The 57,671-nt window shown below is 42.6% G+C and carries 46 protein-coding genes, 3 tRNA genes, 3 rRNA genes and 1 pseudogene (1 of these 53 cut by a window edge); 16 read left to right on the forward strand and 37 right to left on the reverse strand.

Going from position 1 to position 57,671, the window contains the following annotated elements; genetic code table 11:
• From OCV57_RS05290 to OCV57_RS05310, 5 genes are all read left to right on the forward strand, one after another.
• Positions 1-535: the final stretch of a sensor histidine kinase gene (locus tag OCV57_RS05290; protein WP_267300691.1), read on the forward strand. 758 nt of this gene lie to the left of the window's left edge; 535 of the gene's 1,293 nt are visible here — the last part of the coding sequence; its start codon lies beyond the left edge, outside the window; its stop codon occupies positions 533-535.
• Positions 536-674: 139 nt separating this feature from the next.
• Positions 675-1,622, forward strand: a complete 948-nt coding sequence (locus OCV57_RS05295) for an ABC transporter ATP-binding protein (protein WP_267300693.1) — start codon at positions 675-677, stop codon at positions 1,620-1,622.
• Positions 1,623-1,626: 4 nt separating this feature from the next.
• Positions 1,627-2,748 carry an ABC transporter permease gene (locus tag OCV57_RS05300; protein WP_256322236.1) on the forward strand — a complete coding sequence of 374 codons (1,122 nt, stop codon included), beginning with the start codon at positions 1,627-1,629 and terminating at the stop codon, positions 2,746-2,748.
• Complete coding sequence (locus OCV57_RS05305; protein WP_267300696.1) at positions 2,735-3,901, forward strand: ABC transporter permease; 1,167 nt, start codon at positions 2,735-2,737, stop codon at positions 3,899-3,901. The genes OCV57_RS05300 and OCV57_RS05305 overlap by 14 nt, the downstream gene beginning before the upstream one ends.
• A 105-nt stretch (positions 3,902-4,006) precedes the next feature.
• Positions 4,007-5,062: an SGNH/GDSL hydrolase family protein gene (locus tag OCV57_RS05310; RefSeq protein WP_267300697.1), complete on the forward strand. Its 1,056-nt coding sequence runs from the start codon at positions 4,007-4,009 to the stop codon at positions 5,060-5,062.
• Between the two features lie 118 nt (positions 5,063-5,180).
• Here the strand turns inward: OCV57_RS05310 and OCV57_RS05315 are convergent, their stop codons facing one another.
• On the reverse strand, positions 5,181-6,545 hold the full coding sequence (locus tag OCV57_RS05315; RefSeq protein ID WP_038671310.1) for an NCS2 family permease: 1,365 nt from the start codon (positions 6,543-6,545) through the stop codon (positions 5,181-5,183).
• 293 nt (positions 6,546-6,838) lie between these two features.
• Positions 6,839-8,410, reverse strand: coding sequence for a CotH kinase family protein (locus OCV57_RS05320; RefSeq protein WP_267300698.1), 1,572 nt, complete (start codon positions 8,408-8,410; stop codon positions 6,839-6,841).
• Between the two features lie 158 nt (positions 8,411-8,568).
• On the opposite strand from OCV57_RS05320, the gene OCV57_RS05325 reads away from it, so the two are divergent.
• Positions 8,569-9,564, forward strand: a complete 996-nt coding sequence (locus OCV57_RS05325; RefSeq protein WP_267300699.1) for an aldo/keto reductase — start codon at positions 8,569-8,571, stop codon at positions 9,562-9,564.
• Positions 9,565-9,602: 38 nt separating this feature from the next.
• On the opposite strand, the gene OCV57_RS05330 is transcribed toward OCV57_RS05325, so the two are convergent.
• On the reverse strand, positions 9,603-10,778 hold the full coding sequence (locus tag OCV57_RS05330; RefSeq protein ID WP_267300700.1) for an iron-containing alcohol dehydrogenase family protein: 1,176 nt from the start codon (positions 10,776-10,778) through the stop codon (positions 9,603-9,605).
• 276 nt (positions 10,779-11,054) lie between these two features.
• Here OCV57_RS05330 and OCV57_RS05335 point away from each other — a divergent pair, with 276 nt between their 5' ends.
• A complete protein-coding gene (locus OCV57_RS05335) occupies positions 11,055-11,978 on the forward strand; it encodes a hypothetical protein (protein ID WP_267300701.1) in 924 nt (307 codons plus the stop codon).
• A gap of 115 nt (positions 11,979-12,093) precedes the next feature.
• On the opposite strand, the gene OCV57_RS05340 is transcribed toward OCV57_RS05335, so the two are convergent.
• From OCV57_RS05340 to OCV57_RS05350, 3 genes are all read right to left on the reverse strand, one after another.
• The gene (locus OCV57_RS05340; protein WP_267300703.1) at positions 12,094-14,706 is read right to left on the reverse strand and encodes an ABC transporter permease; all 2,613 of its coding nucleotides are present in this window, start codon (positions 14,704-14,706) and stop codon (positions 12,094-12,096) included.
• Positions 14,706-15,407, reverse strand: coding sequence for an ABC transporter ATP-binding protein (locus tag OCV57_RS05345; RefSeq protein ID WP_117856743.1), 702 nt, complete (start codon positions 15,405-15,407; stop codon positions 14,706-14,708). Before OCV57_RS05345 ends, OCV57_RS05340 begins: the two co-directional genes overlap by 1 nt.
• Before the next feature lie 153 nt (positions 15,408-15,560).
• Positions 15,561-16,187, reverse strand: coding sequence for a TetR/AcrR family transcriptional regulator (locus tag OCV57_RS05350; RefSeq protein WP_267300705.1), 627 nt, complete (start codon positions 16,185-16,187; stop codon positions 15,561-15,563).
• Between the two features lie 145 nt (positions 16,188-16,332).
• Between OCV57_RS05350 and OCV57_RS05355 the strand changes: the two genes are divergently transcribed.
• The gene (locus OCV57_RS05355; protein ID WP_267300706.1) at positions 16,333-16,647 is read left to right on the forward strand and encodes a hypothetical protein; all 315 of its coding nucleotides are present in this window, start codon (positions 16,333-16,335) and stop codon (positions 16,645-16,647) included.
• A gap of 449 nt (positions 16,648-17,096) precedes the next feature.
• Here OCV57_RS05355 and OCV57_RS05360 read toward each other — a convergent pair whose 3' ends face one another.
• The 9 genes from OCV57_RS05360 to OCV57_RS14360 form a co-directional block, all read right to left on the reverse strand.
• Entirely contained in the window at positions 17,097-18,092 is a 996-nt protein-coding gene (locus OCV57_RS05360; RefSeq protein WP_267300707.1) for a hypothetical protein, read from the reverse strand.
• Positions 18,093-18,303: 211 nt separating this feature from the next.
• Positions 18,304-19,029: a hypothetical protein gene (locus OCV57_RS05365; RefSeq protein WP_267300708.1), complete on the reverse strand. Its 726-nt coding sequence runs from the start codon at positions 19,027-19,029 to the stop codon at positions 18,304-18,306.
• A 5-nt stretch (positions 19,030-19,034) separates the two neighbouring features.
• Positions 19,035-19,355 (reverse strand): hypothetical protein, encoded by a 321-nt coding sequence (locus tag OCV57_RS05370; protein WP_267300709.1) that lies wholly within the window; start codon positions 19,353-19,355, stop codon positions 19,035-19,037.
• 571 nt (positions 19,356-19,926) lie between these two features.
• Entirely contained in the window at positions 19,927-20,079 is a 153-nt protein-coding gene (locus tag OCV57_RS05375; RefSeq protein WP_195552210.1) for a hypothetical protein, read from the reverse strand.
• A 79-nt stretch (positions 20,080-20,158) separates the two neighbouring features.
• Entirely contained in the window at positions 20,159-20,449 is a 291-nt protein-coding gene (locus OCV57_RS05380; RefSeq protein WP_022287860.1) for a hypothetical protein, read from the reverse strand.
• Between the two features lie 15 nt (positions 20,450-20,464).
• Positions 20,465-20,719, reverse strand: a complete 255-nt coding sequence (locus tag OCV57_RS05385) for a hypothetical protein (protein ID WP_267300711.1) — start codon at positions 20,717-20,719, stop codon at positions 20,465-20,467.
• Between the two features lie 95 nt (positions 20,720-20,814).
• Positions 20,815-21,348, reverse strand: a complete 534-nt coding sequence (locus OCV57_RS05390) for a hypothetical protein (RefSeq protein ID WP_267300713.1) — start codon at positions 21,346-21,348, stop codon at positions 20,815-20,817.
• Between the two features lie 50 nt (positions 21,349-21,398).
• Positions 21,399-22,220 (reverse strand): hypothetical protein, encoded by an 822-nt coding sequence (locus OCV57_RS05395; RefSeq protein ID WP_267300714.1) that lies wholly within the window; start codon positions 22,218-22,220, stop codon positions 21,399-21,401.
• A 355-nt stretch (positions 22,221-22,575) separates the two neighbouring features.
• On the reverse strand, positions 22,576-22,923 hold the full coding sequence (locus OCV57_RS14360) for a cellulose binding domain-containing protein (RefSeq protein WP_394804271.1): 348 nt from the start codon (positions 22,921-22,923) through the stop codon (positions 22,576-22,578).
• Here OCV57_RS14360 and OCV57_RS05400 point away from each other — a divergent pair.
• A pseudogene (locus OCV57_RS05400) lies at positions 22,831-23,334 on the forward strand (tRNA threonylcarbamoyladenosine dehydratase); the annotation flags it as partial. The gene OCV57_RS14360 and the pseudogene OCV57_RS05400 overlap by 93 nt on opposite strands.
• Before the next feature lie 91 nt (positions 23,335-23,425).
• On the opposite strand, the gene OCV57_RS05405 reads toward OCV57_RS05400, so the two are convergent.
• The 9 genes from OCV57_RS05405 to OCV57_RS05445 all read right to left on the reverse strand — a co-directional run bounded on the left by OCV57_RS05405 (position 23,426) and on the right by OCV57_RS05445 (position 34,033).
• A tRNA-Asn gene (locus OCV57_RS05405) sits at positions 23,426-23,501 on the reverse strand.
• Positions 23,502-23,546: 45 nt separating this feature from the next.
• Positions 23,547-23,663: ribosomal RNA gene (rrf, locus tag OCV57_RS05410) — 5S ribosomal RNA — on the reverse strand.
• Between the two features lie 74 nt (positions 23,664-23,737).
• A 23S ribosomal RNA gene (locus OCV57_RS05415) occupies positions 23,738-26,574 on the reverse strand.
• 159 nt (positions 26,575-26,733) lie between these two features.
• Positions 26,734-26,810 (reverse strand) — tRNA-Ile (locus OCV57_RS05420).
• Positions 26,811-26,843: 33 nt separating this feature from the next.
• Positions 26,844-26,919 (reverse strand) — tRNA-Ala (locus tag OCV57_RS05425).
• 147 nt (positions 26,920-27,066) lie between these two features.
• A 16S ribosomal RNA gene (locus tag OCV57_RS05430) occupies positions 27,067-28,578 on the reverse strand.
• Together the 16S, 23S and 5S rRNA genes with 3 tRNA genes alongside form the textbook arrangement of a ribosomal RNA operon.
• Positions 28,579-29,274: 696 nt before the next feature.
• Positions 29,275-32,730, reverse strand: a complete 3,456-nt coding sequence (mfd, locus tag OCV57_RS05435) for a transcription-repair coupling factor (protein ID WP_267300715.1) — start codon at positions 32,728-32,730, stop codon at positions 29,275-29,277.
• Between the two features lie 25 nt (positions 32,731-32,755).
• Complete coding sequence (gene pth / locus OCV57_RS05440; RefSeq protein WP_117865607.1) at positions 32,756-33,379, reverse strand: aminoacyl-tRNA hydrolase; 624 nt, start codon at positions 33,377-33,379, stop codon at positions 32,756-32,758.
• A 180-nt stretch (positions 33,380-33,559) separates the two neighbouring features.
• On the reverse strand, positions 33,560-34,033 hold the full coding sequence (locus OCV57_RS05445; protein ID WP_022288671.1) for a TM2 domain-containing protein: 474 nt from the start codon (positions 34,031-34,033) through the stop codon (positions 33,560-33,562).
• Positions 34,034-34,176: 143 nt separating this feature from the next.
• Here OCV57_RS05445 and OCV57_RS05450 point away from each other — a divergent pair, with 143 nt between their 5' ends.
• The gene (locus OCV57_RS05450) at positions 34,177-34,392 is read left to right on the forward strand and encodes a helix-turn-helix domain-containing protein (protein WP_118125528.1); all 216 of its coding nucleotides are present in this window, start codon (positions 34,177-34,179) and stop codon (positions 34,390-34,392) included.
• Positions 34,393-34,439: 47 nt separating this feature from the next.
• Here OCV57_RS05450 and glmU read toward each other — a convergent pair whose 3' ends face one another.
• Positions 34,440-35,867, reverse strand: a complete 1,428-nt coding sequence (gene glmU, locus OCV57_RS05455) for a bifunctional UDP-N-acetylglucosamine diphosphorylase/glucosamine-1-phosphate N-acetyltransferase GlmU (RefSeq protein ID WP_117865601.1) — start codon at positions 35,865-35,867, stop codon at positions 34,440-34,442.
• Between the two features lie 226 nt (positions 35,868-36,093).
• Here glmU and OCV57_RS05460 point away from each other — a divergent pair, with 226 nt between their 5' ends.
• Positions 36,094-36,912 carry an AraC family transcriptional regulator gene (locus OCV57_RS05460; protein WP_138336918.1) on the forward strand — a complete coding sequence of 273 codons (819 nt, stop codon included), beginning with the start codon at positions 36,094-36,096 and terminating at the stop codon, positions 36,910-36,912.
• Positions 36,913-36,925: 13 nt separating this feature from the next.
• On the forward strand, positions 36,926-37,420 hold the full coding sequence (locus OCV57_RS05465; RefSeq protein WP_138336916.1) for a hypothetical protein: 495 nt from the start codon (positions 36,926-36,928) through the stop codon (positions 37,418-37,420).
• 201 nt (positions 37,421-37,621) lie between these two features.
• On the opposite strand, the gene OCV57_RS05470 is transcribed toward OCV57_RS05465, so the two are convergent.
• Complete coding sequence (locus tag OCV57_RS05470; protein WP_022288676.1) at positions 37,622-38,620, reverse strand: glycoside hydrolase family 130 protein; 999 nt, start codon at positions 38,618-38,620, stop codon at positions 37,622-37,624.
• Between the two features lie 604 nt (positions 38,621-39,224).
• Between OCV57_RS05470 and OCV57_RS05475 the strand changes: the two genes are divergently transcribed.
• The gene (locus OCV57_RS05475; protein ID WP_267300725.1) at positions 39,225-40,502 is read left to right on the forward strand and encodes an aspartate aminotransferase type Ic; all 1,278 of its coding nucleotides are present in this window, start codon (positions 39,225-39,227) and stop codon (positions 40,500-40,502) included.
• A gap of 159 nt (positions 40,503-40,661) precedes the next feature.
• Here the strand turns inward: OCV57_RS05475 and OCV57_RS05480 are convergent, their stop codons facing one another.
• From OCV57_RS05480 to OCV57_RS05500, 5 genes are all read right to left on the reverse strand, one after another.
• Complete coding sequence (locus OCV57_RS05480; RefSeq protein ID WP_081855888.1) at positions 40,662-41,525, reverse strand: carbohydrate ABC transporter permease; 864 nt, start codon at positions 41,523-41,525, stop codon at positions 40,662-40,664.
• Positions 41,525-42,493 carry a carbohydrate ABC transporter permease gene (locus tag OCV57_RS05485; protein ID WP_022288679.1) on the reverse strand — a complete coding sequence of 323 codons (969 nt, stop codon included), beginning with the start codon at positions 42,491-42,493 and terminating at the stop codon, positions 41,525-41,527. The genes OCV57_RS05480 and OCV57_RS05485 overlap by 1 nt, the downstream gene beginning before the upstream one ends.
• A gap of 73 nt (positions 42,494-42,566) precedes the next feature.
• A complete protein-coding gene (locus tag OCV57_RS05490; RefSeq protein ID WP_117865590.1) occupies positions 42,567-43,934 on the reverse strand; it encodes an ABC transporter substrate-binding protein in 1,368 nt (455 codons plus the stop codon).
• Between the two features lie 399 nt (positions 43,935-44,333).
• Entirely contained in the window at positions 44,334-45,329 is a 996-nt protein-coding gene (locus tag OCV57_RS05495) for a LacI family DNA-binding transcriptional regulator (protein WP_046440578.1), read from the reverse strand.
• A gap of 138 nt (positions 45,330-45,467) precedes the next feature.
• Positions 45,468-46,106 carry a hypothetical protein gene (locus tag OCV57_RS05500; protein WP_038670282.1) on the reverse strand — a complete coding sequence of 213 codons (639 nt, stop codon included), beginning with the start codon at positions 46,104-46,106 and terminating at the stop codon, positions 45,468-45,470.
• Positions 46,107-46,355: 249 nt separating this feature from the next.
• Here OCV57_RS05500 and spoIVB point away from each other — a divergent pair, with 249 nt between their 5' ends.
• Together spoIVB and spo0A are read left to right on the forward strand one after the other, a co-directional pair.
• Positions 46,356-47,582 (forward strand): SpoIVB peptidase, encoded by a 1,227-nt coding sequence (spoIVB, locus tag OCV57_RS05505; RefSeq protein WP_267300727.1) that lies wholly within the window; start codon positions 46,356-46,358, stop codon positions 47,580-47,582.
• Between the two features lie 270 nt (positions 47,583-47,852).
• Positions 47,853-48,635 (forward strand): sporulation transcription factor Spo0A, encoded by a 783-nt coding sequence (gene spo0A / locus OCV57_RS05510; protein WP_267300728.1) that lies wholly within the window; start codon positions 47,853-47,855, stop codon positions 48,633-48,635.
• A gap of 250 nt (positions 48,636-48,885) precedes the next feature.
• Here spo0A and OCV57_RS05515 read toward each other — a convergent pair whose 3' ends face one another.
• Entirely contained in the window at positions 48,886-50,301 is a 1,416-nt protein-coding gene (locus OCV57_RS05515) for a sugar transferase (RefSeq protein WP_267300729.1), read from the reverse strand.
• Positions 50,302-50,582: 281 nt separating this feature from the next.
• On the opposite strand from OCV57_RS05515, the gene metF reads away from it, so the two are divergent.
• Complete coding sequence (metF, locus tag OCV57_RS05520) at positions 50,583-51,437, forward strand: methylenetetrahydrofolate reductase [NAD(P)H] (protein ID WP_267300730.1); 855 nt, start codon at positions 50,583-50,585, stop codon at positions 51,435-51,437.
• Between the two features lie 264 nt (positions 51,438-51,701).
• Here the strand turns inward: metF and OCV57_RS05525 are convergent, their stop codons facing one another.
• The 5 genes from OCV57_RS05525 to OCV57_RS05545 all read right to left on the reverse strand — a co-directional run bounded on the left by OCV57_RS05525 (position 51,702) and on the right by OCV57_RS05545 (position 57,663).
• Positions 51,702-52,976, reverse strand: coding sequence for an ABC transporter permease (locus tag OCV57_RS05525; protein WP_038670279.1), 1,275 nt, complete (start codon positions 52,974-52,976; stop codon positions 51,702-51,704).
• 15 nt (positions 52,977-52,991) lie between these two features.
• The gene (locus OCV57_RS05530) at positions 52,992-54,839 is read right to left on the reverse strand and encodes a biotin/lipoyl-binding protein (protein WP_256319816.1); all 1,848 of its coding nucleotides are present in this window, start codon (positions 54,837-54,839) and stop codon (positions 52,992-52,994) included.
• A complete protein-coding gene (locus OCV57_RS05535) occupies positions 54,836-55,522 on the reverse strand; it encodes an ABC transporter ATP-binding protein (protein ID WP_022288690.1) in 687 nt (228 codons plus the stop codon). Before OCV57_RS05535 ends, OCV57_RS05530 begins: the two co-directional genes overlap by 4 nt.
• 12 nt (positions 55,523-55,534) lie before the next feature.
• Positions 55,535-56,971 carry an efflux RND transporter periplasmic adaptor subunit gene (locus OCV57_RS05540; RefSeq protein WP_046440585.1) on the reverse strand — a complete coding sequence of 479 codons (1,437 nt, stop codon included), beginning with the start codon at positions 56,969-56,971 and terminating at the stop codon, positions 55,535-55,537.
• A gap of 416 nt (positions 56,972-57,387) precedes the next feature.
• Positions 57,388-57,663: a hypothetical protein gene (locus OCV57_RS05545; protein ID WP_256321681.1), complete on the reverse strand. Its 276-nt coding sequence runs from the start codon at positions 57,661-57,663 to the stop codon at positions 57,388-57,390.
• Between the last annotated feature and the right edge of the window lie 8 nt (positions 57,664-57,671).

Consider the following 57,671-nt stretch of genomic DNA (forward strand, 5'->3'; position numbering starts at 1 on the left):
AAGGCTCAACGGTCTGCTGAAAGAGCTTTTAAGCCTTGCGAAAATGGAGGAGGAAAATCCTGCTCTTACCATGGCTGATTTCAATATCTCTGACGCTGTTTATGACGCCGCTTCGCCTTTTACTACCCTTGCGGAAACAAAGGGCAAAAAACTCACCATTGATGTTGCCAACGGACTTTCCTATCACGGCGACGAGGGTGCGATAAGACAGCTTGTTTCTATCCTCACGGAAAATGCAGTAAAATACGCTGACGAGGATGGCGAGGTAATAGTAAAGCTTTTCACCTCTCACAATGGCAAGGAAACAGACCTTGAAGTTTCAAACACCTGCAAAGAACCACCGCAAGGCGACCTAACAAAACTTTTTGACAGATTTTATCGTGACGACAGCTCACGTTCTCGGTCAAAGGGAGAGAAAAAAGGTGGCTACGGCATTGGACTTTCTATTGCACAGGCAATAGTCAGGTCGCACAAAAGCAAGATATCATGCAAAGTCGAAAACGGCATGATGATATTTACAGCACAGCTTAAATAACTGCAAAGCAGAGTTGGTCACCAGCCGCTCTGCTTTTTTATGATATGACATTTGTCACATGAAAGATGTGACTTTTCTCACTAGCTTTTTGGCGGATAGTATTGTATAATGATAATACAAACTAAGGGAGGTTTTTCTTATGGCTGAAACTGTAGTAAAAATAGGCAATCTGGTAAAAAGATACAAGGAGCTTATTGCTCTTGACCACTTTGATCTTGAAATAAAAAAAGGCGAGGTCTTCGGACTTCTCGGTCCTAACGGTTCGGGTAAGACCACCACGATAAACTGCCTGCTCTCACTGCTGGCATACGATAAGGGCGACATCGAGATATTCGGTGAAAAAATGTCCCCTGTGAACTATGGGGTAAAAAAGCGTATTGGCGTTATAATGCAGAATGTTGCGGTGTTTGACGAGCTGACTGTGTATGAGAACATTGACTATTTTTGTGGGCTTTACATCACCGACAAAGCCACACGAAAGAAATATGTTGACGATGCCATAGCTTTTGTGGGACTTGAGGACTTCGTGAAGTTCCACCCTAAAAAGCTTTCAGGTGGTCTGCTCAGACGACTTAACATTGCCTGTGGTATCGCACACAAGCCTGAGCTTATCATACTTGACGAGCCGACAGTTGCTGTTGACCCACAATCAAGAAACAAGATACTGGAGGGCATTTTACAGCTTAACCGTGAGGGTGCGACTATAATTTACACCTCCCACTACATGGAGGAAGTCGAGCAGATATGCACCCGTATCGCCATAATGGATAAGGGCAGTAAAATAGCCGAGGGTACTACAGAGGAACTCAAACGAATGATAAAAAACACCGAAACTATCACCGCCGAGATACTCCAGCTTCCTGAAAACGTCCGTGAACAAATAGAAGCTTTGGAACACGTTTATAATGTTTCCTATGCCGACAACAAGCTCGTTGCACGCTGTACAGGAGGACGGCACAATCTTATTGAGATACTGAAAATATTGCAGGAAAATCAGGTGGGCTTCGGCAGCGTTTACTCTGAGCAGCCTACCCTCAATGACGTTTTCCTTGAAATAACCGGCAAGGCTCTCAGGGATAAGGAGTGATAGAATGTTCTCACACATATTCAAATACGAATTTAAAAGCTGTCTGCGTCAAAAAGCCATACTCTTCTGGCTCATAGCCTTTCCTATAATACTGGGTTGCTTTTTTAAGATGGCGTTTTCAGGAATATACGAAAAAGATGTTGTATTCAATGCGATACCTGTTGCGGTGACAAATATAGAAGAAAACGATATCCTTAAGCAGGTGCTTGAACAGATATCAGATGGTGATGATGCTCTTTTCAAGGTGACGTATACAGACATTGACAAGGCAGAAGAAATGCTTAAAAGCGAAGACATAAAAGGCATTATAAAGGCTTCCGACCTCTCCCTTGAGTTTGGCTCAACAGGTATCCAGCAGACCATTGTAAAGACGTTCATACAGCAATACAAAACTCAGGAAAAGATAATAACTGACACTGCAAAGAACGCTCCGCAAAAGCTTGATAAGGTCATAGCTTCCCTTTCTGAGAAGATAAGCCCAAATGAGGATATACCTCTCCACGGCAATCCTGATATAACGATACAGTTTTTCTATAATCTCCTTGCCATGACGGCACTTTTCGGCTCGATGTCAGGTCTGTTCGTGGCACAGGAAAATCAGGGCGACCTATCTGCGCTTGGCGCAAGACGTTGCTGTTCTCCAGTGAACAAGCTTACAAGCATAACGGCAACGCTTTTAGCCTTTCATGTGGTGGAAATGATATGCATGGTGATATCGGTGACGTTCCTGAGATTTGTGCTTAAAGTGGATTTCGGCAGTAAGCTCCCCCTTGTTTACCTTGCCGCAGTGCTAGGCGGAATAATGGGAATATCCATGGGATTTTTCGTTGGCTCTTTCCGCATAAAAGAGGGTTTAAAAATGTCTGTAGTCATGGCGGTATCAATGACCTGCTGTTTCTTCAGCGGTCTTATGTCAAACACCATGAAAGGCACTGTTGCAGAGCATTGCCCGATATTCAATGAAATAAACCCTGCCGCCATTATCTCAGACAGCTTCTATTGTCTTAATCTCTACGATGATTACAGGCGGTTCACAGTAAAGATAATTTCAATGGCGATATACACAGTGCTGTTCACCCTTGGTGGATATGTTCTTACAAGGAGGCGTAAATATGCAAGTCTTTAAGACCTTTATGAAAATACTCAAAACAAGGCTTACGTCTGCTATATTATATCTCGTCATATTTATGGTCATAGCAGTAATAATGGCGGATACTGCAAAAGATAACAATGACTATGAGGACTATAAAATGTCCATATCTGTCATTGACCGTGACAACAGTGCCGAAAGCAAGCGTTTGCAGGACTTTATATTCAGCGGCAACAAAAAGGTGGAGCTTGCAGATGATGAAGACGAGGTCATCGACGCCGTTTATTACGGACGTTCCAATTATGTTCTGTATATAAACAAGGACTTTGGCGACAAGATAAACGCAGGGGATTTTGACGGACTTTTTGAGAATTTCAAAATGCCCTCCAGCTACGGCGGACAGCTTTTTGAAAGCAGGCTTGACAACTATCTTTCAAGCGTAAAGGCGTACATGACGGCAGGTGAAAGCACAGAAAACGCTATGGAACTTGCCCAAACGGCAGTTTCTCAGCAAGTAAAGGCGGAGCTTAAAAACTTTAACAACAAGGGCGGAACAGGTATGCCGGCAATATTCGGCTACTATTTTCAGTATCTTGCATACGTTATGCTTTCCATGCTCATTGTTACCCTTTGCCCCGTTATACTGACGCTAAACAGAAAAGGCGTTCGAGAACGCACAATGTGTTCAAATCTGACGTCAGCAAACTACAGCAGACAGACGGCTCTTGGGGCAAGTATCTTGGTGTTTAGCATATGGCTTTTGTTTATGATAGTCGCAATAATTTGGGGCAAAACGCTCAGCGTGAAATTCTGGCTCGCCTGCCTTAACAGCTTTGTATATATCATTGCCGCCGCAGGCATAGCAATGATAATAGCGCAGTTTGACCTTAGCGACAACGGCATAACTGCTATATCGAACATAATCGGTCTTGGCATGAGCTTTCTTTGCGGAGTTTTCGTGCCGCAGGAATTGCTCACGGGAGGTGTTCTTGCAGTGGGAAGATTGTTCCCTGCATATTGGTACACCAAAGCCAACAATATGCTTTTCGGCATGAGCGGTGGAGTATTCAGCACAAAGGAATATCTCATCTGCATTGGTATCGAGGCACTGTTTGCAGTGGCATTCTTTGCTGTGGCTGCTCTGCTTGTTAAGCAAAAGCGTGAGGGTGATGTAAATTCCCTTGCATAAGTTGACAATAATATGGCTGTGTGTTATACTCTTATTGTTACGGAGCTGACACGCAGCCTTTTTGCGTCAGCTAAAGAAGATCATAGATGAAAAAGAGGAAAAAGTATGGATAGATTACAGCTTGACAAAAATGCAAAGCTCACAGGCAGAGTATATTTCAAAGACGAGATAATGTTGCTCGGTCTTTCAGGAAGCGGTGCGTCATTCACATTTGACGGCACAAAGCTTGTTTTGAATCTCAAAGGCGACAATATCGCAGTGGGCGACAATCCTATTGACTATGCAAGGATAGCCGTTTATGTTGACGGCAAGAGAGTAGTTGACGAGATGATCGACTGTGCAGAAAAAGAGATCACGGTAATAGACCGCACGGAAAACGCTCAGTCAGTTGTGGAGATAATAAAGCTTTCAGAATCTCCAATGTCAGCAGTTGGCGTTGAGGCTTTCGCCGAGGGCAGTGCTGAGGCTTTGCCTGAAAAACCGCTTAAAATAGAATTTATCGGCGACTCTATAACCTGTGGCTATGGTGTTGATGATGAGGACGAAAACCACCAGTTCACCACCGCCACAGAGGACGTTACAAAAGCCTATGCCTACAAGACCGCCAAGGCACTTGACGCTGAATACAGTATGTTTTCAGCCAGTGGCTACGGTATAATCTCAGGCTACACAGAAGGTGACGAGCCTATCAGTGAACAGACAATTCCACAGTTCTATTGTAGCTACGGCTTTTCAAGGGGCAATTTTGCAGGAACTGCTCCGCAGGATATCCCTTGGGATTTCAGCAAATATATTCCGCAGATAATCGTTATAAACCTTGGCACAAACGACGACAGCTACTGCCGTGACTACAAGGACAGGCAGGCTGTTTTCTCAAAGCTTTATGCTGATTTTCTTGCGGTCGTTCGTGAGAAAAATCCGCAGGCTTACATTCTCTGCACTGTTGGAATAATGGGCGAGAGGATATTCCCTGCTGTTGAGGAGGGAATAAAGATATATCTTAAAAGCCACGCTGACAGCAAGATAAGCTCAATGATGTTCCATGAGCAGGACGGTGCAAACGACGGCTTTGCGGCAAACTGGCACCCTACTGAAAAGACCCACCAAAAGGCAGCGACAGTGCTTACGGAAAAACTCAGAGAGATAATAAAAAGTATATAACAAAAGCGACAGTCGGTAACGGCTGCCGCTTTTTTGTCATTTTACGCCAATTCTCATTCTGTAGCAGAACGAACAGGAAAGCATGGCTAGTTTCAGACCTGTTCTTTGAAAGCTTTCCTTATAAGAAAACATATTTCAGCACGAAAAGCACTGCAAGCACATACATAAGCGGTGTGATATCCTTGCGCTTTCCACAAACAAGATTTATAACAACGTATGAGATTATTCCAAGAGAGATGCCCTCTGAAATGCTGTAGAAAAGAGGCATTGAAAGAATACAAAGATACGCAGGGATAGCCTTTGTATAATTGCCGTCATCAAACTTGATGTCAGTGATAGAGCTGAACATCAAAAAGCCTACTACTATAAGTGCAGGAGCTGTTGCAAAGGATGGTATAGCCGTGAAGATAGGTGCAAAGAACATTGACAGTGCAAACAGCACTGCGGCTGTGATAGAGGTAAGACCTGTTCTGCCGCCTGCGGCAACGCCTGCTGAGGACTCAACGAATGTTGTGGTGGTGGAAGTACCAAGAACTGCGCCTGCCGTTGTGGCAACGGCGTCAGCAAGAAGCGCAGGCTTTATCTGCGGAAGTCTGCCCTTTTCATCAAGCATATCTGCCTTTGAACATACGCCGATAAGAGTGCCTAAAGTGTCGAAAAGGTCAACGAACAGGAAGGAGAATACCACGACTATAAAATTGAAGATACCAATGCTGTGCATATCCACCTTAAAGCACTGACCAAATGTTTCGCCAAGCTTTGAAAAATCCGTTAGCGACATTGTAGGAAAAAGCGAATTATAGCCGCTTTCAGCGTCAGGAACATACAGCCCTACAAGTTGACATATCATGCCTATTACCCATGTTGCCACTATACCCATAAGAATAGAGCCACGGACTTTTTTGATATATAGGATAATAGTGATGAAAAGTCCCACGATAGTGAGAAGCGCACATATGCCCGAAGTTGTGAAATTCTTGCGGAAGCCTGTTATGGTAACAAGAGTGGCTGAACTGTCAACGCAAAGTCCAGCATTCTGAAGTCCGATAAAGGCAATGTAAAGACCGATGCCAACGGACACCGCTTTTTTCAGAACCACAGGTATTGCATTGAAAATGGCTTCTCTGACGTTTGTAAGAGAAAGCACGATAAAGACGATACCCTCGACGAAAACTGCCAGCAGTGCAACCTGCCATGGATAGCCATAGCCTGCCACAACAGTGTAAGCCATGTAAGCGTTAAGTCCCATGCCTGCGGAAAGCACAAAAGGCAGATTTGCCATAAGTCCCATGCACACTGTTCCAATAACAGAGGCGATACAGGTGGCAAGAAGTACGGCTGTAGGATCCATGCCCGTTCTGCCGAGAATGCTCGGGTTTATGGCAAGGATATATGCCATGGTCATGAAAGTCGTCACGCCCGCCATTATCTCAGTTTTAACATCGGTGTGATTTTCTTTCAGCTTGAATAATTTTTCCGTCATATTTTATTATGCCTGCGTTGCAGACATTTCCTCCTTTCAATATGGGGATACTATCTTATTATACCGATTTTACAGCATTTTTCAAGCCTGATTTATTAAGGCAACACCGCACAAAGCCCGCCTGACGGCTTTGCACGCCATCTGCTTGCAGATTTTCCGTCATATCACACAAAAATCCCTTGACATACGGCAGTATGCCTGCGGAATTTTTGTGCAATCTGACAAAAAATCTGACTACGCATCTGACGCACAATCTTTGCGCGGTATTGCCTTAATTGAATAAAATTTATCATTTAAGAAGCACTGTTACTAACGTCAGACTTTATTTTCCACTGACTATTGAGCCAATAAATGCGGTTTTCGATCCAATTGAAAAGATCCTCCGCAGAGTCAGGGCCCCACTCTTCGCCTTTTCTAAGGTCGGCGTCATACTCTTTAAGATATTCACGCTCTGTTTTTATACAGCCCTGTAAAAGCTTTTCCTGGCTCATCTCCGTCCACTTTTCCTTGACAGCGTCCATAAACCAATCCTGCTTGCAAAGAATGATAAACCATGGGTTTGAACGGTCGCCTTTTTTAGCCACAAAATTCTTGTCTGTGAAAGCACCAGCATAATATTTCTCAGTGCTGTCATTATATGCCCAGTTAAAATCCCAAGGTGAGGTAAATTTAAGCTTAGGACATTTACTGTCCTTTGAAAGATCGACGCACATATAGAAGCTTCCCTCACCACAGTCATAGTCATGTACGATCTCATAAAGAATATACATATCTCTCACTGAGTCTATATCCATAACGTTAGAAACGGCTTCCTCAGCGGTGGTAACATCAGAGTCAACAAGGTCATAATTTTCATCAAATTTATAATACTTGCCGTTCTCGCAGGCTTCATAAACTATCTTGAACAGATTGTTGAGATACTTGTCAATAAAGTCTATCTGATTTTGCGAATAGAGGTCATTCTTGATAGAATATTCCGCAGGAACGAACTGCCTTGTTTCGCCGTTTATGTCGGTGACAGTGGCATTTTCATAGTCCATGCTTATATAATGGTTATCCTCATCGCTTGTTGCATAGTTGTCAAGCTCAAGATAATAGCCTATATCAGTGTCGGTGCAGCCCTCCGCAGGCTCGGAGATATCCACTCTGTTCGGATTTATCTGACACTGTTCGCAAAGCTCATAAACGCCTTGAAACTCCTCGTTCACATAGAGGTGAACAAGCTGACCGTCTGAGCAGAAATTGCTGTCACCCATGATAGTTCTGCCAAAACGGAATGCGATATCGTTTCTTATTAGATCCCAATCTGATTTCAACAGCACCCAGCTTTTGCACTCTGCGCCGTTATTAAGCCCAAGCATATTTGTCTTTTTATCAAATTTTATCCTATAAGGCACTTTGTTTGCAAGGATCTGACTAACATCGCCGTAATATGCGCTTGAATTTCCTCTTACCTTTATGCCTGCTGAGGCTTCGTTTATCTCCAATTTTTCATCACAATTGAAAACGTCCACCACGCAGGAAGTATACTTCTCCCTTGAAGCTATCATATCGTCAGGGGCAGTCGTGACGCTTATAACAGGTATCTTACTTTCTGATCGTACCTTTTTCTTAAAACTTTCTTTTTCAGCCTTGTCAGCACTCAGGCTTTCATAAGTAGCAGGTTCAGAGTTTATCACCTGTTTTGTGGTGGCAGGGAGAGTTACAACAGGCTCAGCCGTTGTTGTCACAGCCTGAGATTCGACAGGACTACTCTCTGCTTTTGAGCTTTCCCCTGTTTCTTTAGCACAGCTTGTGAGCATTGCTCCCGTCATGACTACTGCACATACAGCAGCGATAATTCTTCTGTTCATATCATTTCTCATATTATTATCTTTCCATTTATTGTGCATTACACACATATTTTTTATCATATAACTTATTCAATTATAGCACATTGACATAGATAATACAATATGCTATAATCATAAAAGTAAGTGGGATAATTTATGCACTAACACGATTATATAGGAGGTTTTTTGAAATGTTTATACCTGACGATAGAAGATATGACAAAATGATATACAACCGCTGTGGGAAAAGCGGGCTTAAGCTTTCTGCGTTGTCTTTGGGCTTTTGGCAGAATTTCAGCCTGAAAAACAATTTTGAGAACATGGAAAGAATGGTACACACTGCGTTCAACAGCGGTATCACACATTTTGACCTTGCAAACAACTATGGCAATCCCTACAACGGCTCGGCAGAGGAAAACTTCGGCAGGATACTCGATCGTGGCATGAGAGAGTTCCGTGACGAGATGTGTATTTCCACCAAGGCAGGCTATGAAATGTGGGCAGGTCCATACGGTGACAGAAACGGCTCGAGAAAATATCTCACGGCAAGCCTTGACCAATCTCTAAAAAGAATGGGGCTTGAATATGTTGACATTTTCTATCACCATGTAAGAGATCCCGAAACGCCTCTTGAAGAGACTGCCCTTGCACTTGACAATGCAGTAAGACAGGGCAAGGCGCTTTATGTTGGCATATCAAATTACAACAGAGCCGACACAGCCGAAATGCTGAAAATTTTCCGAGAGCTCAGAACTCCTTTTATTATTAATCAGCCCTCATATTCCATACTCAACCGCTGGATAGAGGACGATAAGCTTGACAGCCTTGCACTTTCTGAGGGCTTTGGCATTGCAGTGTTCTCACCGCTGTATCAGGGCTTTCTCACAAGCAAATATCTAAAAGGCATACCGGCAGATTCAAGGGTAGGCAGAGGCGAAACATGGATAGGCAATGAGCTTAACGACAAAATGATAGAAAAGCTCAACAAGCTTAATGATATCGCTGCTTCGAGGGGACAGACCCTTTCGCAAATGGCACTTTCATGGGTGCTTCACAACAAGGCTGTTACTACTGTGCTTATCGGTGCAAGCCGTCCTGAGCAGATAACGGAAAACATAGGCTGTCTTGACCGCCTTGACTTCACAGAGGCTGAACTTGCAGAGATAGACAGGCTTGCGAAGATGTAATAAAAAAGCTGTCAGAGCCACTGCCCTGACAGCTTTTTTTATGCGTTATAATAGCGAACGTAATCGTCAAGCACATCTGCCGTAAGCTCAAAAGGATAATTTTTAAGCTTGGCAGGGTTGGCAAGTATTCCGTCCCTGTCCTTTTTCCAAAGCTCCTCTGACATATCAAGCTTGCCAAAAAGCGTCCTGATATAGTCCCTGAAAGCGTCAAGATCATCAAAGTCAAGAAGCTGTTTTACAACATACTCAGCTTCGATGCTGTCACCGTATTTTTTCAAAAAGCCTGACAGAAAAACGCCTACTGCCTTGCCGTGGGGTACGCCATTTTCATATGTCAAAGTGTAGCTCAGACCGTGAGGTATGCTTGTGCCTGTGTAGGCTATCGCCATGCCTGCAAGCACTGATGCCTGCATGAAAGTTGAGAACTCATCATCGGTCATATGAGCAAATCTCTCATCAGTTTCAAGACAGCCCTTACAGCTTGCCCAAAGCCTCATACCCTCCTCAGCGTATGCACGGCTGAACGCATTTGCGTTGGTGTTGAGCCGTGACTCTATCATGTGAGCAAGTGCGTCAACGCAGGTGCTTTTCATGCCGCTGTATGAGGAGGTTTTAAGATAGCTGTAGTCAACCAATGCAAGTGACGGGAAAATTTTGTGGGCAATAGATTTCTTGGTCTGCTTAATGTGGGACGTCAGGATAGAATAAGGTGTAGCCTCCGAGCCTGTTCCGCAGGTGGTAGGCACACAGACTATAGGGTAAAAAGGTAGTTTCGCAGGAGTGTAAAGAAGCTCCTCCACCTTGGCAATGCTATCTGGAAGCTCACACTTCTCAGCTTTTACAACGCTCTCGCTTTCGGAAAACTCGGCATTTTCGCAAACTATCCCATTCTTAGCAAGCATTGATATCGCCTTGCTTGCGTCCATTGGCGAACCTCCGCCCACTGCCACGAACATATCCACGCCGTATTTTACCGCCGCCGTTGCCGCTGTGTAAACAGTTTCCACAGATGGGTTTTCCTCAATATCATTATATATCACATATCCAATGCCCTGACTTTCAAGCACTGCCTTGACATCATCAAGAGAACCATTCACCGCAGAAGAATGTCTGCCTGTGACTATCATGGCTTTTTTGCCAAGTTCCGCTATCTCGCCCCCGTGATTTTTTACCGCTCCATTTTCTATGTAAATATCTGTAGGTATATTTCTCATTTTTTACGCTCCTTTTGGCTTTTTATCCATTATAGCACCTTTGACGGCGATTTTCAAGCCTCGTCATTGTAGCACATATGCGCTATGATATTAGTAACAAATCATGGAGGAAAAAGTTATGTACTTCACAACGGCAAAAGGTATACTCTCGCAAAAAAAACGGCATGAATTTATATCGTGGCTGCACATAACGGTCAGACGAGTATTTTTGATACTGCCGATTGAAAACCTCTCCCCTTTATGTTATAATAAAGAAAAAAACATCAAGGTGAAGCAATGAATAAAAATCAAAATATAGCTATGGGGATATCCCTTGCTGTGGTGGCAATAATGGTCGGCTCGGCGGAGATCTTCGGGGAAAAGGAAATAATTTTTCCTGAGATAACGGCAGTGGCAATGGGTGCGCTAATTGCGCCTGTGCAATCTTGGAACACCTCTCGCACACGACTTTTTGCGGCGATAGTTTCTGCCGCTGTCGCAGGCGTGTGCATAGTGCGGTTTATCCCTGAGATACTTATACTTCGTATAGCTTTGGGACTTCTTGTAGCAGTGAGCGTTATAACGCTGTCAAAAACTAGCTTCGTTCCTGCCATTTCCGCCTGCATACTTCCGATACTTATGGATACAAAAAGCCCTGTTTACGTCATTTCCGTTGCGGTCATGACAGCATTTATACTTATTTTTCAAAAAGTTCTTGAATACTTTGGTCTGCATGAAAAGTATGAATATAGACCTATCGAACCAAGCTCAGAGCTTCTCAAACTAAGAGCAAAACAAGTCATCACGGTGCTTGTTATCTGCATATTGCCTGCGCATTTTCACGAGATATTCTTTATCGCTCCGCCGCTTATCGTTGCATTTTTTGAGCTTAGCGGCAAAGGCTCAAAGCTTATGAAAAGAAAATACACAGCAATTGCTCTCATGGCGGCGGCTGCGTTCGCAGGCGTTATGGCAAGATTTTTTATCTCTGAAAAGCTTGGGCTTACCCTGACATTTGGTGCAGTTTTATCCTCGGCTGTGATATTCGTTCTTTGCCGAAAAGCAAAGCTTTATTTTCCTCCATGCTGTGCAATATCTACCTTGCCTTTTATAATTCCCAAAACTGCAATAATAAAATTTCCATTTGAGGTCACAGCAGGATATATTGTCCTTACCATTGCCGCAGTTATCATAACCAAAATAGACAATAATACAAATTAGGCATAATCAAAAACGTACAAAGCTTTATGATCCGACCCCCAGAAGTTAGAACAAAAATCTAACGATTTGGAGGTCACATCATTACGCTCTGTACGTTTTTTTGTATATTAAGAAATCATTCTCTGTTTTTAAGCACCTCGGCAGGGGTTATCTTGCCAAGCTTTCTTACAAGAATTGAGGTGATGATAAAGTATGTTGCCATTACTCCTGCGAAAATTATAACGTAAGTATACCATGGGAATGCAAGGTTTATTCCGCTTGTTACGTTTGGAATGAACACTGGGAAAACCTTGTCCATAAACATCTTTGAAAGCGGTATCTCGATAAGTGCGCCCAAAGTTATGATAATTGCGTTTCCGTTTAGGTAAAGCTTTTTCACGTCCTTGGTCTTATAGCCGAACACCTTCACAAGAGATATTCCAAAGGAAGCCCTTTCTATTGTAACATTCAGCATAAGGAACATCACAGAGCAGAAAATTATTACGGCAACCGCGATAAGCATTACTATCATTGACATCATAAGATCCGTGAAAACTGCCGCTGAACGCTCGATATCCGATTTTGTTGTTGTGCTGTAAAGTCTTCCCTCGTCAATGTCAAGTTTCTTGTCTGAGAGCAAACAGTTGTAGTAAGTGTCGCTCTCACCGAAAAGCTCACGCATACTGTCAATATCCATGAACACCATAAGTCCGCCACGCTCGTCGCAGATATCCTCCACTGTGAATGCATAATCCATTGAGGTCGCATTGTCTGTCAGGATAAACTTATCGCCCTTTGCCACTCCGTAACGCTCCACAACTGACTGGCTAACTGTTATAAAGCTCTTGCCCTTGTGTGTTTTCACATCATAATACTTGTTGTCGCTGTCCATACCCATAACGGTGACATCAAGGTTATAGCCAAGCTGTTCCTTTGAAAGCGTTTTTACAAAGCAAGCCTCGCCACCCTCTGGAACGCTTTCCTCTGGATATTTCAGAGTGTACATATACTCGTATTTTGTGTCATTTATAGTGTCTTTTCTCACGTTCTCACAGAGATAGTAGCAATCAACGCCAAGCATAAGAATGAACAGTGAAAAAAGCATACTGAGAAGTACTGTTATACCTGTGCGCATTTCACGAAGCATTTGGCGTATCTGAAATCTGCGGATAGAATTCCTGCTCTTTATCTTCACTCTGCTGTAGTGACCTGTTTTCTGCTCGTTTCTTATAAGTGAAAGAGCCGTCTGAGAAAGCCGCTTGTTTATCACAAGGGTATTAACTATCACCGAAACAACAGGAGGCATTACAACGCTGTAAATGATAAGATACAAAGGATAAACAGGGGTAAAATCAGGGAGCGAAGAATATGCGTAGCTGTCGAGAAGCTGATAATCGATCCCCACAGGTGAGAAGCCTATGACCGCACCGATTATTCCGCCAACAAATGCAACTATAGTCGGCAATGTTACGTAGTGTCGGATAAGATCTTTTTTCTTTGCGCCAAGAGCATAAAGCGCACCTATAACACTGCTTTCATGCTGAATCTGATGAATGACGAAAACAGAGATAACGTAAGTAAGAAGTGCCATAAGTATAACACCCACACCAAGTCCTGCATATTTCTTCATGACAACGTCACCTGCCGCACCAGCTATACGAACGTTGTCGCCCTTTTTCACAAACATTGTCAGGTTGTCAAGATCAATGGTGAACACCTCGTCAAGAAGCTCGTCAGCCTGCTTTTTGAAGCTATCAATACCATTTGCAAGGCTTTCTGCACCGCTGTATGCAGATCTTACACCATCTGACAGATCTTTTGAGCCGTCATATGCGGCTTTAACTCCTGCCGTGATAGCGTTCGCACCCTCTGGGAGTGCCTTTGCACCCTCGTAAAGTCCGCCCATTGCGTCATAGAGAGCGTCTGCTCCCTCAGAAAGGTCTTTCACACCGTCTTTAAGGGTCTGTGAGCCGTCATAAAGCTTGTCGATACCATTTGAAATATCGTCACGCTGCTTCAAGACGTCCTTGATAGTTTCAAGATAATACTTGTCTGTGACTTTTTTATAATCAAAGTCAAAATCCTCGATCATTTCTTTAAGCTTGTCATCTGTTGCCTTGCCGTTAAGTCTGTAAGCATAACAAAGGTCTTCGGCTTTCTGATCGCTGTCATTTTTGAAATAGTCATACTGATCGTCGCTTACAAAAAGAAGTCCGAAGCCCTTGCTTGACACAGCCGTGTCAGAGAAATTTTCAAAAGGTGTGTCATAGTCAGGTGTGGTTCCTATTCCAACTATCTCAAACTCAACTCCGCCTGCTGTAAGCTTATCGCCCACTGACAGAGAATGTTCCTCGCTGTAACGCTTTTCGACTACCGCTTCGCCCTTTTTCTCAGCAAGTCTGCCGCTGTCAAGCTCGATAAGGTCAATGTCATTTCTTTTACGGAAAACACGGAGCTTTGAGCCGTCCTTCGCGGTAACGTCAATGCTGAAATGCTGTTCAAGAGTAATTCCTTTGTCTGTTATTTCCTTTTCCTGCTCGTCTGTAAGAGGAATAAAAACGCCGAACTGTCCGTCCTCAACCTTGTTTTGCTTACCATGTTCGGCTGTTCCGTCGATGATAGTGTCTGCGCTTGCAACCACGGAAACTATTATGTACATTCCCATTACGATAAGCAATACAAGCGCAAGATAACGTGCGAAATTTGTATTAAGCTCACGTCCGAGCCTTTTTCTGAGTACCCTGTTCATTACAAGTCCTCCAGCTCTGCGGCAGGTATGCGTGTTTCGTTAAGATAATCCTTTTTGATAAGTCCGTCCTTAACGATTATTACCTTATGCACCATATTTTTTATAGCATTGTTGTGAGTAACGATAAGCATTGTTGTGCCATATTTTGCATTGATTTTTTCCAGCAGGATAAGAATATCCCTTGAAGTTTTGGAGTCAAGAGCGCCTGTAGGCTCGTCGCACAAAAGCAGCTTTGGATTTTTTATAAGCGCCCTTGCTATAGCACATCTCTGCTGCTGACCGCCTGAAAGCTGTGACGGAAACTTGTTTCTGTGTTCGGAAAGTCCCAACGTTGTGAGAAGTTCTTCCATGTCCAGTGGCGAATCTGAAAGATATTCACAAACCTGAATATTTTCCACAACTGTCAGATTTGGAACGAGGTTATAAAACTGAAAGATAAAGCCCAGATTTTCCTTTCTGTAGTCGGCAAGCTTATCAGGTTTAAGACCGAAAATTTCCTTACCGTCGACCTTAACAGAGCCACTATCCATAGTGTCAAGGCCGCCTATGCAGTTAAGAAGCGTGGATTTACCAGAGCCGCTCGTACCCTGAATAACGCACATCTGACCTTTTTCTAGACTTGTGGTGATACCCTTTAGCACCTGAATATAGCTGGCGTCACTGCCGTAGCTTTTCTTCACATCTTTGATCTCCAAATACATATCATTTCCTCCATTTATAAGTTAGACTTGGCTAACTTAGCTTTATATAAAAATGTGCATATCTGCACATTTCATCGACATTTGAGATACAAAATTCACACATAACGTTGCTATGTAGGTTTCTAAAAGTTACCGCCCGCAGGCGGCAATTTTCTAATCCTCGACTATCATTGTAAACCATATTTTTATTAGAAACTCCATTACTCTGCGCATATGGAGCTTTGCCTTTTCCACATCTCTCTCGTGAGTTAGCAAATGAGTGTAGGCGTCAACACTTATATGGGTTATCCAATGAAGCATATACTCATCAACGTGGCAGTTAGGCATTCTTGCGGCAGCTTTTTCCGCTGATATCCTAAAGCCCTTTTCTGTCATATCTACGATCATATCCACAGTGTTTTCATACTCAGACCCTTGCGCACCCGTGAGCAGCAGCATAAAAACGTCATAGTGGAGATACATATAATCAACAAGCTTGTCAAGGTCGGTGTGAGTATCAATGTGATACTCAGCAGACAGCACCGCAGGGTCATCGCTATCCATATCCTGAGCGTCCTGCATATAATGCTCCGTAAGAAGCCTGCAAAGCTCTTTCAGCGGCTCATCGACAATAGCCTTGAACAAGTCATTTTTATTTTTAAAGAAGAAATACAGCGCACCGGTCGTCACTCCTGCGTCAGCACATATTTTTCTCAGAGAAGCCTTCATATAACCATTTTCAGAGAACTCGGACATTGCACTTTCCAACAGCTTTTCCCTTGTTTCAAGTTCGTCACCCATTACTGCACCCCGCTTTCCACTTCACATAACACTGTTATCTTAGCATATAACGCTCGATATGTCAATACATTTACTATATTTTCAGCATATTATATGATATTGAAACATAACAGTGTTATGTGATTGGTGACTATTACAAAATAAAATGGGAAGCGGCATACCTGTCTGGTCAGATCTCACGATTTCAGACGGGTTAAAGTATATAAGCGGTAGCTATAAAATTGCTATGGTTTACAGTGGCGACAACTCTCCTATGCTGGTCCTTGAAAACAAGCACTCATATAGCTGGGATATTTGCATTAGTGCAAGCGAGGTGTCATCAGGAGTTGCTTTCTACTCATACGATGACATTGCACAAGCTTTCAGCAACTACGGTGTAAGCATTTATGATATGGGACAGCTTCACATATTTACCTCTAATTATACCGAGATCTACGAAGTATATGCGGCTCCGGTCTGATATTACAACATAGTAACTATTCAAGTCAAATAATAATCGGACCGAGCAAAATGTTCCACCGGAACATCTTACTCGGTCTTTTTCGTAGTATCGATAATTCAACATATTTACAACTATCCTGCATTTTTCACGCAATCACCAATCTGGTCATTTTCTCTATCCACTTATCAATGAAGCTTATAAACGCCTAAAAGCTTCATAGCTCTCCATTTGTTTGAAATAACACCGATATTCCAATATGTAATAAAGCAGATAAACAACATACTGATTGCCGATACGACAACTGCTTCAATAATAAGAAACGGTGTCGAATAGGTTGATATGAATCTTGACGTAATTGTCAAAATAATATTTTGACAAAGCCTAACAAATATCCCCAATTAGATAATGTCTAATATGAACCGCCATAGGAATGATTTTGTGAATTGGGTCATGTCTTTCTCCTGTTATCAAATTATAATTTCAATAGCGTTGCTTACTTGTGTATATGAATGTGTGGTAGAATCATAATCAGTACACAATAATACTGTATATACTCCTTCCGGCACATCCTTTTGCAATTTGAATTCGTTTATTTCACTTGCATCGACAATTTTTTGAATTTCACCGTCCTTGACTATAAGCCAACATATATTTTCTAATTCTGAATTATCGCTCTTTGTAACAGTATATAAATCAGAATTTTCTTTCACAGATATATTTTCTGAATATGACGGCGAATTTTTTTTCTCAACCAACTGAATTGATTCTATGTATCCCAAATTCTTTCCATCTTTATCAGTATAAAACTCAATTTGAAACTCATCATTGTTATTAGCTGATTTTATCAAGTCATTATAATAGTCAAACTCTGATTTACTAAGACTTAATCTTAGTTGAGTATTTATGCTTTCATTATATACTTTTAATTTGTCTGAATCCGCATAAACTCCATAAAAATTATACAATTGAGTAGCCTGAACACCTTGAAATCGTGATGGATAAGAAGACTTTTTCGATTTTTTTGTATAAACCGAAATATTATCATCTTGCTTGGTTAAATTAATAGTTTTCTTAAAAGCACTTCCGTTGCTTATTTTTTGCACAACAGAAATTTCTTCAATTAGATTTTTTATGCCGTATGTACTATACTGAGACTGAACAGATATAAAATTCATCCACAATATTGAAACAAAACACGAAAATACGACTCCAACAATTTTATGACCTAAACCGTAACCTTTTTCATTAAAGAATGTTACAGCCGATTTTATCATAAACATGATCATAAAAAAGGCTAGTACAATTGCTGAGATTGCTTTAATTTTCAAAAATAAACAAACTAAATTTATATTTTCTTGACCAATCAATGAGTTTGGAGCAAAAAAATTCAATAATATATTTCCGAATATCAGCACTAACAAAAACCAACCGCAATTATTATAAATTGTTTTAATAGCTTTCATATTTTTCCCTACAAAATCTCCTCATTAATATGTTTGATATTGTTATATGCGTATTTATCATATACATAATCAACATCATCATAAGTTTCCATACTTCTTGACAAAATCGCCAAGATAACGCTCTGCAAAAGTCTTACGAAAATTCCAAGAAGAATTATATCTAATATAAATCTCCATAAAAATGATTTTGTGAATTGAGTCATTGTTTTTCCTACGTATTTATAGTTGTTTTTTCAACAATAATTACAAATCCTGATGAACGATAGTATGTAATGCGATAAGATGCATTTTTATCATTTTTCAACAAATCATATTGCGAATTTGTCAAAATAAGTTCTGTATCATCTTGATTATAGTATGAAATAATATAATGGAGCCCATTTGATGATGTATACACATTAGGACTAATGATATCATATTCAATAATATTATTAGTTTTAATATCATTATCAATTTGATTCAGGCACATGACCTGTTGAATTGAATTTTTCGTTCCGTATGAAGCAAAACTCTGCATCGACAAAACTATTATTGTGACAATCCATAATATAGAATATAGAGCCATTCTGATAGATTGTTTCTTCATGGCGTTGATTGATGAAATACTCATCGCTTTAACAAACTGATAATAACTAAACTTGTTTTTAAACCTATAGTCATCGAAATTGCTAAATGTTCTATCATATTTATTATACATTTCTATCACAGAAAATAATATCTTAGAAACGTTATAGCTACATATTAAAATACATATAAATCTTATAATAAATAGTACTTTTAAATTATGGATTGAATATTCTAGAAACTTCCCTGATAAAAAATTGGTTGCAACGCTATAATTAACATACATAAAAATAAATGAAATAATTATATTGTCTAATGTTATTAACAGAGCATAGTTATCTCTTGCATCTGGGTCATTCCATTTTTTCGACATATGATTCACTCCTCGTTTCCAAACCAATAGGTTATTACAATACCTTCGTTCCCATAAGTTCTTCCCCAGTCGTCTTGAAACCCTGCTGCATCGATATATACATAGCCTGTATCTTTATCTATGGTATGACCCTTTTTCTCTAAACCTTTGTAGAAATCTTTTTCCTTATCGTTAAGATTATCCCATGCCGAAACTTTGGCATTTACAACTGAGCTGACTTCTGAATCAGAACTAACTTTAGAGCTTGTAGCCTGTCCACAAGAAACCAATGACACTGCCGTTACCGCAGTAATCAATAAAACTGAAAGCCTCTTTGTAATATCCATTGTTATCCTCCTATAATTTATTATTCTAATTACTTTTAGCTGTTTTGCTTTTCCATTTGATCGCAATACTTTCAATTGTCAATTTATTAGTATAATGTACTGTCATATAATAATATAGCTTATGTTGCTTTTACTCTATGAATTTTGGCTGTAAGAAAAATTATTATCGAATATTGAAATGATATCAAAATCGAAGATTTTAGCTTAGACATCTGTAAAACATTAAACAAGAAACCCGTTATCGAGTCGGTAAACACAAACAGATATAAAAATGGTGGCGTATACATAGAGAATAATAAAAATAATATCACTGCTGTCATAAGTAAACTGATAATATCAAATTTATCCTTTTTTATATAAAACAATGTTGGCAAAATAACGATACATAGAAACGTAAGTGTGTTGATTATAAAAAACAAAGCAATTCCACTTGCCCACGTTGAACCGCTAAGAGTATCTAACACCTTTGAAAATACATATCTATACATAAGAGCAAACAAAATACTTAACAAGTATATCGTTATGTCAAGTGCAAGAATTTTAAAATAATTATATACCTTTTTCAAAATTATCATCCCCTTGATATAACGTAATAACTAATTTGTAAATGTGGATCTGATATGTAATCTGTTCCTTTGAGTACATCATTAACAGTACTGTATCTAATAAAATCCCATTTTACATCTTTAAATATTGGAGCCACTTCTTCTAATGCTATTGTCATATGCTCTTGCCCCTCTGCAGCCAACAAGGCTAAGTATTGCATGAAATATGTAGTGCTTTGACATTCAACCCATCGTCTGTCAGATATTAATAATTGCAAAATTTCTGAACCATTTATCTGAATCCATCGGATAGTCATAACAACCTTTCTTTGAAATAACGCCGATATTCCAGTATGTGAGAAAGCAGATAAACAACATACTGATTGCCGATACGACAACTGCTTCAATAATAAGGAACGGTGTTGAATAAGTCTCCATACTTCTTGACAAAATCGCCAAGATAACAGTCTGTAAAAGTCTTACGAAAATTCCCAGTATGATTATATCAAGTATAAATCTCCATAGGAATGATTTTGTGAACCCAGTCATTGGTTTTTTCTCCTGTCATTCTATCGTATACTCTATCGTATTACTAATAGAAGTACACTCCCCTGTAGCTTCATCATAATCTGTAACCAAAGTCACTGTATAGTCGCCTTTATCAGCAAAAGTCAAAAAATTAGTCCAAGTTTTGCTGTATGCCTGAAAACATTTACTAAATTCACCGTTTTTGGTGACGTACCAGAATAAGTTTTTATCAGTTTCTTTATGCTGTATTTCGGGTCTGTTTATGAGAATAACATTCTTATTAGTTTCCATCCAAATTTCAAGATTTTTTAATACTGGCTCGTTTTCCACATATATATCAGATGTTATATCCACATTTTTTATAAATCCGCTTTTTTCATAATAGGTTACAGTACCTGTGTATTTAATGTTATCTGAGGAATACAGTTTGTTAAAAACTTTGAACTGATATGTATCTTTCTTAAAACAAATTTCTTCGTTTTAGTATTAAGACACCAGCGTTTGTCATAATAGGTTTCTCCACCTGGCAGTATGTCCGAATTATCATAAACGTCTATGGTACATCCCTCTAAGTCAACAGTTGCGGTATTATCTTCGGCTAAATCGAAACTGGCGTAATATAGGAACAAAATATCGTAACCAATTCCATCTTTTTTAGAATCTGTACACATATTACTTGAGTAAATTAAAAACGGACAAATTACTGCTACTGTTCCTATGGTCAATGCAGATATATATTTTTTCTTTTTAGACTCAAAAAAATTGTAGTCATTAACTATCCAACGTACAACAAGGAGACCGCTAAACCACCAAAAGAAAAAATTCGACAGCAATTTTACTAATATGAGAATCATCATTATAATTAAATTCGTTTTCCCTATGGTGCTACTTGGAATATATGATGCATTACATACTATCATTAAAATAATATCCGTTATTAATAAAATTTTATGTAGATTTTTGATTCTTATCACCACCAAATATAATCTCTACTCAAGTAATCCTGCAAAAACGAGATGTTATAGTTTGCTATTAATAGCTCATTACTATAATCTTCAATATTGTATAAATTTCTAAACTTACAATATCGATCTTCAGAATATAACCTTAATTTTGCTAGGTATACAAAATACCTTTTAGAAATATCATTGTTATAAACCTCATAATAATCTTCACCAATTATAAAGGATTGATATAATTGATTTTTTAAATACTCAGAGAAACAATCCGCCATGGTAGCTGCACCATATGTATAAATAGATATCTTAGCCTCCTCTGAAATATTAAGAAGTGCATTTAAAGCTTGTATAGTTAGTTCTGCAACTAATCCTACGATGCCTCCATGTTCTAATAGTAATTCATGTGCTTTATCAGTAATAATTATGTTTAATGAATCCTCAAAGCCCATTTTCATTGCATACATAACTGATGAACATACACTTTGAAATACTTCTGGCTGTTCCTCTGTTTCTGCTTCAAATTCAAGCCAATCATTCAAAAGTTTTTCCATATCAATCACACAGTAAGAACAAAGGGAATCTACTGTTGTACTGAGCGTATTGTTTTCCTCATCGATCTCGGTTGTAACATGGAGGAGTATTCCCGTATCCTCAAAGAATTTGAAAATACTATACTTTTTTATTCCATAGAACTCAGAATCTTCAGCCTTTTTAGTATCTGCTTCGACTGCATTCTCGTAATCTATTTTAAATTGTATCACAGCTTCTTCAATTTTGCAACCCTCATCGTAAATAAATTCCGAACAAATTCCTAAAGTTGCATCATTTGTCATTGCTTTTGAGTAAAGGCTTTCTCATGCATCAAGATTTGACAGAATATTTCCTGCAGCTTTCATTTTAACCGATACCTCGAAAGGATTTGTATCGGTATTAATATTTGAAAAGTTTTCGACATCTGGCGGAACGTCAACTTCAAATATATACTCAGAATCAGGCACGCCAAAAGTCTGGGGATTGGTTCGGCTGAGAGATTTTGTATTTTTATTTCACCGGTAAAACCGTTACCCCAATCGTTGGTAACATTCAGCGAAACCATATATTCATTTTCTGCTTTATCGGTTCTTTGTAAACAGATTTCAAAAACTTTTGGAATTTCAAGACCTTCTCCTGTCACACAGTAACCGAAATTCACTTCCTGATCGGACTGAATTTCATAATTATATCCTGCTTTTTTTTTATAATATACTGAGTTTCGCTGCTGTAAGCAATGCCGTTCCAAAGTCCGCTTATCTCTCCATGAGCGTCGTATTTCAAAGCCCAGTTTGATATAGTTTCTGAACATATATTTTTGATTTTTATTTCAATATTCTGATTATTGCCCCATGAGCTTTTAATATCATAATAAACAACATAACCATTGCCTATATAGACAGATGAATTGTTATCAGCGACATCTGCCCTGACATAAAGGTGAACACATACAAGTGTTTTTATATGCCTGACACAGCGGATCAGTTTGATTTTACTCAGTATGATTACATTATCGACGCCATTGACACTGTTACAGGCAAGCTGGAGATAATAAAGCGAGCAGACGTCGCAGAAGTACCTGTTATATCCTCAATGGGTGCAGGCAACAAGCTTGACCCTACAGCATTCTGTGTGGCGGACATTTATCAGACAAAGGTCTGCCCTCTTGCGAAAGTCATGCGACGAGAGCTTAAAAAGGCAGGCATAAAGTCGCTTAAAGTTGTTTACTCAGAGGAACAGCCTATCAGACCGATAGAAGATATGGCTATTTCATGCCGTCAGGAATGCATTTGTCCTCCTGGTACGGCAAGAAAATGCACAGTGCGCCGTGATATTCCAGGTTCAACAGCATTTGTTCCGTCAGTGGTGGGACTTATCGTGGCAGGAGAAGTTATAAAAGATCTGGCTAAGAAATAATACAAACAAAGGACGAACCGCAAAAGTTCGTCCTTTTTCAATGTAAAAGAAGTAAATAAAAAAAAGAGCCATAGCAAAAGCTACAGCCCTCTGGCTCCCCCTGTTGGACTCGAACCAACGACCCTTCGGTTAACAGCCGAATGCTCTACCGACTGAGCTAAGGAGGAATATGACTAAACAGAGAAGAATAATATCTTCTCTGTTTAGTAAGGTGTCGGCAGCACCCTATCTTACCGGGACGTTACCATCCAAGTATTTTCGGCGAAGAAGAGCTTAACTACTGTGTTCGGCATGGGAACAGGTGTGACCTCAACTCAAACGCCACCGACTAAGTGAAGAGGAACGAATCCTCAAAATTGAATAATGAAAAAGCTGTTGGTTAAAAGGAGTAGTCATAACCAATAAGGTTAAGCCCTCGACCGATTAGTACTCGCTAGCTAAACACGTCACCGTGCTTACACTTTGAGCCTATCAACCTTGTAGTCTTCAAGGGGTCTTACTCTGTAAACAGAAGGGATATCTTATCTTAAGGGCGGCTTCACGCTTAGATGCCTTCAGCGTTTATCCGTTCCGCACATAGCTGCCCAGCTGTGCCACTGGCGTGACAACTGGTGCACCAGAGGTGCGTCCATCCCGGTCCTCTCGTACTAGGGACAGCTCCTTGCAAATATCCTACGCCCACGACAGATAGGGACCGAACTGTCTCACGACGTTCTGAACCCAGCTCGCGTACCGCTTTAATTGGCGAACAGCCAAACCCTTGGGACCGAATTCAGCCCCAGGATGCGATGAGCCGACATCGAGGTGCCAAACCTCCCCGTCGATGTGGACTCTTGGGGGAGATCAGCCTGTTATCCCCAGGGTAGCTTTTATCCGTTGAGCGACGGCATTTCCATTCACATACCGCCGGATCACTAACTCCAACTTTCGTTACTGCTCGAACCGTCATTCTCGCAGTTAGGCTCGCTTTTGCGTTTACACTCTGACGCATGGTTTCCATCCATGCAGAGCGAACCTTTGAGCGCCTCCGTTACTCTTTAGGAGGCGACCGCCCCAGTCAAACTGCCCACCTAACAATGTCCCCCGACTTGCTTCAAAGCCGCAGGTTAGAATTCCAGCACTCCAAGAGTGGTATCCCAAGGTCGACTCCACACAAGCTGACGCCTGTGCTTCCCAGTCTCCCACCTATCCTGTACGTGAAATACCGAAATCCAATATTAGGCTACAGTAAAGCTCCATGGGGTCTTTCCGTCTAGTCGCGGGTAACCGGCATCTTCACCGGTACTACAATTTCGCCGGGCGAGTTGTTGAGACAGTGCCCAGATCGTTACACCTTTCGTGCGGGTCAGAACTTACCTGACAAGGAATTTCGCTACCTTAGGACCGTTATAGTTACGGCCGCCGTTTACCGGGGCTTCAATTCAATGCTCTCACATCTCCTCTTAACCTTCCGGCACCGGGCAGGTGTCAGCCCCTATACGTCATCTTTCGATTTAGCAGAGACCTGTGTTTTTGCTAAACAGTCGCCTGGGCCTATTCTCTGCGGCTCAATCACTTGAGCACCCCTTATCCCTAAGTTACGGGGTCAACTTGCCGAGTTCCTTAACAACCCTTCTCCCGTTGGCCTTAGAATCTTCTTCCCATCTACCTGTGTCGGTTTGCGGTACGGGCACCTAAAATATACATACAGCTTTTCTTGTCTCTTTCCATGATGACTTCTCTACTCATTTTCGATCCCTTACGACCGGGTCAACCATCGCCCGGCAACATCACTTCTAAAGCGTCCCTGTACTTAAATCTTTCGGTGGCTACGGAATTTCAACCGTATGTGCATCGGCTACGCGTCTCCGCCTCGCCTTAGCCCCCGGCTTACCCTGAGCGGACGAACCTTCCTCAGGAAACCTTAGATTTTCGGCCATTATGATTCTCACATAATTCTCGCTACTCATTCCGGCATTCTCACTCGAATAAAGTCCACCAGCGCTTCCGCTCTGACTTCACCCCTTATTCGACGCTCTCCTACCACTCTAAATTACTTTAGAATCCCAAGCTTCGGTACATTGTTTAGCCCCGTTGAATTTTCGGCGCAGGGTCACTCGACCAGTGAGCTATTACGCACTCTTTTAATGAGTGGCTGCTTCTAAGCCAACATCCTGGTTGTTTATGCAACCCCACATCCTTTTCCACTTAACAATGTTTAGGGACCTTAGCTGTGGGTCTGGGCTGTTTCCCTTTTGACAATGAGACTTATCTCACATTGTCTGACTCCCGTGAATCAATTATCTGGCATTCTTAGTTTGATAGGGTTCAGTAATCTTTCGACCCCTAGCCCATTCAGTGCTTTACCTCCAGTAATCTTTCACGAGGCTAGCCCTAAAGCTATTTCGGAGAGAACCAGCTATATCCGAGTTCGATTGGAATTTCTCCGCTATCCACACCTCATCACCGGCCTTTTCAACGGACGTGTGTTCGGCCCTCCATGGAGTTTTACCTCCACTTCAGCCTGGACATGGATAGGTCACTCGGTTTCGGGTCTATTGCATACGACTTTTTCGCCCTGTTCAGACTTGCTCTCGCTTCGGCTCCGTGCCTTAAGCACTTAACCTTGCCGCATACAATAACTCGCCGGACCATTCTACAAAAGGTACCCGATCACACTTTGACGTGCTCTCGGTGCTTGTAAGCATAGGGTTTCAGGTTCTTTTTCACTCCCCTCCCGGGGTTCTTTTCACCGTTCCTTCACAGTACTATTCGCTATCGGTCATTAGGTAGTATTTAGGCTTGGAGGATGGTCCCCCCATCTTCCCACGGGGTTTCACGTGTCCCGCGGTACTTTGGATACAGCTCGCTGACTTTCTCTTTCGCTTACGTGACTCTCACACTCTTCGGTACGTTTTCCCACACGTTTCAACTAGAAATTATCAATACTAAATGCTGTCCGAAACCCCATAAGTATTGCTACCTATGGTTTAGCCTCTTCCGCTTTCGCTCGCCACTACTCACAGAATCTCGGTTGATTTCTCTTCCTCGCCCTACTTAGATGTTTCAGTTCAGGCGGTTCCCCTCATATACCTATTTGATTCAGTATATGATGTATGTGCATACACATACGGATTGCTCCATTCGGAAATCTGCGGATCAATTCATACTTGCTGATCCCCGCAGCTTATCGCAGCTTATCACGTCCTTCATCGGCTCCTAATGCCAAGGCATTCTCCCTACGCTCTTCTTAGCTTAACCATTTTTGAATTATGTCTAATCCTCTTAATTTTTATGCTAATTGCAGGTTTTTTACCCGACTTTAACTTTCGTTATTGTCGTTCATTTTTCCTCATTTGCATTACTTTTGCTTTTCATTATTCAATTTTCAAGTTTCGTTCCTTGCAAGATCTCTCTTGCTGGTGGGCACAAGTGGACTCGAACCACCGACCTCACGCTTATCAGGCGTGCGCTCTAACCACCTGAGCTATGCGCCCATTTAGTTATTAGTTCGTTCTTCCTTCGTCCCTTGGTGGAGATGAGGAGAATCGAACTCCTGACCCCCTGCTTGCAAAGCAGGTGCTCTCCCAGCTGAGCTACACCCCCATATGCAGGGACTAGGTACTCCATTGTGCTGTTTTAAAGATACTGTTTCCAGCATCCTCAAAATTGAACAAAAACTACTTTCTTAAACCTTTGCTGACCGGAGAATTGTTTTATGAGAAGTTTTTTCTTCTTCTCTGTTCTCCATAGAAAGGAGGTGATCCAGCCGCACCTTCCGATACGGCTACCTTGTTACGACTTCACCCCAGTCATCAATCCCACCTTCGACTGCGTCCTCCTTGCGGTTAGACTACAGGCTTCGGGTGTTACCGACTCCCATGGCGTGACGGGCGGTGTGTACAAGGCCCGGGAACGTATTCACCGCAGCATGCTGATCTGCGATTACTAGCAATTCCGACTTCATGTAGGCGGGTTGCAGCCTACAATCCGAACTAAGACTGCTTTTAGGGGTTCGCTCTACCTCGCGGCTTTGCATCCCTCTGTTAACAGCCATTGTAGTACGTGTGAGGCCCAGGTCATAAGGGGCATGATGATTTGACGTCATCCCCACCTTCCTCCGTTTTGTCAACGGCAGTCCTGCTAGAGTGCTCTTGCGTAGCAACTAACAGTAAGGGTTGCGCTCGTTGCGGGACTTAACCCAACATCTCACGACACGAGCTGACGACAACCATGCACCACCTGTCTATATGTCTCCGAAGAGATTTCACTCATCTCTGAGCTATGCATACGATGTCAAGACCTGGTAAGGTTCTTCGCGTTGCTTCGAATTAATCCACATACTCCACTGCTTGTGCGGGCCCCCGTCAATTCCTTTGAGTTTCAACCTTGCGGTCGTACTCCCCAGGTGGATTACTTATTGCGTTTGCTGCGGCACGGAAGGGGTCAGTCCCCCCACACCTAGTAATCATCGTTTACGGCGTGGACTACCAGGGTATCTAATCCTGTTTGCTCCCCACGCTTTCGAGCCTCAGCGTCAGTTAAAGCCCAGTAAGCCGCCTTCGCCACTGATGTTCCTCCTAATATCTACGCATTTCACCGCTACACTAGGAATTCCGCTTACCTCTACTTCACTCAAGAACCACAGTTTCAAATGCAGTTTATGGGTTAAGCCCATAGTTTTCACATCTGACTTGCGATCCCGCCTACGCTCCCTTTACACCCAGTAATTCCGGACAACGCTCGCTCCCTACGTATTACCGCGGCTGCTGGCACGTAGTTAGCCGGAGCTTCCTCCTCAGGTACCGTCTTTTTTCGTCCCTGAAGACAGAGGTTTACAATCCTAAAACCTTCTTCCCTCACGCGGCATCGCTGCATCAGAGTTTCCTCCATTGTGCAATATTCCCCACTGCTGCCTCCCGTAGGAGTCTGGGCCGTGTCTCAGTCCCAATGTGGCCGATCAACCTCTCAGTCCGGCTACTGATCGTCGCCTTGGTAAGCCGTTACCTTACCAACTAGCTAATCAGACGCGAGCTCATCTTTCAGCGATAAATCTTTGATAATCAAATCATGCGGTTCAATTATGTTATGCGGTATTAACGATCGTTTCCAATCGGTATCCCCCTCTGAAAGGCAGATTGCTCACGTGTTACTCACCCGTCCGCCACTAGATCAGAAAAGCAAGCTTCTCTTCTCTCGTTCGACTTGCATGTGTTAAGCGTGCCGCCAGCGTTCGTCCTGAGCCAGGATCAAACTCTTAATTAAAGTTGTATATCAAAAGCATCTCTGCTCTTGTTATCCTGTTTCAGTTCATTTCACTGAACGTACATTTCTTTTACGTCTTTATGTTAGACCTTTAATTCTTTTTCTCAAAAGAATCTCTCAAGGGTTTCGTACTATTCGTCTTTGTTCAATTTTCAAGATGCTGTTTCGTTACACTCTTTTGTGTCGTGCAACTTTTACATTATATCACACTTTTTATCTTTTGTCAACCCCTTTTCTGAAGTTTTTTCAAAAAAGTTTTTNTTTTTGACTTTCGATTTTTTCGTGCTTTCTAATGTGCTGTCTTAAATCAGCTTATCTATTATATCATATTAGCTAAGCTTTGTCAAGACTTTTCTTTGTGAACTTTTTATGAAGTTCTTTTCAAGCTACTTCTCAGGTCTCTTCTGTTCTCCCGAACCTTTTACCTTCGTTTCGCTTCTTCCTTTATCGCTCTCTCTCGAGGCGACTTGTTTATTTTATCACTTTTATGCCCTTTTGTCAACCCCTTTTTTCGCTTTCTGCTTTTTTTACACTTTATTTCCCTTTTCTTATCTCTTTTTGTCCATTTTGCTTTGCTCCTTTGTTATCTTGATACAAAAAGTGACAGCTGTGCGTCGCTCAGTTGTCACTTTGCTCGGTGTTTCCTATATTTTGTGTTAATGATTTACTCGGTATGGCTCCGCCATTCCTCACTCCTCACTCCTCATTCCTCATTAATCTTACCGTTTCCGCCATTAATTCCGCCGCTTTCTGCTTTTTCTCCAACGTCACCGCAAAATACGGCTTATCTCCGTCAAAGAAACGTATCCTATTCTTATAAGCTCCATATAACGCTTGTATCTGCTCCACCTCTGCGGTTTTCACAAAGAACAGCACCTTATCCCCTCTTTGTGTTATTTCCTTTATGCCAAGCTTTGAAGCAGTATTTCTCGTAAGTGCAACGTTCACCAATCCCAGCACTGATTTCGGTGGGTCGCCGTATCTATCTATAAGCTCGTCGATAACGTCCCTGGAATCCTCCTCATTGCCTATGGAAGCTATCTTCCTATAGCAATCTATCCTCTGTGACAGATTTTCTATATAATGGTCAGGTATAAATGCGTCTATGGATATATCCACCAAACAATCCTCAGGTGACGGTGGCAGAGCCTCGCCCTTTTGTTCAGCTATAGCCTCATTGAGCAATCTCAGGTACATATCATATCCCACCGCTTCCATATGTCCATGCTGTTTACCGCTGAGTATAGAGCCTGCACCTCTTATTTCAAGGTCACGCAACGCTATCCTGAAGCCTGAGCCGAACTGCGTGAACTCTCTTATTGCATCAAGCCTTTTTGCCGCTACCTCAGTGAGTACCTTGCCACGTCTGAAAGTGAAGTACGCAAAAGCACGGCGGTTTGATCTTCCCACACGTCCTCTAAGCTGATAAAGCTGTGATAGTCCAAGCCTGTCAGCGTCCTCTATTATAAGTGTATTTACATTCGGCACGTCAACACCCGTTTCGATTATGGTGGTGCAGACAAGGATATCTATTTCTCTGTCGCAAAGCTGCCGCCATATTTCCGACAGCTCCTCCTCGGGCATTTGTCCGTGTGCGAACGCTATCCTTGCGTCAGGGAGCATTTCCTGAAGCTTATTTGCGGTCATCATGATAGTTTCCACCCTGTTGTGGATATAATACACCTGACCACCACGTCGCAGCTCCTTGCTTATGGCCTGCGCTATAACACCCATATTATGCTCTATAACATAGGTCTGAACAGGGTGTCTGTCCATAGGTGGTTCCTCTATGACCGACATATCTCTGATACCGCTCATTGCCATGTTAAGCGTTCTTGGTATCGGGGTAGCCGAAAGTGTCAGCACATCAACGCCCTTGAAAGTTTCCTTAAACTTTTCCTTATGGGCAACACCAAAACGCTGTTCCTCGTCTATGATAACAAGACCCAAGTCCTTGAACTTAACGTCTTTCTGCACAAGCCTGTGCGTGCCTATGATAAGGTCGATAGTGCCACGGTTAAGCTCTCTTATTATCTGCTGTTGCTCCTTTGGTTTTCTAAATCTTGAAAGTAATTCCACTTTCACAGGGAAATGCTCAAATCTTTTTATCGCCGTCTGATAATGCTGCCATGCAAGAACAGTTGTTGGCACAAGTATAGCCACCTGCTTGTTATCGAGCATACACTTGAACGCCGCGCGGAGAGCCACTTCCGTTTTGCCGAAGCCCACATCTCCGCAGAGAAGTCTGTCCATTGGGGACGGCTTTTCCATATCTGACTTTATCTCCTGTATAGATCTTAACTGATCGTCGGTTTCCTGATAGTCGAAACGCTCCTCAAAGTCCGCCTGCCAATCGTTGTCAGGGGAAAAAGCAAAACCCTTTGCCATTTGTCTTTGAGCATAAAGCTTTGTAAGCTCCTCCGCCATATCCTTTACGGCAGACTTTACCTTGTTTCGTGTCTTTGTCCACTCCATAGAGTTGAGCTTATTAAGTTTCACTGCCCCGTCATCTCTAGGACCTATATATCTTGACACAAGGTCAAGCTGAGTAACGGGCACATAAAGCACGTCCGTGCCTGCATATTTTATGGTGATATAATCCTTTGTTACACCGTTCGTTTCTATATTTTTTATTCCTGAAAATCTGCCTATGCCGTACATAGCGTGAACAACAAGGTCGCCTGTCTGTATATCCGAAAGGCTTTTTATCTCTTCTCCTGCCTTGTGATGAGATTTACGCTTCTTTGCACTCATGGCTTTCATCTGAGTGATAGCCGCACAACCTATGTCAGGATAATCAAATCCGCCTGACAGACAGCCTGTGCGCAGGTATACTTTACCCTTTATTATCTCGCTGTCCTCAGTGAGGATCTCCGCAGAGATGCCAGCATCATTAAGGTCTTTATTTATAATAGGAAGCGTCTTCTCCGAGCCTGCCAGCACAACAGTGCAATACCCCTGAGAGCAGAGATTTTTCAATTCTTCTTCAAGATTGATGATATTACCGCCCCAAGCCGCCGTTTGTCGGCAGTCGGTATTGATAAGCTTTTTAAACTTCACGCCGTTGTTAGAGCGCATAAAGCTGTCAAGAAACACCGACTTCATTTGTGTTATTTTTAGTTCCGCTTGTGGTATATCAAGATAAAAGCCCTCCAGCTTTCTGAAAAGTATGCCGTCCTCATAAAGGAGCTTCATATCCTCTGAAAGCTGAGCAAGAGCCGCCTTGCCCTTTTCGATACAGTTCGTATACTCCGACACAAGGCAAACACCGCTCTCAAAGTAATCAAACACTGTTGTGAGTTTGTCATAGCACACAGTATAATACTTATCAAGATTTGTGAGCGTGATACCGCTCTGAGCCGTTTCTATATCCCTTGAAATATTCGTTCTTATCTTATCGGTACGGCTTCCACGGACAGACTTCGACAAGGCTTCAAGCTTTGCCACAAGGTCATCAGTGTCAGGGAAAATTATCTCCAAGGCAGGGAAAACCGTTATCTCGTCTATAGGGTCAGTACGTCTTTGGCTTTCAGGGTCAAAATATGATATAGAGTCAACCTCGTCGCCCCAAAGCTCTATTCTCACAGGACGTGACTCCTGCACAGGGAAAATATCTGCGATAGAGCCTCTCACAGAAAACTGCGCCTGACCCTCCACCTGATCTGTTCTTGTATAACCGCCTGCAAGAAGCTTGTTAGTAAGCTCCTCAAGGCTCAGTTCGCCCCCTGTTTTTATCTCAAAGGAAAATTCTTTCAGCTTATCCTGCGGAATAGTTCCCTGCAAGCAAGCCTCCATACTTGCGGCGATTATCTTGCATTTGCCCTGAGTGATAAGTGAGAGAGCTTCCAGCCTTTTATGCTCATATTCTCTTGAAACGCCCTCCATGTATGCAAAGTTCAGGTCTTTTGCAGGAAAAACGCAGGCAAGCTGTTCCCCAGCCATTTCGTTTATATCCCCTGTCATTCTAATGGCTGACGCTTCATCGTCGCATATAACAAGACAAGGGGAAAGCCTGCTGAGAGCCATTGCGGTCTGAGCCTTGTGTATATTTGAAACGCCCGTGACCGCACATGGGGTAAACCCTTTGAGCAGGCAGTTTTTCACATCTTTATAAAAGCCAAGACGGCTCGCCATTTCATAAAAAATATTCATCTTGCTGTTCTCCGAAAAAATATACTTAATTGAACTTGTTCATAGCCTCGTTTATCTTACCCTGCACCATAAGCTCCACAGCCTCGCAGGTGTTTTTATCCACATCAGAAAGCTTTTTCATTTCCTCGTCAGTGAATCTTGAAAGCACCCAGTCAGCCAAGTTGTAATCAGGGTGAGGCTTTTTGCCCACGCCTATTTTTACCCTTGGGAAATCCTGACCGCCGCACAGTGCGATAATGCTTTTTATGCCATTGTGACCGCCAGCCGAACCGTTTCTGCGTATCCTCATTTTGCCCACGTCAAGTGAAATATCGTCATAGACCACGACAACATTTTCCAGTGGTATATCATAAAAGTCCATAGCGTCGCTGACAGCCTCACCGCTATTGTTCATGAAAGTTTCAGGCTTCATGACAAGACAACTTTTTCCGCCTATAACGGCACGTCCCACAAGAGCCTTGAACTTATGTGTATTCACCGAAAAGCCGTATTTCTTTTCCATAGCCGCCACCGCAAGAAATCCTGCGTTATGGCGTGTATTCTCATAAGCCACACCGGGGTTTCCAAGCCCCACGATAATATACTCAGGCTTGCCCATTGCCGTTTCCCTCTCGGCAGACAATTTCTTTAATTTCTCAAATATATCCATTGTAAATTCTCCTATCTTTTATAATATGTCAGCCCCGACAGCTTATTCTATCCACGCACAATAACCCCGTCTTTATGCAAGACGGGGTATAAACAAAAGCCGACATTTTACTGTCGGCTTTATTATAGCATATGAGATTTTGTTTGTCAAACGAAAAATGAATAAAATCAGCAGAAAAGACTATACCAATATCATGCCGTTTGCGTCACTCTTTTTGCAAAGAGCAACGATCAACTCAATAAGAGCAATAATTGCTGGAATACCCGTCCAACAGAAAAGCAGATAGCACACGCCTGCACCTATTCTATGACTATAGAATTTGTGACCGCCAACTGCACCAAGGAAAAATGCCAATAAACAATATACAACTTTATTTACTGCAATAGTTCCATTTGCCAGAGTTGAAGATTGCTCATTCTTCATTTCCTGAGTATTCTGGACGTTGATGTTAATGCCATTTGGCGAATAAGGCAATGGATTCGGCTGCTCTTTTTCAAGCTTTGAAACAATGGTTTTAGTTTCTGTTTCAAAAATCTCCACCTCGTCATTAACATGAGGTACGAAATTAAGGTCAACAGCTCTCACTTCTTTGAGTGTTCCTCCGTCCATGCCAATAGTGATGATATCATTATCAATCGAAAGAATTTTAGACATACATATACTTCTCCTCTTACCATATTTTAAGACCATACGGTTTTAATATGTATAGCATAGCACAAAAATATGGTAAAGTCAATAGTACCAATAGGTACTAAAATCACTTTCTACAATTTATACAAAAAACAAGGAGAATTTTTATGTATTTCCAGAGATTAAGAGATTTGCGCGAAGATATGGACATGAACCAAACGCAGATAGCCGAAATCCTTTTTACCAGTCAGACAGTGTATTCAAGATATGAGCGTGGTGCAAGAACTATCCCCGTGGAACACCTACTTATCCTAGCGGACTTCTATGGCGTTTCCACCGATTATATCCTCGGCAGGACAAACAACAAAAAGCTAAACAAATAAAAGACCCTGCCTTACAAAAGACAGGGTCTTGCTTATATTTGGGTATATTACTTCTCCTCAGACTTGCCGTGGATAGCCTCGAACTTTTCTGTTCTCGCCTTGAGCTTCTTCTCAGCGTAGCCCTCTTTGATAGTTTCTCTGCCACGCTCGATAGCAAGTGCGTTGTCAGGGATATCAGTTGTGATAGTAGAGCCTGCCGCTGTGTATGCGCCCTTGCCGACTCTTACAGGTGCAACAAGGTTTGTGTTACAGCCGATGAAAGCATTGTCCTCGATAACAGTTCTGAACTTCTTGTCGCCGTTGTAGTTTACTGTTACAACGCCACAGCCGAAGTTTACATTTGAGCCGACGTCAGAATCGCCGATGTATGTAAGATGTGCCACCGCTGTGTATTCGCCGATAGTTGAGTTCTTTATCTCCACAAAGTCGCCTATCTTCGCACCCTTCTTGATGTGTGAATTAGGTCTGAGCTGAACATAAGGCCCTATCTTAACGTCGTCCTCGATAACAGACTCGTAAGCCTGAACATTGTTGAGGTTTACGCCGTTTCCTACAGTTGTGTTCTCTATTATGCAGTTGTTGCCGATATTGCAGTTTTCACCGATAGTGGTGTTTCCTCTAAGTATAACTCCGCTGTGTATCTTTGTTCCATGACCGATAGTAACATTGTTTCCAATAGAAACGCCGTCTGTGCAGCAGAACTCGATACCCTCGTCAAGCCACTTTCCTATTATCTCATATCTTGCAATGTCATTCAGTGCAAGCAGACCACGTCTGTCATTTGCACCAAGCGCAACATGAGGATTTGCCGAAATAAATGCGTCAGCCTTTTTGCCCTTTGCAATAAGCAGTTCGATGCAGTCTGTAAGATAATACTCGCCCTGAGCGTTCTCTGGCTTGATGTCAAAAAGAACTTCCAGCAGATCAGCCGTCTTGAACCAGTAACAGCCTGAGTTTATCTCAGTGATAGCAAGCTGCATAGGTGTGCAGTCCTTGTGCTCAACTATTCCTGAAATGCCATTCTCAGTGCGGATTATTCTGCCGTAGCCTGTAGGGTTCTCAACTCTTGATGTAACAACAGTTACGCCGCAGTCCTTTTCAGTATGAAGCTCCAACGCACCCTTGATAGTTTCTGCGTCGATAAAAGGAGCGTCGCCGCAGAGTATAAGTGTGTTCCCCTCAGCGTGAGCTTTAAGAAAATCAGCCGCCTGCATAACAGCATGACCTGTGCCAAGTCGCTCTTCCTGCATAACAGTGCAGATTTTAGCCTTTGACTTTCTCTGTGCAAGATAATCCTCTATCTGCTGACCCTCGTAGCCTTTTACAACGCAGATATCGTCAAGCTCTGCATTTTCGCAGGCTGTCAGCACCCACTCCAGCATAGGCTCACCGATAACATTGCACAAAGCTTTTGGCATATTGGTCTTCATTCTCTTGCCCTGTCCGCCGGCAAGAATAATAACATTGTTCTCCATAATACAAATTCCTTTCAGATACGTCCCACAAAATAAGACTTGGCACTTTCGCACCATTTCCTTATTATTATAATACGGTTGGGATAAAAAGTCAACAGTTGGTTCATATTTTATCGCAATTTATTCTTTTGCTTGACAACATATTGCGACACTGCTATAATAAAATGTGTAGTTATCATGTTCATATATTGCAGTTTTTTTCTGCTTCAGATATGGGGGAAAATATATGCAGAAACAATTCTATCCTGTTATAGGAACTGAAAAAGCTCTGCCATTTTATATCATCGGCATAGGCGTGAGCTGCTGGCAGTTTCCTGTCAGCAGACCGGAGGGCTATGATTATCCTCAGCTTTTCGTCTGTCTTGAGGGCGAGGGTGAGGTAACGGTAGACGGCAAGACCGTAAAAATAATGCCTGACAGCATTTTCTATATACCACCGCACTGTCCCCACGAATATAGAGCCACGACTCATTCATGGTATCTTGACTGGGTGTGCTTTGACGGCAAACAGGCTCTCGAGCTGCTGAAAGAATGGGATCTTAACAAATTTCATGTTTTCTTAAACTGTGGCGCAGAGCGTATGCACAAGCTTTTTGACAGTGCATATTACACCATAAAAAGCGACAAGGCATACGGCAACTATTATGCCTCCGCACAGCTTTACGATATGCTTCTTGAATACCGCAAGCTTTCGGACGATAAGTTCCCATACAAGAGCCGTGTAAATTCCGAAGCCGTCGCAAGGGTCATGAAATACACCGAGGAGAATTATTCAAAGCCTATAAAGCTCGCAGATATGGCGGCTGTGGCAGGGGTATCAGAACAGCACCTTTGCAGACTTTTCAAGAAAAATTTCAGCATAAGACCAATGGAATATTTAAACACAGTGCGCATAAGCCACGCAAAGGAGCTTCTTACCTACTCCTCAAAGACAGTTGCGGAGATAGCTTCGGAAACAGGCTTCAGCGACAGCTCGTATTTTTATGTTGTATTCAAAAAGCATGAGAACATCTCTCCGGCGGAATACAGGAAGATAAAGGCATAAGGTGGCAATAAATATGGAACAAAAATATATCTATTCCTTTTCTCAGATAGAGGATAAGGTCAAAGCTTTGCATGAAACCAATACTGAGGCTGCAGCAGCCGTTGCCCTTTCATGGCTGGGTCTGAGCCGTGATGAGCTTAAAACACTCAGGGTATCAGACTACAACAGCACAATGCGAATGCTCCACTCTGCAGACAGAGTGGTGTACGTCCGTGAAGATCTTATAGCAGACATGCTTAAAGCTATATGCGAGGAGGCTCCTGAATACAGCATGGGCTTTTTCATCACAGACGTGAACTCTGCATACGAAGCCGCAGAAAAGCAGGAGCTTTCCCCTATCAGCGTGCTTAAAATGAGATACTTCTACGAAAAGCACAGTGCAAAGCTTTCAGGAGAGCCTGAGGACAGAGTATTTCTCAAAGAGATACTGCGCTCAGTTGGCGAAAGCGAAGCTGATATGGAAAAGCAATTCGCCGAATACGAAAAGGACGCACCTGAAAAAATATAGGGCATTAAATAAATTAGATACTGTAAAATCACATCATAAAAACGGGCGAACGCTGTTCGCCCCTACGATTTGCGTAAATACGCTGTTTATATGTAGGGGCGACCTGAGGTCGCCCGTTGATTTTTTATACACCAACAAAAAAGAGCAAAACCGAAGTTCTGCTCTTTTGTAAACTATTCTGTTAGTCCTATCAGATCGAAATTAGATAGAAGAATGGCTCTTTACATAGTCAACAACAGCGTCAACAGTTGTGTAAGCAAGACCTACGCAAGTGTCAGCACAGCCGTAGTAAATAGCAATTCTGCCTGTCTCAGCGTCGCAAAGTGTTGCGCATGGGAATGTTACGTTCTGAACATCGCCTACGCACTCATAGATCTCTCTTGGGTTGATGAGATACTCGCCGCATCTGTACTTAACTTTCCATGGCTGCTCCTTGTCAAGGATGCAAGCTGAGAAGCTGTATACAAAGCCGTTGCAAGACTCAAGAACACCGTGATAGAAGCAGAGCCAGCCCTCGTCTGTCTCTATTGGAATAGGACCTGCACCGATCTTCTTGGACTCCCAGCCCTTGAGAGGTCCCATAACGTGTCTGTGCTCGCCCCAGTACTTCATGTCAGGTGACTGTGAAATGTACATATCACCGAATGGTGTGTGACCTGAGTCAGAAGGTCTTGAGAACATTACATACTTGCCGTCGATCTTTCTTGGGAAGAGTACGCCGTTTCTGTTGAATGGGAGGAATGCGTTCTCGCACTGATAGAATGTCTTGAAATCATATGTATAGCCTACGCCGATAGTTGGCTTCCAGCCGTATGCATTACACCATGTTACCCAATATCTGTCTTCGATGAAGCATACTCTTGGGTCATAGCCGTAGCCCCACTGATTTACTTCTTCTGTAGACTTTTCAGCCTGCTCGAACATAATTCTTGTTGGGTTGATGTTCCAATGAATACCGTCCTCAGAGAAACCAGCATGGAGAGCCATGTTTCTTTCCTTATCGTCAACACGGAATACGCCTGCGAACTTGCCCTCGAAAGGAACTACCGCACTGTTGAAGATAGAGTTTGATGTAGGAAGAAGATTTCTAGGAATGATAGGGTTTCTGTTATCTCTCCAGATCACTTCATTGCAGTCAGCCGGCTTATCCTGCCAAGGCATATTTGGGATAGCCTGTCCGTTGATTACTTTAACGCTCATGTTAAAATCCACCTTTCATAATATAAAAAATACTGAGGCTGACCGTCAGGTCATGCCCTTGTTTTTATTCCTCCCTCGAATAGAAATGCGAAACTTTTCCCGCTTATTCAAGGCGATATCATTCGGCTTACCTTATCGGTAAAATGCCGCTGTTATTATTAAAACACACTTTCAGAAAAATTTCAAGCCCCTATTTTTGCTGAAAACGTTTAAAATTTATATGTAAACGTATTCTTCTTAAATTTAACATTTTATTAACAGTTTGCTTGGTTTCATATTTTTGCATCGCACTAAAAAACTGCGGTTTTCTGTATCTGCAGGCTCAGTTAGTTCTAGCAAAACAAAAAAACGGATCATCAGCAAGCGTTTTGAATGTAAATTATAAAAGTTGCCCATAATGGTCATATTAGCATAAGCATATTCGTGCAAGTTTCTGATTTTTTGCAAGAATAGAAAAAGCACTTGCAAAATCAGTGAAAAGGGTATACAATATAAGTAAGGATATCAGATACGTTCGGCAGAGTGCGGCGAAAGTCGGGATTTGCCGAATTGTTCTGTATAGTAGTGTACTATAATTTATAATTTACAAGTGGAGGACATTGATATGAAACTAACAGAAATGTCTGCAGAGGAACTGGCATCATTCAAAGCAGAAGTCCAGAAAAAATATGACGATTTCAAGGCTCAGGGATTGTCGCTGAACATGGCAAGAGGAAAGCCGTCTGCTGAGCAGCTCGACCTGACAGAGGGTCTGCTCACAGCAGTAAAGAGCAGCGAGGATTGTTTTGCTGAGGACGGCACAGATTGCAGAAACTACGGTGGTCTTGACGGTCTGCCTGAGGCTAAGGCACTTTTTGCTCCTATGCTCGGCGTAACACCTGATGAGCTTATCATTTGCGGAAACTCAAGCCTTAACATCATGTATGACACTATCGCAAAGTTCATGCTTTTCGGCACAGGCGACGGTGAAAAGCCTTGGAAGGATACAAAAGTCAAGTGGCTCTGCCCTGTTCCTGGATATGACAGACATTTTCTTATAACAGAAAAAATGGGCTTTGAGCTTGTAAACATTCCAATGGACAAAAACGGTCCTGACATGGATATGGTAGAAAAGCTCGTTGCTGAGGACGATACTATCAAGGGTATATGGTGTGTGCCAATGTATGCTAACCCTACAGGCACAACATACTCTGACGAGGTAGTAAAGCGTCTTGCAGCCATGACAACAAAGGCTAAGGATTTCAAGATATTCTGGGATAACGCATATTGTATCCACCACCTTTCTGATACACCTGACACACTGCTCAACATTCTTGACGAGTGTGAAAAGGCAGGCAACCCTGACAGAGTTTATATGCTCGCCTCTACATCAAAGGTAACATTCCCTGGCGCAGGCGTTGCAATGATAGCGTCATCTGAAAAGAACATCAAGTACCTCAAATCCATGATGACAGTTCAGACTATCGGTTATGACAAGATAAATCAGCTCCGCCATGTTAAGTTCTTCGGCACATATGAAAACCTTATGGAGCATATGAAGAAGCACAGGGCTATAATCGAGCCTAAGTTCAAGATAGTTCTTGACACTCTCGAAAAGGAGATAGCACCTCTGGGAATCGGAAGCTGGGAGAAGCCAAACGGCGGTTACTTTATAAGCTTCAACGCTCTTAACGGCTGTGCAAAGAGAATTTGTCAGCTTTGCAAAGAGGCAGGCGTAGTCCTCACAGGTGCAGGTGCAACATACCCTTACGGAAAGGACCCTGACGATTCAAACATCAGAATTGCTCCTACATTCCCGCCTGAGAACGAGCTTAAAGTTGCAGCCGACGTGTTCGCTACAGCAGTTAAGCTTGCAAGTGCAGAAAAGCTTCTTGCAGAATAATTCAACTAAGTCAAGATAACAATACTCTCTATATAAAAAAGCGATGACCTTGCAAAAGGCACATCGCTTTTTTTGTTTGCCTATAAAGCAAAAGCGGTATCGACCTCCTAAAAGGTCATACCGCCCGCTATGGTAAGGAAATTAAAATGGGAATAAAGCTTATTCTTTTACAGCTCCAGAAACAAGTCCGCTGTAAATGTACTTTTGCAGTAAGAGGAATATAATAAGAGTCGGAATGATACAAATTACGATTCCCGCAAAAACTACCTCCCACTGTACAGAAGTGGCGTTCATAAGATTGTAAAGCACAGTTGAGATAACAACGTGGTCATCATCAGGCATATAAAGCTTTGGAGTGTAGAAATCGTTGTAGATACCAACGAACTTGATGATAAGCACTGTTGCTATTGCAGGCTTAAGGTTAGGGAGAATTATGCTGAAATAAACCCTTGGATAAGAAGCGCCGTCCATAATAGCACTTTCGTCCAGGGAATATGATATCTGCCCCAAAAACTGAATGAAAATATAGATAGAAATAATATCAGTACCGATATTCAAAATGATAGGTGCAAGCATAGATCTGTAAAGACCAAGCTTGTAAACTATCTGGAATACCGTTACCTGCATTGTGATATTAGGCAGAAGCGTTGCAATAAGGAACGCTGTCTTTACTGTTCTTGAAAAATAGGTGTTGAAGCGCTGAACGACATAAGCCGTCATCGTACCTGTTATTATCGAACCAACGCAGGATACAACAATGATTATAGCCGTGTTTTTGAATGCAAGAAGAATGTTCTGTGTAAAAAACGCTGTCTTGAAGTTCTCCCACTGAGGCACTTCCGGAAGAGTGAACACCGTGGTGTTTGAAAGCTCTTTGTAAGTTTTCAGCGAGCCTATGAGCACAACAAGTATCGGTACTATTACTATAAGACAGCAGAGTATAAGAAAAGCATACTTGAAAATGTTCAGTACCCTTGAGCCGATATAAAGCGGCTTTGAATCTTTGTTTTCATTCTGTGCCATTATTTCACAGCCCCCTTTCTGCTCCTTTTGTTCTCCTTAGGGGTCTTGTCGTCCTCACGGAAGAAGTATTTTTGTATAAACGTTACGATTATCGTTATGATAAGCAGCACGATACCCATTGCCGAAGCAAGACCCACCTTTTTCAGCGAGAACGCCGTGTTGATAGTCTTGATAACGAATGTGGTAGTGCCCATCATGCCCTTTGTTGTGATATATGGTATCTCGAATACTGAGATAGCACCCTTTACAGCAAGGATAAGCTGCAATGAGATGATAGGCTTTATGCTTGGAAATACGATATATCTGAAATTCTGCCATGGGTTAGCACCGTCAAGGTCAGCCGCCTCGTAAAGGTCAGGGCTAATAGACTGGATAGCACCGATATACATGATGATATCAAAGCCTATGTATTTCCATATGGAAATGAACACCAAGCAGCAGTTTGCAAGAAACGGCCTGTCAACATCGAACCACAGTATCGGGTCAAGGCCCAGTGTGGTAAGGATAGTGTTGAGCGTTCCGTCAGGGGTAAGACCCTTTTGACCTTTGAGGAAAAATCTTTGGAATATGATAGATACCGCAACGCCGTTCATAAGATAAGGGAAGAAAAGTATTCCCTTGAAAAGTCCCTTTGCTCTTATCTTTGAGCAGAGGATAGACGCCAGCAGCAAAGCCAGTGCCTGCTGAATGAATGAACCAACAAGATAATAAAGGCTGTTCTTGAAAGTTTCAAGATAGTCCTTGTCGGTGAATATCGTTACATAATTTGAAAAGCCTGCATATGTAGGGTTAGTGCCGTATGGGTCTCTGTTCTGAAAACTGAATATGACCATATCCAGAGCAGGGATAAAGGTAAACGTTACAAGCAGGATTATCGGCAGTGCAAGAAACAGTATAGAAGTATAGAACTTTTTACCCGCATAAGTCTTTGACCACTGTGCAATGCCTTTTCTATTGCCGTTTTGCATTTGAGGTCCTCCTGAACACAATTATCAGGCACAGGAACAATGCCTGTACCTGATAAGGGATTTATCTTAAGTCTTAGCCGAGAACTTTATCTCTTGCAGCAGCCCACTTCTTGTTTACATCAGCGATGATCTCGTTGAAACCGTCGTCGCCCTTGCCTGCGAATGCTGCCTCAGCAAGCTTGATCTTGAAGTTGTCCTCGTCGCCCTGCCATACGCCAACGCCTGACTCCTTGTCGATCTCGTCGAACTTACCAACGAGGTCATCCGGAGCAACAGCCTTTTCAAAGAATACAGCGTCCTTGAAGCCAGACAGCATGCTTGGAAGCTCCTTGTTCTGAACTGTTGAGATCATACCCTCCTGCTCAGAGAAACCTGAATCAGAGATGAACCACTCAACATATGCCTTTGCAAGATCCTGATTCTTGGAGTTTGCACTTACGCCGAGAGTATAGTCAGGACCTTCCTCTGCGTATACCTTTCCGTCAGCCGCTGTGACAGGAACAGGCATATAACCGATATCGTCAGGGTTCTCAGCCTGTTCCATGAACTGTGAAACTGCCCATGAACCCATTACCATTGTAGCGATCTTGCCCTCACCGAACCATACCTTTGATGATTCCCACTCTGTGTTAGCGTGGTCTTCTTCAAGAAGGTCAGGCTTTGAGAACAGATCATACATCAGCTTGTATACTTCATAATAGCCGTTGCCCTCTACAAAGAGGTCGCTCTTATCCTGAAGAAGCTTGTTTTCAGCTTCAGCACCGCCTGCTGCTGAAAGAACAAGGTTCTGCCACTGAGTAATAGTCCAGCTTGCGTCCTTGAAGTTTGTGTAGTAAGGGATAGCGTCTGTGTTATCCTTGATGAGCTGAAGATCTGCAAGGAACTCGTCAGGAGTCTTAGGAGTTTCTGTTATACCAGCCTGCTCCCATATCTTCTTGTTGTAAAGAACACCTGTAGCTGTTCCGCCTACTGCAAGTCCGTAAACATTGCCGTCAGCCGTCATCTTCTTGTCTGACCAGCGATATGTGTCCTTGAACTCGTCATAAGTTCCGAGAGATACGAAATATGTAGGAAGTTCCTCAAGCTTAAGGCTTGAAGGGATACAAAGAACATCGCCGTAATCATCTGTACCCATTCTTGTTGCTACATCTGTATCGTAGTCCTTGTATGCAGTGTATTCAACTGTGCAGTTGTAAGCTTCCTCAAACTTGTCTGTGAGAGCGTCGAGCTTGCCGTCCTCTTTTCTGTCAGTTCTGTTCGTAAGAACTTCCAGTTTTGCACCCTTTGCGTCGAATGAGTCTTTGATATCAGCCTGCGATACTTCAGGTGTAACAGCCTTGCTGCTTGAATCTGTAGAGCTTCCGCAGCCTGTGAACGCACTCATTGTTCCCATTGACAAAACCAGTGCCATTGCACCGGCACATATCTTCTTTGCTTTCATACTTGATAACCTCCGAATTAGCTTAATTTTATTAAGTAAATTAATTTGTCTTCAATGACAATATTAAGTATACAGCCTAAATAAAATTAAGTCAATATCTTTTTAGAAATTAATATCTTTTTAATCTCAATTTTGTAAACAAACATAAACTTTAAGACCTGAATTTTAGCAATATGCACAAAAAAGTGGCGACAGTCTTAACAAAGACTGTCGCCAAGATCAGACAACCGACACAACCAACGGGGTCATGTCGCAAACAATAGAAAATCATAGATTAGAAAGGTGCACTTAATAAGTACAGGTATATTATAACTTAAAATTACCTATTTGTCAATAGCAAAATAAAAAAAGATCAGCAACCGCCATGCTGATCCTTTTGTTATATTCGCTAATAAACACCTATATTCTCTTTACAGAGTCCTTTATAACGAGGTCGCCCTCGATAGTTCTTATCCTCGGCTTGCCGTCAGGTTCTTCCATTCTATCCATAAGCGTCATTACCGCAAGGTCTGCCATATAATCTGCGTCAACGTTTATAGTCGTGATAGTCGGGTCTGAAACTTCGGAGATCAAATAGTTATCATATCCCACAATGGAAATATCCTCAGGCACGTTATATCCCATGCCACGGAGCTGTCTTATTGCACGGTAAGCCACCTCGTCGCAGTTGCACACGAAAGCCGTTGGCATATCGTCCTCAGGGAAAGTCATAGTGATAAAATCACGCTTGTAACGATCGTCGATACGCCACTTTTCGTTGACCTCATAGCCATGCTCTATCATAGCCTTTACATAGCCCATATATCTGTCAAAAATACTCGTTGTGGCAAATTTACTTCCTATGTATCCTATCTTCTTGTGACCCATTTTTATAAGATATGAAGTAAGCTTGTAGCCTCCGCTGTAGCCATTTGTCACAACAGCGTCCAAGTCTAAGGACGGCACATAATAATCAAGCAGTACAAGATCTTTCACATTGTCATTAAGAAGCTTTGCATAATTCTTTGAAAGCTGTCCCAGTGAAATAAGTGCTGAAACCTGCTTGTCCTCGATACAATGCGGGAGCATGAGCCTGTCCTCGTCCTCCTGATCTAAATTTTCCATTATGCAGAACATATTCTCTTTTTTGAGCCTTGTTACAAGAGCGTTATACAATGCCCAATAAAATGAACCGTTAGGATTGATGAATTTTGATGGGATAAGCACACCGATAGTATTTCCTCCCCTGTTCTGAGTGCTTTTCACGCCCACATAACCCATTTCGTCAGCGACCTGCTTTATCTTCTCTCTGAGAGCATCGCTAACTCCGCTTTTTCCTGCAAGGGCTTTTGACACAGTGACATTACTTGTGTCACAGGCTTTGGCTATATCTATAAGTGTAACTGCTTTCTTCAAAATTCTCACCGCTTTTTCTTCTTAATGAACTCCTTAAAATAAACTCTGATAACATTCTCATTCAATTATATCATTTTATGACATAAAGTCAATAGAATATTGCAAAATCTCACATTTACACAAAAACGCAGACCAAAATCAGTTGATAATGCTCTCAACAGGAGCGTTATCCCTCTCTCTTTGCAGTCTTTTTCGCTCAATGAGTTTTCTTATTATAGTGCAGATGAGCAGAGTCGCTGATATGACAGCAACACCTATTATAGGATAAAATCTCCACATATATTCCTTATCCATATTCTGCAAAGACTGATCTACAGCCGAATTGCTCAGCTTGTCCTGTATTCTTTTTATAAGATATCCGCCCGCTTTAAGAAACGATATCATGCCCCCAAGGCTAAGTATAAAGGAAACGATATATTTTTTGAAAAACGCAAACAATATTCCTGCAAACATGACAACAACGCCTGCCGCCATTGCCCACAACACCCACTTTGGCGGAACGGGCTCTATATACTTGCCCATGATGCCCACGATGGTTACACCTCCGTAGAAAAATCCCGAATACGCAAACGGCACTATCATAAGAAGCTTCAAAATAAGATAATAAACAGGCTCACCGTTCGGTTTTGTGCGTTTCGCCTTTTTCATCATCTTTTTCGCCGAGCGGCTCTGCCTTTCTCTGGCTTCCTCACGCTCTCTCTGTTCTTCAAGCTCCTCTTCTTTTCTGAGCCTGTCCTGCTTTTCTTTCTGTGCTTTAAGTCTGTCTTTTTTTGACATAATGTACCTCTTTTATGTATTAAAATATTATCGTATCATAGTGTTCTCATCAGATATTTTATTATATCATAGTATGCCACGAAATTCAACACATACAAATGAAATTTTCTTCCTTTGCACTGTTAAGAAGGCAGAATAAAATTGAAAAAGGCTTTCCAAGACAAATAATACTTATGCCGACGGCTGAATTAAATTTCTCAGCAGGTCAACAATAAAAGCGAAAAGAAAAACAGAAAGGAACGTGAAAAAATGTCGTCATTTTTCAAAAAAACAGCCTGCGTCACAGGGATAATACTGCTGGGGCTGTTTGGTCTTATAGGATTTTATTCCACAACGCTCCCCGATTTCTACCTTGTTTCAAAGGGCAGCGAGCTTAGCGTGAACTCCTTTTTCACCATATCCTCAAAGCCCTGCGAAAGCAAGGTGACAGTGGCGGTGTCAGGCGGTTCGTCAGGAGCATCACGATACACCAAAAATATGCTCATGCTTTTTGGTGCAGTGCCAGTCAAGGAGGTTGAATCAAAGACAATGGAAAGACCAATGCTTTATCCCTGTGGACAGCCATTCGGCATAAAGCTTCTCACAGAGGGAGTAATGGTAGTCGATCTGCAAAAGGTGGATTCTTCAAGCCCTGCCAAAGATTGCGGTATCAGAGAGGGCGATGTTATAGTATCTATCGACGGAGAAAAAGTCAAAAGCAACGCAGACGTTGCAAAGATAATAAGAAGCTCAAACGGTGAAGCCTGCTCAGTGCGCATAAAGCGTGGAAGCAACGACCTGACCTTCAAGCTTTGCCCACGCCTTGAGAGCGGAAGCTACAAAGCGGGAATGTGGGTGCGTGACTCCTCCGCAGGCATAGGCACTCTCACATTCTATGACCCTGAAAACGGAACTTTCGGAGGCCTTGGTCACCCCGTATGTGACGCAGACACAAAAGAACCCCTCCCCCTCTCCGCAGGCACAGTTGGCGAAATAAACCTCACAGGCTTCAACAAGTCACGCTCAGGCTGTCCGGGACAGCTTTTAGGCGAGTTTGCAAACTCCGCCTCCACAGGTGATATCCTGAAAAACTGCGAAAGCGGCGTGTTCGGCACACTGAATGCAAATCCTTGTCCAAATGCAAAAGAGTTTCCTCTCGGCTTCCGTCAGGAAATACACCCCGGCAAAGCCAAAATACTCTCCTCTATTGACAATGACGGGCCAAAAGAATATGAGATATCTATCGAGCAGATAAATCTCTCAGATTCTGCCGAGCATGACCTTGTTATCAAAGTAACTGACAAGACGCTTCTTGAAAAAACAGGGGGCATTTTGCAGGGCATGAGCGGCTCGCCTATCATTCAGGACGGAAGACTCGTGGGCGCAGTGACCCATGTTTTTATCGAGGACACCGCCAAAGGCTACGGTATCTTCGCTGACGAAATGTATTCAAAGACCTCAGAGCTTGCCGAAAGCACCATAGAAAACGCAGGTTAGCGACCTTTGCCGATCGCTGTCGATTTATGAAAAGGCTTTGCATAGAGAAAAATATCATCTGCAGTCGAACAATGCTTAATTATCTTGTTTTGGCATATTCACGCACTGATATTTGTACACTTTGCATTAATAAGTCGATAATTTGTTGACGATTTTTCTAAAAAACTATTGCATTTAACAAATAAATGTGTTATCATTTATCTTGTGAAAGGGAGTTAAAACAAACGCTCTCAAACAAAAATGACAGATTATACGACGGAGGAAATGACAATGACAAACAAGATCAAAATTCTTATTGGCGACGATTCGGCACAGTACGGGGTAGCATGTGCTTCCTCACTGAGAGCAATGGGCTTTTTCGTGATAACACGTCCCAAGGACGGACTTACTATCTATGACGCTATCAAAAACGAACAGCCGGACGTTGTTATCGCAGACGCAGTGATGCCGAGCCTTGACGCAATCGAGCTTATCAGAAAGATACAGAACTCGTCCTATCAGAAACCGCTTTTTATAATCACAAGCGCCTATGAGAACTCATTTATAGAAACACAGGTCATGAACGCAGGAGCATCATATTTCATGCTCAAACCATTCGACATAAAGATACTTGGCGAGAGGATAAAGTCCATGCTGGATATCGACACCGATATATCCTCCGACTCAAGCTATACGAAAAACAAGCAGAGCATAAACCTTGAGATAATCGTCACAGACATAATCCATCAGATAGGCGTCCCTGCCCACATCAAGGGCTATCACTATCTCAGGGAAGCTATCATACAGTCCGTGAACGACAAGGAAATGCTTGAAAGCGTTACAAAGCTATTATATCCTGCAGTGGCAAAAAAATTCGCAACTACGCCCTCCAGAGTGGAAAGAGCCATACGCCATGCCATTGAGATAGCATGGGACAGAGGAGATATCGACACCCTCAACAGCTTCTTCGGCTACACAATAAACACAGGCAAGGGCAAGCCCACAAACAGCGAATTTATCGCACTTATCGCAGACAAAATAAGCCTTAAATTCAAGACCACCTTGGCGGTCTAGGGGTCATAAGTCATATATGCAAAAAGAGCAGAACGCATTTTCACGTTCTGCTCTTTTGTTACTTGTTGATAAATGTAGGGGCGAACAGTGTTCCTCCGTCTTTGTTCGCCTGCTAAATTTGCAATAAGACAAACTTTTTCGCTTTGGGTGTGACGTTGCATTTCCGAACACAGGCGACCTCAGGTCGCCCCTACACACAAAATACAAAAAAAGAGGGCGAAAATGATCCGCCCTCTGCATTTTCATATTATCACAGCTTTATCTCTTCGCTGTTCTTTTCGTCCTTGCTGTTGTCATGCTCTATCCTGTCACGGTGAGTTTCAAGAGGAGCTGAATCCTTTACGCCCTCAGTGGCTTCTGGTATAAAGCAGGTCTTTACCGTCATAAAGAATATTCTAAGATCAAGCATAAGCGACTGATGCTCTATGTACATAAGGTCAAGCTTCAGCTTGTCATAAGGCGTAGTGTTATACTTTCCCATTACCTGCGCATAGCCCGTAAGTCCAGCCTTGACTTTCAGCCTGTATTTGAACTCAGGCATTGTTTTTTCATACTTCTGCGCGATCTCAGGTCTCTCAGGTCTAGGCCCTACAAACGACATATCGCCCTTTAGTATGTTTATAAGCTGCGGAAGCTCGTCTATCCTTACTTTTCTTATAAACTTTCCTATAGGAGTGATACGGCTGTCATTTTTCTTTGCAAGGGTCGCACCGCTTTTCTTTTCAGCGTCAACTATCATGCTTCTGAACTTGTATACCTTGAACACCCTGCCCCCTGTTGTGAGCCTTTTCTGAGAATAAAGCACAGGACCGCCATCATAAGCCTTTATTGCAATAGCTGTCACTAGCATAAACGGTGACGCCACCACCAATGCGGCAGCCGACAGCACAATGTCAAGTATCCTCTTTACCGCACGCTGTTCCCAGCGCAAGCCGTCATTTCTCGCCAGCAAAAGGGGCGTATCGAAAAGGTGGAAATCCTCCGCACCCCTTACGATAATATCTGACAGCTTAGGGTTTATATAAGTCCTGATAGAATTTTCAAAAGTAAATTTCAAAAGCTTGTTTCTCAGGTCATTTGGGATATCTGAGATTATAACAGCCTCGTGTTTTAATATCTCACGCTCGATATCCTCAAGGCTCTCCTCACAGCTTATAGAAGCGCATATCCTGTATTTGTCATTTCTCACGCTCATTTTTGAAACAAGGTACTTAGCGTTCTTGTTTCCATAAACGATTATCATTCGCCGTGGAGGGTATACCGCCTGATATATCCAAGTGAAAACATAGCTCCACGCAAAGGCTATGACCACCTGAATTACCGTCATAACAAGTATGGGCGCTATGTTGAGCCTGCCTCGTCCGATAAGAGAAACGAGTATAAATTCTATAAAATTCGCACCCAGCACACCCAGCACCTGCGAGCCAAAAAGCCCCGTGAATTTATCATATCCAAGACGGAAGCCGTTAAAGGTCTTTGCCATGGATATATAGAGCACCGCATAGATAGCCACCATAAGAATGTTACCATTATGCCAGAACGGGTCACGCATCGCCTTGTTGTAAAAGTTGTTCCAAACCGTGTCGAAGCACTTCATAAAGGCACAGATTATAACAAGTGCGCTGAGATAGTTAAGTATCTTTTTGAACTGATCTCTGTTATTCAACAAAAAACCGCCTTTCTCTGCTGTTTTTGTTATCTGCTCAATGAGTAAAGTATAGCATACTTTTCGCCAATAATCAAGCATTACACACAATTTTCACCGTCTGCCACCTTTTTCAGCCTGATTTTTCAAGATAATACCTGTATCTCCGTTCGATATAGCTTTAAACTATGACAGACCATAAAATAAAAATTATTGATTTACTAGGAATTTTGTGTTATAATATACTTTGCAGAAAAATAAAAAATATATTTTTATATAGATAACAGGAAAGAGGAAAATAAATGAAGACCTGCGAGCTTTTCAAGAAAAAGACAACATTATCCTTTGAGGTGTTCCCACCAAAGAGTTCAACGCCTGTTGAGAGCATATACAGCACCATATCACAGCTCCAGCCACTTAATCCTGATTTTATCAGCGTAACATACGGAGCAGGCGGAAGCACGAACAATGCAACTATCGACATATGCTCGGCTATAAAAAATCACCACAAGATAGAGTCGGTGGCACATCTTCCATGCCTTTATCAGACAAAGGAACGAGTATTAGAGCAGCTTGAAGAGATGAAATCTGCGAACATCGAGAACATACTTGCTTTGAGAGGTGACAGAAACCCTGATTTTGAGCCGGCAGGTGATTTTTACTACGCTTCCGACCTTGTATCTTTCATAAAAGAACACAGCGACATGAACGTGATAGGCGCATGCTATCCTGAATGTCACCCGGAGTGCGACAGCATAGTAGATGATATAAAGCACCTGAAGGATAAAGTAGACGCAGGCTGTTCACAGCTTATCACCCAGCTTTTCTTTGACAACAGCACATTTTACGATTTCAGAGAAAAAACAGCCATAGCAGGGATAAACGTGCCTATTGAAGCAGGAATAATGCCTGTGACCAACAAAAAGCAGATACTTAGAATGACAACTCTTTGTCATGCGACCCTGCCGAAGAAGTTTCTAAAGATAATGGACAAATACGAGAACGACCCAATAGCAATGAGAGATGCAGGCATAGCCTATGCAGTATCGCAGATAGTAGATCTCATCGCCAATGATGTAGACGGAATACACCTTTACACCATGAACAATCCATATATAGCAGAGAAAATATGTGAAGCGGTGAAGTCGCTTTTCTGATCTACACAAACGCAAGCAGGCGGAGAATTGATCTCCGCCTGCTTTTTTGTTTTCCGCACAGACCAACTGTAGGGGCGAACAGTGTTCGCCCGTTTCATTTTTTCACGATCCTACTGATTATTACATTGTATAAACACTGCACCCAAATGTAGGGGATAGTTTATTGTGCCGCAAAATCACTTCGCTCTTTGGTTTTTTCACTCGTATAAGAAAACACAAAGCGGGTCAGAGCTTTACACTCCGACACCGCTTTATTATAGCTTATTATTCATATCTCAAAGCGTCGATAGGATTGAGCTTCGCCGCCTTTATGGACGGAATAAGTCCAAATACTATTCCAACTACCATTGAAAATACCACCGACACTACTATTGACGCCGAGGATATCGCCACAGGCACTTCCGCTACCTTCGCTATTACCTGCGAAAGCCCTATGCCCGTCAGCACACCGATTATTCCGCCTATGCTCGTAAGCACTGCCGCTTCTGTCAAAAACTGTGCAAGAATTCTCTTTTTCCTTGCTCCCAGTGCTTTTTTCAGTCCTATCTCTCTCGTTCTCTCTGTTACCGACACGAGCATAATGTTCATTACGCCTATACCGCCTACCAGCAGAGAGATGCTTGCTATCCATATAAGCATCTTATTAGTCGATGAACTCAGATCCTGCAATGACTTCGCCTGCTCCAACAGGCTATCGCTCTTGTATTCCACAGAAGCGCTGGTTTCCTTACTTCCGCCCTTTACAGCCGAAACGTTCTCGTTAAGAATATCCGCCGACTTTTTGCCCGCATTCGTCATCGAGTCCGTGTCCACAGCCTTTACGATACAGTTTTCTGGTTCGTCATAGCGGAAAACTATCCCCCAATCGTTTGTGGGGATAAAGACAAGTCCGCTTGATGTCTGATTGTATGTGTAGTAGTCCTCCACTGAGCTTATAACAGGCTCAAAGTTTGAATTTTTCACAGCCACGCCTATTACAGTGAACGGCTCGCCACTTATATCTATTACCTTTCCCACAGGGCTTTCACCCTGGAAAAGACCCTCTGCAAGCGTCTTGTCTACCACTGCCACCTTGTCAAATTTGGTAAAGTTTCTCTCCGCAAAGCCCTTTCCCTCAACTATCTCGTATCCAACAGTATCAAAATAATCCTTGTCTACTCCATATATAGTTGACGAATCCATTTTGTTGTTAAGATAAAACAGATTGTCAGGATTGTTTCTTGTGCGGTAAAAAGTGCTTGACTCCACCTCTTTAAGCTCGTTGATACGTTTTTTAGTGTCCGGTGTGAACATTGCCACATTAGACGGTGGCGCTTCATAAGAAAAGTCGCAAACAGTGTCGCCATTTGAAAGCTGGATCTTCACAGTGTTGTTTCCTGCGCCGATAAGATTGTTCTTTATCTGCTCATTTGTACCCTTGATAGTGGAAACTATAGCAATGATAGCCGCAATACCGATAATGATACCAAGCATAGTAAGAAACGAGCGTATCTTATGTGAAAGTATTCCCTTAAATGAAAGTCTGATATTTTCTATCATATTATCCGCCCCCTTTTAATACTCAGGATAAAGGACTTTGTCGGTCTCCTTTGTCCTTACGCCCTCTTTGACGTCCTTGCCGTATGGGAAGCATATCTTATCTTTCATAGAAAGTCCGCCCTTGACCTCGATATTAGTGCCATACATTATCTTGCCTGTTTTTATGTAGCTTTTCACAAGTCTGCCGTCCTTGTCTGCTTTCATTATATAGTAGTTTCCGTTTTCCTGCCTTACATAATGTATAGGCAGATAAACGCTGTCACTGGTCGTGGTGTCATTCACAAATGAAACGCCTACCCAGTCGCCCACGTTGAAATCCGTGCTGTCGTTGAGCCTAGCTTCTATAGTGTAGGTGGAACTGTTAGGATTGTCACCCCAGTTGTTTGTCGAGTATGACGTAGGCTCGCTGCTTATCTTTGTTATCTCAGCGTCAATGCTCATTCCCGTGTTGTATGAGTTCACCATAACAGTGTTTCCCACAGCCGCTCTGTCAAGATTAAGCTCGCCCACACTAAAAGTAACGGAAACTCCGCCCTCGCCCTCGATTATTGCGAAAACGTCATCATCAGAGCTGTCACCACTGTAGTCCGTGCTGCTGTCTGTAATGTCCATATCGTCTTTGTCGTCACCATCGTCCGAATTATCGCCCTCTGCGGCAGCGTCGCCTACAGTGCCTATCTTTTTAACGACTCCGTCGATATTAGCCACTACCTTGCCGTCTGTCTTTTTCTTCAAAGCGTCATTGTAGTCAAGCTTTGCAGACTTAAGGTTAAGCTTTAAGCTCTTTATCTCGTCCTCTTTTTCTGAAATCATTTTCTTTATCTCTGCACGGCTGTACGTATAGTCCTCAGAGCCTGAATTTGTACCGTCCGTCTGTGACGGGTCAGCAGGAGTGACATCTATGCCGGCGTCATTATCATCATAATCACCGTTATCAGGTATATCCGCATCACCGCCATTGTCGATATCATCAGTATGATCGCTATCGTCAGCACTGTCATCACTGCGGTCTGAGCCTGCAGGCACAACGATAGAGAACTTGCCGAACTGCTCCACAGAAGTGTCAAGAGAAAGCGTACCGCTTTCCTTATCCTCAGTTATCCCCTGCGAAACTGTCCAGTCTGCAAGAGCCTTTTTGCCCATTGTTTCATGGTTGACTATCCACTTGTATATAAAGTTTGAGTTATCATCATAAACGCAAAGCTCCGCATAAGCCCCCGCTGTCTTTATCCTTTCAAGAAACGCTCTGGATACCTTTGTGTTCCTGTTGCAGTTTATAATGTAAGGATCTTCCTTTGTGCCTGCATTTTTCGTCTGGAAAACAGCCTTTACAACGTCCACAGTTTCCACAGGCTCAGGAGTTGGCTCAGGATCTGGAGTTGGCTCTGGGTCTGGTTCCGGCTCTGGGTCTGGTTCCGGCTCTGGATCGTCAGGCTCTTGCGGAGCGTCCTCAGAAGGCTTTAAAAGCTTGTATTTAGCAAGCTCCTTTTCAGCCATTTTGATGTTCTGCTCGCAGACCTTTACCTGATTTTCTTTCTGTGAAAGCTCCAGCTCCACCACCGTCATGTCATATTCAAGTATAGTGTCGCCCTTTTTCACAGTGTCGCCCTTTTTTACAAACACCTTTTTAACAAGCTTCTCGTTGTCAAGAGTAATTCTCTGAGCATTGGCAGAAACTATCTGCCCGTCCATGTTCGCTGAGCTGTCCCACTCGTAACTATCCGCAGTTTCCGCCATAAGGTCAACAGGAACTACCGACACAACAGTTTTCTTGTCCTGATTTTTCTTATATTTCATTGCTCCCGCATATCCGCCTCCGCCAAGGATAGCTATGCACAGGAGTGTTATTATTACCTTTTTCATTCCTGCTCACCTGCCTTTTCTCCATGAAGCTCGCCATCACGGATATACATTATCCTCTTTGCACATCTTGCAATGTCAGGCTCGTGTGTTATCATAACGATAGTAACACCGTCGTCATTAAGCTCCTTGAAAAGCTCCATTACCTGATCGCCCGACTTTGTGTCAAGAGCGCCTGTGGGTTCGTCTGCAAGAAGAAGCTTTGGATTGTTGACTATCGCCCTTGCAATAGCCACCCTCTGCTTCTGACCGCCTGAAAGCTGAGTAGGCTTGAACATCATTCTCTGTGCAAGCCCCACCTTTTCAAGAGCCGCCTTTGCTCTCTGACGTCTTTCTCTTTTGCCTACCCCCGCATAAAGCAGCGGAAGCTCCACATTTTCAAGTGCTGATTGTCTAGGGAGCAGATTAAAGTTCTGAAACACAAAACCTATCTTCTTGTTTCTTATCTCCGAAAGCTTCCTATCCTTTGCCTGCATAATGTCACAGCCGTCAAAAACAAAGCTACCCTTTGTCTGCTTGTCAAGACAGCCTATAATGTTCATAAGCGTAGACTTTCCCGAGCCTGACGGACCCATTATCGCCACATATTCCCCCTCTGAAACCTCAAGGGAAATATCCTTAAGCACAGGCACAGCTTCCTTGCCCTGCAAATAATCCTTGTAGATATTTTTCAGTTCAAATACCATTGCAAGCCCTCCTTATTCAGCGAAAGCTGCGTCAGCATCAGCAGCGTCGGCATTCTCACCGTCTGCATTTTCTGCATTTTCCTCTTCACCGTAAAGCTTGTTGAAGTATTCTTCTATCTCCTCGTCCGTCATGCTTGCGAGCATATCCTCGTCTATAGCCATGCCGTCCTCATCACTTCCGTCAAAAGCGATGTCCTCGTCACCGCCCTCGGTATCACCGTCACTGTTGTCGTCCGTGCCAAGGTCATTAGGTGGAACAGACACGTCAGCCTCATTTGTGGTAGCCGTCATGCCCTCCTCGATAGACTTGTCAGGATATGCGATATAATCACCCTTTTCAAGACCTGATTTTATCTCGCAGTCACCGTTATCCTCGTCCTTCTGACCTATCTCAACATATCTCTTTTCTATCTTTCCGTCCTTGTCCTTAGCCCAAACGTAGTTCTTCTTGCCATCCTTGCAGATAAAGTCGGAATAGAGCCATATGCCCGTCTTGTTTATAGAAGTGTCCTGTCCGTTGTCTATCTCAATAAGAACGTGCTGACCGAGCATAAGTCCGTCAAAGTTCTCAGGCTTAACATAGAAAGCATAGTTTGAAGACTGGCTCATCTCATCGCTTGAACCGAAGCTGTATATATCATCACCAGAATTTTTCTGCGGACTTGTGTCAACAGAAGTTATCTCGCCCTTCCAAGTGGAATCATCAAGCCTTGACTTTACGATAACAGAAGCTCCCTGCATGATATCTTTGCTGTTCTGCTCGTTGAATCTGCCCTTTATTCTGTAGTCGCCCTCTTCTGTTATCTGCATTATAACGTCGCCGCCGTCCTGCTGAAGCTTGTCCACCGTCTTGACGTTCTTTACAGTTCCGTCGATAGAAGCGGTGACGTATGCGTTCTTTGTGGAAGCCTCCAGCTTTTTGATCTCAACGTTTTTAGCCTTTATATCATATTCGTTCTTGGCATTGTCGCTCTGCAAAGAAAGGATCTGGGTCGTGTATGACACAGCAGCGTCCTGATCGGCGTTTTTCTTTTCCTTTTCAAGCTCAGCTATCTGGCTCTTGTTTGAAGCTATCTCGTTCTGGAGCCTCTCCACCTCGAGCTTAGCCTGCTCAAGCTGAAGATTTATAGCCTCAACGTCATATGTAAGAAGCTTGTCACCCTTTTTAACAGAGTCACCGTTCTTAACAAGTATCTCGGCCACCGTCTTTGAGCTGTCATACTTTACGTCCACAGACTCCTGTGCCTCAACAACGCCCAAGAACGAGCGATTAGAAAGCTTGAAGTCCGACGCAGTGTTAAGTGACGATACCTTCTGCACATATACCTTCTGTGAGCTTTTTGAGCCTCCCTTGCCGGTCTTTTTCCATACGAAAAAGCCTCCCACACATACTGTGCAGACGATAACAAGCACTATTATAACAGTGCATATCCTTTTTTTCGTGGTCATTGCAATACCTCCGTTTATGATTTTTTCCAAAACAGCATAAAAAAATCCGCCTGACAGCAGCCAGACGGATAATACAGCCCCACCTTTCCCATAAGGGTATAGCATGAGCGTATTATTCTTTGTTATCTTGCTGTCCTGTTGTCTTTTGTTCTTATCTGTTTTTATGTATACATTATACCATAAAAAGAATACAAGTCAATAAAAAAAGACGTTGTTTTAAGAAGCTCATAAGAATTTCCCTCATCTATAAAGACGTGCAATAACAAAAAAAGTTGCAAACAAAAAAAATTTCTCGTACTATCCCGCAGAGGCACCTGATGTTTTTAAACACTCTCGGTGCAAACAGCATTCACCAATACAGATTGTAACAAATCACCCCAACAAAAAAAGGGCAGCCCACGCCGCCCTAATATGTATTATTTTTTCTTAGCCATAAGCCCTATCATTATAAGCACTACCACCGCACCGCCGCCGATACAGCCGAAAAGCACCCAATCGGTCTCAGTGTTCTGGGTGGAGTTTTTCTGCGCCTTGATAACCTCCTGCTCCGCCATAGCCTCCGCCGCAGAGCTTTCCGTCACAATGGAGCTGTCCTCCGTCTGAGGGCTGTCCGCATACACCGCCCACGGTATTATCATCATAAGCGACATCACAGCCGCTCCAAGCCCCGACAAAAGCTTTCTTGTCCTCATATAAAAAG

The sequence above is a fragment of the Hominimerdicola aceti genome (assembly GCF_025567495.1).
GTDB lineage: Bacteria > Bacillota > Clostridia > Oscillospirales > Ruminococcaceae > Hominimerdicola > Hominimerdicola aceti.

Bases quoted from the DNA above. Each gene is read 5' to 3' on its own strand.
- OCV57_RS05475 (WP_267300725.1), top strand. From the start codon at position 39,225: ATGAAACTAACAGAAATGTCTGCAGAGGAACTGGCATCATTCAAAGCA.
- OCV57_RS05305 (WP_267300696.1), top strand. From the start codon at position 2,735: ATGCAAGTCTTTAAGACCTTTATGAAAATACTCAAAACAAGGCTTACG.
- OCV57_RS05460 (WP_138336918.1), top strand. From the start codon at position 36,094: ATGCAGAAACAATTCTATCCTGTTATAGGAACTGAAAAAGCTCTGCCA.
- OCV57_RS05330 (WP_267300700.1), bottom strand. From the start codon at position 10,778: ATGAGAAATATACCTACAGATATTTACATAGAAAATGGAGCGGTAAAA.
- OCV57_RS05445 (WP_022288671.1), bottom strand. From the start codon at position 34,033: ATGTCTAAAATTCTTTCGATTGATAATGATATCATCACTATTGGCATG.
- OCV57_RS05500 (WP_038670282.1), bottom strand. From the start codon at position 46,106: ATGTCAAAAAAAGACAGACTTAAAGCACAGAAAGAAAAGCAGGACAGG.
- OCV57_RS05385 (WP_267300711.1), bottom strand. From the start codon at position 20,719: ATGGAAACTAATAAGAATGTTATTCTCATAAACAGACCCGAAATACAG.
- spoIVB (WP_267300727.1), top strand. From the start codon at position 46,356: ATGTCGTCATTTTTCAAAAAAACAGCCTGCGTCACAGGGATAATACTG.
- OCV57_RS05325 (WP_267300699.1), top strand. From the start codon at position 8,569: ATGTTTATACCTGACGATAGAAGATATGACAAAATGATATACAACCGC.
- OCV57_RS05365 (WP_267300708.1), bottom strand. From the start codon at position 19,029: ATGTCGAAAAAATGGAATGACCCAGATGCAAGAGATAACTATGCTCTG.
- OCV57_RS05355 (WP_267300706.1), top strand. From the start codon at position 16,333: ATGGGAAGCGGCATACCTGTCTGGTCAGATCTCACGATTTCAGACGGG.
- OCV57_RS05395 (WP_267300714.1), bottom strand. From the start codon at position 22,220: ATGACAAATGATGCAACTTTAGGAATTTGTTCGGAATTTATTTACGAT.
- OCV57_RS05545 (WP_256321681.1), bottom strand. From the start codon at position 57,663: ATGAGGACAAGAAAGCTTTTGTCGGGGCTTGGAGCGGCTGTGATGTCG.
- glmU (WP_117865601.1), bottom strand. From the start codon at position 35,867: ATGGAGAACAATGTTATTATTCTTGCCGGCGGACAGGGCAAGAGAATG.
- OCV57_RS05310 (WP_267300697.1), top strand. From the start codon at position 4,007: ATGGATAGATTACAGCTTGACAAAAATGCAAAGCTCACAGGCAGAGTA.
- mfd (WP_267300715.1), bottom strand. From the start codon at position 32,730: ATGAATATTTTTTATGAAATGGCGAGCCGTCTTGGCTTTTATAAAGAT.
- OCV57_RS05295 (WP_267300693.1), top strand. From the start codon at position 675: ATGGCTGAAACTGTAGTAAAAATAGGCAATCTGGTAAAAAGATACAAG.
- OCV57_RS05480 (WP_081855888.1), bottom strand. From the start codon at position 41,525: ATGGCACAGAATGAAAACAAAGATTCAAAGCCGCTTTATATCGGCTCA.
- OCV57_RS05465 (WP_138336916.1), top strand. From the start codon at position 36,926: ATGGAACAAAAATATATCTATTCCTTTTCTCAGATAGAGGATAAGGTC.
- OCV57_RS05350 (WP_267300705.1), bottom strand. From the start codon at position 16,187: ATGGGTGACGAACTTGAAACAAGGGAAAAGCTGTTGGAAAGTGCAATG.
- OCV57_RS05450 (WP_118125528.1), top strand. From the start codon at position 34,177: ATGTATTTCCAGAGATTAAGAGATTTGCGCGAAGATATGGACATGAAC.
- OCV57_RS05530 (WP_256319816.1), bottom strand. From the start codon at position 54,839: ATGAAAAAGGTAATAATAACACTCCTGTGCATAGCTATCCTTGGCGGA.
- OCV57_RS05300 (WP_256322236.1), top strand. From the start codon at position 1,627: ATGTTCTCACACATATTCAAATACGAATTTAAAAGCTGTCTGCGTCAA.
- OCV57_RS05335 (WP_267300701.1), top strand. From the start codon at position 11,055: ATGAATAAAAATCAAAATATAGCTATGGGGATATCCCTTGCTGTGGTG.
- OCV57_RS05375 (WP_195552210.1), bottom strand. From the start codon at position 20,079: ATGACAATAGCATTAGAAGAAGTGGCTCCAATATTTAAAGATGTAAAA.
- OCV57_RS05535 (WP_022288690.1), bottom strand. From the start codon at position 55,522: ATGGTATTTGAACTGAAAAATATCTACAAGGATTATTTGCAGGGCAAG.
- OCV57_RS05525 (WP_038670279.1), bottom strand. From the start codon at position 52,976: ATGATAGAAAATATCAGACTTTCATTTAAGGGAATACTTTCACATAAG.
- OCV57_RS05490 (WP_117865590.1), bottom strand. From the start codon at position 43,934: ATGAAAGCAAAGAAGATATGTGCCGGTGCAATGGCACTGGTTTTGTCA.
- OCV57_RS05360 (WP_267300707.1), bottom strand. From the start codon at position 18,092: ATGAAAGCTATTAAAACAATTTATAATAATTGCGGTTGGTTTTTGTTA.
- OCV57_RS05315 (WP_038671310.1), bottom strand. From the start codon at position 6,545: ATGACGGAAAAATTATTCAAGCTGAAAGAAAATCACACCGATGTTAAA.
- OCV57_RS05380 (WP_022287860.1), bottom strand. From the start codon at position 20,449: ATGACTGGGTTCACAAAATCATTCCTATGGAGATTTATACTTGATATA.
- pth (WP_117865607.1), bottom strand. From the start codon at position 33,379: ATGGATATATTTGAGAAATTAAAGAAATTGTCTGCCGAGAGGGAAACG.
- OCV57_RS05470 (WP_022288676.1), bottom strand. From the start codon at position 38,620: ATGAGCGTTAAAGTAATCAACGGACAGGCTATCCCAAATATGCCTTGG.
- OCV57_RS05340 (WP_267300703.1), bottom strand. From the start codon at position 14,706: ATGAACAGGGTACTCAGAAAAAGGCTCGGACGTGAGCTTAATACAAAT.
- OCV57_RS05485 (WP_022288679.1), bottom strand. From the start codon at position 42,493: ATGCAAAACGGCAATAGAAAAGGCATTGCACAGTGGTCAAAGACTTAT.
- metF (WP_267300730.1), top strand. From the start codon at position 50,583: ATGAAGACCTGCGAGCTTTTCAAGAAAAAGACAACATTATCCTTTGAG.
- OCV57_RS05390 (WP_267300713.1), bottom strand. From the start codon at position 21,348: ATGATAGTATGTAATGCATCATATATTCCAAGTAGCACCATAGGGAAA.
- OCV57_RS05370 (WP_267300709.1), bottom strand. From the start codon at position 19,355: ATGGATATTACAAAGAGGCTTTCAGTTTTATTGATTACTGCGGTAACG.
- OCV57_RS05345 (WP_117856743.1), bottom strand. From the start codon at position 15,407: ATGTATTTGGAGATCAAAGATGTGAAGAAAAGCTACGGCAGTGACGCC.
- spo0A (WP_267300728.1), top strand. From the start codon at position 47,853: ATGACAAACAAGATCAAAATTCTTATTGGCGACGATTCGGCACAGTAC.
- OCV57_RS05320 (WP_267300698.1), bottom strand. From the start codon at position 8,410: ATGAGAAATGATATGAACAGAAGAATTATCGCTGCTGTATGTGCAGTA.
- OCV57_RS05540 (WP_046440585.1), bottom strand. From the start codon at position 56,971: ATGACCACGAAAAAAAGGATATGCACTGTTATAATAGTGCTTGTTATC.